General features: G+C 32.7%; 60 protein-coding genes (2 of these 60 cut by a window edge). 10 read left to right on the forward strand and 50 right to left on the reverse strand.

What is annotated here, in order from left to right; translation table 11 throughout:
* A protein-coding gene (gene trpS / locus ACN0QX_RS04650; protein ID WP_417195712.1) for a tryptophan--tRNA ligase crosses the window boundary here: on the forward strand, positions 1 to 543 show its 3' portion. Its footprint begins 426 nt before the window's first position; 543 of the gene's 969 nt are visible here — the last part of the coding sequence; the start codon falls outside the window, past its left edge; its stop codon occupies positions 541 to 543.
* A gap of 66 nt (positions 544 to 609) precedes the next feature.
* On the opposite strand, the gene dprA is transcribed toward trpS, so the two are convergent.
* Positions 610 to 1,713, reverse strand: a complete 1,104-nt coding sequence (gene dprA, locus ACN0QX_RS04655) for a DNA-processing protein DprA (protein ID WP_248400671.1) — start codon at positions 1,711 to 1,713, stop codon at positions 610 to 612.
* A 104-nt stretch (positions 1,714 to 1,817) separates the two neighbouring features.
* Here dprA and ACN0QX_RS04660 point away from each other — a divergent pair, with 104 nt between their 5' ends.
* The 3 genes from ACN0QX_RS04660 (at position 1,818) to ACN0QX_RS04670 (ending at position 4,174) form a co-directional block, all read left to right on the forward strand.
* Positions 1,818 to 2,759, forward strand: coding sequence for an SPOR domain-containing protein (locus ACN0QX_RS04660; RefSeq protein WP_376858298.1), 942 nt, complete (start codon positions 1,818 to 1,820; stop codon positions 2,757 to 2,759).
* A gap of 149 nt (positions 2,760 to 2,908) precedes the next feature.
* Complete coding sequence (locus tag ACN0QX_RS04665; RefSeq protein ID WP_248396748.1) at positions 2,909 to 3,199, forward strand: GIY-YIG nuclease family protein; 291 nt, start codon at positions 2,909 to 2,911, stop codon at positions 3,197 to 3,199.
* A 465-nt stretch (positions 3,200 to 3,664) separates the two neighbouring features.
* Complete coding sequence (locus tag ACN0QX_RS04670; protein ID WP_417195713.1) at positions 3,665 to 4,174, forward strand: acyl-CoA thioesterase; 510 nt, start codon at positions 3,665 to 3,667, stop codon at positions 4,172 to 4,174.
* Positions 4,175 to 4,285: 111 nt separating this feature from the next.
* On the opposite strand, the gene ACN0QX_RS04675 is transcribed toward ACN0QX_RS04670, so the two are convergent.
* From ACN0QX_RS04675 to ACN0QX_RS04800, 26 genes are all read right to left on the reverse strand, one after another.
* The gene (locus tag ACN0QX_RS04675; RefSeq protein ID WP_417195714.1) at positions 4,286 to 4,834 is read right to left on the reverse strand and encodes a hypothetical protein; all 549 of its coding nucleotides are present in this window, start codon (positions 4,832 to 4,834) and stop codon (positions 4,286 to 4,288) included.
* A gap of 1 nt (position 4,835) precedes the next feature.
* On the reverse strand, positions 4,836 to 5,300 hold the full coding sequence (locus ACN0QX_RS04680; protein ID WP_248396755.1) for a hypothetical protein: 465 nt from the start codon (positions 5,298 to 5,300) through the stop codon (positions 4,836 to 4,838).
* Between the two features lie 14 nt (positions 5,301 to 5,314).
* Positions 5,315 to 6,529, reverse strand: a complete 1,215-nt coding sequence (locus ACN0QX_RS04685; RefSeq protein WP_417195715.1) for a hypothetical protein — start codon at positions 6,527 to 6,529, stop codon at positions 5,315 to 5,317.
* A gap of 338 nt (positions 6,530 to 6,867) precedes the next feature.
* The gene (locus ACN0QX_RS04690; protein WP_417195716.1) at positions 6,868 to 7,197 is read right to left on the reverse strand and encodes a hypothetical protein; all 330 of its coding nucleotides are present in this window, start codon (positions 7,195 to 7,197) and stop codon (positions 6,868 to 6,870) included.
* Positions 7,198 to 7,332: 135 nt separating this feature from the next.
* Positions 7,333 to 8,559 (reverse strand): murein hydrolase activator EnvC family protein, encoded by a 1,227-nt coding sequence (locus tag ACN0QX_RS04695; RefSeq protein ID WP_417195717.1) that lies wholly within the window; start codon positions 8,557 to 8,559, stop codon positions 7,333 to 7,335.
* 2 nt (positions 8,560 to 8,561) lie between these two features.
* A complete protein-coding gene (locus tag ACN0QX_RS04700; RefSeq protein ID WP_417195718.1) occupies positions 8,562 to 9,338 on the reverse strand; it encodes a DUF4292 domain-containing protein in 777 nt (258 codons plus the stop codon).
* Positions 9,338 to 10,699, reverse strand: coding sequence for a tetratricopeptide repeat protein (locus tag ACN0QX_RS04705; RefSeq protein WP_376858302.1), 1,362 nt, complete (start codon positions 10,697 to 10,699; stop codon positions 9,338 to 9,340). Before ACN0QX_RS04705 ends, ACN0QX_RS04700 begins: the two co-directional genes overlap by 1 nt.
* Positions 10,700 to 10,740: 41 nt before the next feature.
* Positions 10,741 to 11,757, reverse strand: a complete 1,017-nt coding sequence (locus tag ACN0QX_RS04710; protein ID WP_248396771.1) for a sugar phosphate nucleotidyltransferase — start codon at positions 11,755 to 11,757, stop codon at positions 10,741 to 10,743.
* A 136-nt stretch (positions 11,758 to 11,893) separates the two neighbouring features.
* Complete coding sequence (dut, locus tag ACN0QX_RS04715; RefSeq protein WP_248396773.1) at positions 11,894 to 12,328, reverse strand: dUTP diphosphatase; 435 nt, start codon at positions 12,326 to 12,328, stop codon at positions 11,894 to 11,896.
* Position 12,329: 1 nt separating this feature from the next.
* The gene (locus ACN0QX_RS04720) at positions 12,330 to 13,757 is read right to left on the reverse strand and encodes a polysaccharide biosynthesis C-terminal domain-containing protein (RefSeq protein WP_417195719.1); all 1,428 of its coding nucleotides are present in this window, start codon (positions 13,755 to 13,757) and stop codon (positions 12,330 to 12,332) included.
* 90 nt (positions 13,758 to 13,847) lie between these two features.
* Complete coding sequence (locus tag ACN0QX_RS04725) at positions 13,848 to 14,333, reverse strand: hypothetical protein (RefSeq protein WP_417195720.1); 486 nt, start codon at positions 14,331 to 14,333, stop codon at positions 13,848 to 13,850.
* 102 nt (positions 14,334 to 14,435) lie between these two features.
* Positions 14,436 to 15,224, reverse strand: a complete 789-nt coding sequence (locus ACN0QX_RS04730) for a hypothetical protein (protein ID WP_417195721.1) — start codon at positions 15,222 to 15,224, stop codon at positions 14,436 to 14,438.
* A 451-nt stretch (positions 15,225 to 15,675) separates the two neighbouring features.
* Positions 15,676 to 16,536: an ATP synthase F1 subunit gamma gene (atpG, locus tag ACN0QX_RS04735; RefSeq protein WP_248396779.1), complete on the reverse strand. Its 861-nt coding sequence runs from the start codon at positions 16,534 to 16,536 to the stop codon at positions 15,676 to 15,678.
* Between the two features lie 101 nt (positions 16,537 to 16,637).
* The gene (gene atpA / locus ACN0QX_RS04740) at positions 16,638 to 18,218 is read right to left on the reverse strand and encodes a F0F1 ATP synthase subunit alpha (protein ID WP_248396782.1); all 1,581 of its coding nucleotides are present in this window, start codon (positions 18,216 to 18,218) and stop codon (positions 16,638 to 16,640) included.
* A 63-nt stretch (positions 18,219 to 18,281) separates the two neighbouring features.
* Positions 18,282 to 18,794 (reverse strand): hypothetical protein, encoded by a 513-nt coding sequence (locus ACN0QX_RS04745; protein WP_248396784.1) that lies wholly within the window; start codon positions 18,792 to 18,794, stop codon positions 18,282 to 18,284.
* Positions 18,795 to 18,799: 5 nt separating this feature from the next.
* Positions 18,800 to 19,336, reverse strand: a complete 537-nt coding sequence (atpH, locus tag ACN0QX_RS04750) for an ATP synthase F1 subunit delta (RefSeq protein WP_248396786.1) — start codon at positions 19,334 to 19,336, stop codon at positions 18,800 to 18,802.
* Positions 19,337 to 19,411: 75 nt separating this feature from the next.
* Positions 19,412 to 19,912, reverse strand: coding sequence for a F0F1 ATP synthase subunit B (locus ACN0QX_RS04755; protein ID WP_417195722.1), 501 nt, complete (start codon positions 19,910 to 19,912; stop codon positions 19,412 to 19,414).
* A gap of 99 nt (positions 19,913 to 20,011) precedes the next feature.
* Positions 20,012 to 20,200: an ATP synthase F0 subunit C gene (atpE, locus tag ACN0QX_RS04760; RefSeq protein ID WP_008638050.1), complete on the reverse strand. Its 189-nt coding sequence runs from the start codon at positions 20,198 to 20,200 to the stop codon at positions 20,012 to 20,014.
* Positions 20,201 to 20,241: 41 nt separating this feature from the next.
* Entirely contained in the window at positions 20,242 to 21,351 is a 1,110-nt protein-coding gene (gene atpB / locus ACN0QX_RS04765) for a F0F1 ATP synthase subunit A (protein WP_248396793.1), read from the reverse strand.
* A 136-nt stretch (positions 21,352 to 21,487) separates the two neighbouring features.
* Positions 21,488 to 21,859 (reverse strand): DUF6168 family protein, encoded by a 372-nt coding sequence (locus ACN0QX_RS04770; RefSeq protein ID WP_417195723.1) that lies wholly within the window; start codon positions 21,857 to 21,859, stop codon positions 21,488 to 21,490.
* Positions 21,852 to 22,103 carry an AtpZ/AtpI family protein gene (locus ACN0QX_RS04775; RefSeq protein WP_376858308.1) on the reverse strand — a complete coding sequence of 84 codons (252 nt, stop codon included), beginning with the start codon at positions 22,101 to 22,103 and terminating at the stop codon, positions 21,852 to 21,854. The genes ACN0QX_RS04770 and ACN0QX_RS04775 overlap by 8 nt, the downstream gene beginning before the upstream one ends.
* Positions 22,069 to 22,482, reverse strand: coding sequence for a bactofilin family protein (locus ACN0QX_RS04780; RefSeq protein WP_417195724.1), 414 nt, complete (start codon positions 22,480 to 22,482; stop codon positions 22,069 to 22,071). Before ACN0QX_RS04780 ends, ACN0QX_RS04775 begins: the two co-directional genes overlap by 35 nt.
* 20 nt (positions 22,483 to 22,502) lie before the next feature.
* Positions 22,503 to 24,959, reverse strand: coding sequence for a tetratricopeptide repeat protein (locus tag ACN0QX_RS04785; RefSeq protein ID WP_417195725.1), 2,457 nt, complete (start codon positions 24,957 to 24,959; stop codon positions 22,503 to 22,505).
* Positions 24,960 to 25,168: 209 nt separating this feature from the next.
* Positions 25,169 to 25,876 carry an ABC transporter ATP-binding protein gene (locus ACN0QX_RS04790; RefSeq protein ID WP_248396805.1) on the reverse strand — a complete coding sequence of 236 codons (708 nt, stop codon included), beginning with the start codon at positions 25,874 to 25,876 and terminating at the stop codon, positions 25,169 to 25,171.
* A 24-nt stretch (positions 25,877 to 25,900) separates the two neighbouring features.
* Positions 25,901 to 27,373, reverse strand: coding sequence for a DUF5687 family protein (locus ACN0QX_RS04795; RefSeq protein WP_417195726.1), 1,473 nt, complete (start codon positions 27,371 to 27,373; stop codon positions 25,901 to 25,903).
* A 27-nt stretch (positions 27,374 to 27,400) separates the two neighbouring features.
* Positions 27,401 to 27,805 (reverse strand): DUF2059 domain-containing protein, encoded by a 405-nt coding sequence (locus ACN0QX_RS04800; RefSeq protein WP_417195727.1) that lies wholly within the window; start codon positions 27,803 to 27,805, stop codon positions 27,401 to 27,403.
* A 256-nt stretch (positions 27,806 to 28,061) separates the two neighbouring features.
* Here ACN0QX_RS04800 and ACN0QX_RS04805 point away from each other — a divergent pair, with 256 nt between their 5' ends.
* Positions 28,062 to 29,120 (forward strand): 2Fe-2S iron-sulfur cluster-binding protein, encoded by a 1,059-nt coding sequence (locus ACN0QX_RS04805; RefSeq protein ID WP_417195728.1) that lies wholly within the window; start codon positions 28,062 to 28,064, stop codon positions 29,118 to 29,120.
* A gap of 148 nt (positions 29,121 to 29,268) precedes the next feature.
* Here the strand turns inward: ACN0QX_RS04805 and ACN0QX_RS04810 are convergent, their stop codons facing one another.
* A complete protein-coding gene (locus ACN0QX_RS04810; protein ID WP_417195729.1) occupies positions 29,269 to 30,288 on the reverse strand; it encodes a glycosyltransferase family 9 protein in 1,020 nt (339 codons plus the stop codon).
* A 56-nt stretch (positions 30,289 to 30,344) separates the two neighbouring features.
* On the reverse strand, positions 30,345 to 30,953 hold the full coding sequence (locus ACN0QX_RS04815; RefSeq protein ID WP_417195730.1) for a DUF4254 domain-containing protein: 609 nt from the start codon (positions 30,951 to 30,953) through the stop codon (positions 30,345 to 30,347).
* Between the two features lie 72 nt (positions 30,954 to 31,025).
* Between ACN0QX_RS04815 and upp the strand changes: the two genes are divergently transcribed.
* On the forward strand, positions 31,026 to 31,685 hold the full coding sequence (gene upp, locus ACN0QX_RS04820) for a uracil phosphoribosyltransferase (protein WP_417195731.1): 660 nt from the start codon (positions 31,026 to 31,028) through the stop codon (positions 31,683 to 31,685).
* Here the strand turns inward: upp and ACN0QX_RS04825 are convergent.
* Complete coding sequence (locus ACN0QX_RS04825) at positions 31,674 to 32,597, reverse strand: DUF6427 family protein (RefSeq protein ID WP_417195732.1); 924 nt, start codon at positions 32,595 to 32,597, stop codon at positions 31,674 to 31,676. The genes upp and ACN0QX_RS04825 overlap by 12 nt on opposite strands.
* A 159-nt stretch (positions 32,598 to 32,756) precedes the next feature.
* Here ACN0QX_RS04825 and ACN0QX_RS04830 point away from each other — a divergent pair, with 159 nt between their 5' ends.
* On the forward strand, positions 32,757 to 32,984 hold the full coding sequence (locus ACN0QX_RS04830; RefSeq protein WP_376858318.1) for a DUF6341 family protein: 228 nt from the start codon (positions 32,757 to 32,759) through the stop codon (positions 32,982 to 32,984).
* Here ACN0QX_RS04830 and purD read toward each other — a convergent pair.
* Positions 32,979 to 34,250, reverse strand: a complete 1,272-nt coding sequence (gene purD / locus ACN0QX_RS04835; protein WP_417195733.1) for a phosphoribosylamine--glycine ligase — start codon at positions 34,248 to 34,250, stop codon at positions 32,979 to 32,981. The genes ACN0QX_RS04830 and purD overlap by 6 nt on opposite strands.
* Before the next feature lie 82 nt (positions 34,251 to 34,332).
* Here purD and ACN0QX_RS04840 point away from each other — a divergent pair, with 82 nt between their 5' ends.
* From ACN0QX_RS04840 to ACN0QX_RS04850, 3 genes are read left to right on the forward strand one after another with little or no spacing between them, the layout of a single operon-like run.
* Positions 34,333 to 35,643, forward strand: a complete 1,311-nt coding sequence (locus ACN0QX_RS04840) for a phenylacetate--CoA ligase family protein (RefSeq protein WP_417195734.1) — start codon at positions 34,333 to 34,335, stop codon at positions 35,641 to 35,643.
* Between the two features lie 7 nt (positions 35,644 to 35,650).
* Positions 35,651 to 36,745 carry a non-hydrolyzing UDP-N-acetylglucosamine 2-epimerase gene (gene wecB / locus ACN0QX_RS04845; protein WP_248396823.1) on the forward strand — a complete coding sequence of 365 codons (1,095 nt, stop codon included), beginning with the start codon at positions 35,651 to 35,653 and terminating at the stop codon, positions 36,743 to 36,745.
* A complete protein-coding gene (locus ACN0QX_RS04850) occupies positions 36,745 to 37,908 on the forward strand; it encodes a glycosyltransferase family 4 protein (protein ID WP_417195735.1) in 1,164 nt (387 codons plus the stop codon). Before wecB ends, ACN0QX_RS04850 begins: the two co-directional genes overlap by 1 nt.
* Here ACN0QX_RS04850 and ACN0QX_RS04855 read toward each other — a convergent pair.
* From ACN0QX_RS04855 to ACN0QX_RS04945, 19 genes are all read right to left on the reverse strand, one after another.
* Positions 37,905 to 39,263 carry an undecaprenyl-phosphate glucose phosphotransferase gene (locus ACN0QX_RS04855; protein ID WP_417195736.1) on the reverse strand — a complete coding sequence of 453 codons (1,359 nt, stop codon included), beginning with the start codon at positions 39,261 to 39,263 and terminating at the stop codon, positions 37,905 to 37,907. The two genes, ACN0QX_RS04850 and ACN0QX_RS04855, sit on opposite strands and share 4 nt — an antisense overlap.
* Positions 39,263 to 40,249, reverse strand: coding sequence for a UDP-glucuronic acid decarboxylase family protein (locus tag ACN0QX_RS04860; protein WP_248396828.1), 987 nt, complete (start codon positions 40,247 to 40,249; stop codon positions 39,263 to 39,265). The genes ACN0QX_RS04855 and ACN0QX_RS04860 overlap by 1 nt, the downstream gene beginning before the upstream one ends.
* Positions 40,249 to 41,559 (reverse strand): UDP-glucose dehydrogenase family protein, encoded by a 1,311-nt coding sequence (locus tag ACN0QX_RS04865; protein ID WP_417195737.1) that lies wholly within the window; start codon positions 41,557 to 41,559, stop codon positions 40,249 to 40,251. Before ACN0QX_RS04865 ends, ACN0QX_RS04860 begins: the two co-directional genes overlap by 1 nt.
* 34 nt (positions 41,560 to 41,593) lie before the next feature.
* Positions 41,594 to 42,715, reverse strand: coding sequence for a glycosyltransferase family 4 protein (locus tag ACN0QX_RS04870; RefSeq protein ID WP_248396832.1), 1,122 nt, complete (start codon positions 42,713 to 42,715; stop codon positions 41,594 to 41,596).
* The gene (locus tag ACN0QX_RS04875) at positions 42,693 to 43,958 is read right to left on the reverse strand and encodes an O-antigen polymerase (RefSeq protein WP_417195738.1); all 1,266 of its coding nucleotides are present in this window, start codon (positions 43,956 to 43,958) and stop codon (positions 42,693 to 42,695) included. The genes ACN0QX_RS04870 and ACN0QX_RS04875 overlap by 23 nt, the downstream gene beginning before the upstream one ends.
* Positions 43,959 to 43,960: 2 nt before the next feature.
* Complete coding sequence (locus ACN0QX_RS04880) at positions 43,961 to 45,217, reverse strand: hypothetical protein (RefSeq protein WP_417195739.1); 1,257 nt, start codon at positions 45,215 to 45,217, stop codon at positions 43,961 to 43,963.
* Between the two features lie 122 nt (positions 45,218 to 45,339).
* Positions 45,340 to 46,389: a hypothetical protein gene (locus ACN0QX_RS04885; protein ID WP_417195740.1), complete on the reverse strand. Its 1,050-nt coding sequence runs from the start codon at positions 46,387 to 46,389 to the stop codon at positions 45,340 to 45,342.
* A complete protein-coding gene (locus tag ACN0QX_RS04890) occupies positions 46,382 to 47,476 on the reverse strand; it encodes an O-antigen ligase family protein (protein WP_417195741.1) in 1,095 nt (364 codons plus the stop codon). The genes ACN0QX_RS04885 and ACN0QX_RS04890 overlap by 8 nt, the downstream gene beginning before the upstream one ends.
* 128 nt (positions 47,477 to 47,604) lie before the next feature.
* The gene (locus ACN0QX_RS04895; RefSeq protein ID WP_417195742.1) at positions 47,605 to 48,618 is read right to left on the reverse strand and encodes a hypothetical protein; all 1,014 of its coding nucleotides are present in this window, start codon (positions 48,616 to 48,618) and stop codon (positions 47,605 to 47,607) included.
* Positions 48,615 to 49,946: an O-antigen polymerase gene (locus tag ACN0QX_RS04900; RefSeq protein ID WP_417195743.1), complete on the reverse strand. Its 1,332-nt coding sequence runs from the start codon at positions 49,944 to 49,946 to the stop codon at positions 48,615 to 48,617. Before ACN0QX_RS04900 ends, ACN0QX_RS04895 begins: the two co-directional genes overlap by 4 nt.
* Before the next feature lie 3 nt (positions 49,947 to 49,949).
* Positions 49,950 to 50,684: an acyltransferase gene (locus tag ACN0QX_RS04905; protein WP_417195744.1), complete on the reverse strand. Its 735-nt coding sequence runs from the start codon at positions 50,682 to 50,684 to the stop codon at positions 49,950 to 49,952.
* Positions 50,681 to 51,997, reverse strand: a complete 1,317-nt coding sequence (locus tag ACN0QX_RS04910) for a hypothetical protein (protein ID WP_417195745.1) — start codon at positions 51,995 to 51,997, stop codon at positions 50,681 to 50,683. Before ACN0QX_RS04910 ends, ACN0QX_RS04905 begins: the two co-directional genes overlap by 4 nt.
* Position 51,998: 1 nt before the next feature.
* A complete protein-coding gene (gene pseI, locus ACN0QX_RS04915) occupies positions 51,999 to 53,024 on the reverse strand; it encodes a pseudaminic acid synthase (protein ID WP_417195746.1) in 1,026 nt (341 codons plus the stop codon).
* A complete protein-coding gene (locus tag ACN0QX_RS04920; RefSeq protein WP_417195747.1) occupies positions 53,014 to 53,583 on the reverse strand; it encodes a GNAT family N-acetyltransferase in 570 nt (189 codons plus the stop codon). The genes pseI and ACN0QX_RS04920 overlap by 11 nt, the downstream gene beginning before the upstream one ends.
* Positions 53,580 to 54,575 carry a UDP-2,4-diacetamido-2,4,6-trideoxy-beta-L-altropyranose hydrolase gene (pseG, locus tag ACN0QX_RS04925; RefSeq protein ID WP_417195748.1) on the reverse strand — a complete coding sequence of 332 codons (996 nt, stop codon included), beginning with the start codon at positions 54,573 to 54,575 and terminating at the stop codon, positions 53,580 to 53,582. Before pseG ends, ACN0QX_RS04920 begins: the two co-directional genes overlap by 4 nt.
* A 44-nt stretch (positions 54,576 to 54,619) precedes the next feature.
* Positions 54,620 to 55,327: a cytidylyltransferase domain-containing protein gene (locus tag ACN0QX_RS04930; RefSeq protein WP_417195749.1), complete on the reverse strand. Its 708-nt coding sequence runs from the start codon at positions 55,325 to 55,327 to the stop codon at positions 54,620 to 54,622.
* Positions 55,321 to 56,079, reverse strand: coding sequence for an SDR family oxidoreductase (locus ACN0QX_RS04935; RefSeq protein WP_417195750.1), 759 nt, complete (start codon positions 56,077 to 56,079; stop codon positions 55,321 to 55,323). Before ACN0QX_RS04935 ends, ACN0QX_RS04930 begins: the two co-directional genes overlap by 7 nt.
* Complete coding sequence (locus tag ACN0QX_RS04940) at positions 56,076 to 56,972, reverse strand: Gfo/Idh/MocA family oxidoreductase (protein ID WP_417195751.1); 897 nt, start codon at positions 56,970 to 56,972, stop codon at positions 56,076 to 56,078. Before ACN0QX_RS04940 ends, ACN0QX_RS04935 begins: the two co-directional genes overlap by 4 nt.
* Positions 56,960 to 57,671: the 3' portion of an aldo/keto reductase gene (locus ACN0QX_RS04945; protein ID WP_417195752.1), read on the reverse strand. It continues 125 nt past the right edge of the window; the window shows 712 of its 837 coding nt (coding positions 126–837); its start codon lies off the right edge, out of view — the gene reads right to left on this strand; the stop codon is at positions 56,960 to 56,962. The genes ACN0QX_RS04940 and ACN0QX_RS04945 overlap by 13 nt, the downstream gene beginning before the upstream one ends.

Genomic DNA, 57,671 nt, shown 5'->3' on the forward strand with positions numbered 1-57,671 from the left:
ATTCCTGTAGGAAAAGATCAAATGCAACACATAGAAATCACACGTGATGTGGCATCTCGTTTTCATGCGCAAATGGGAGAAACATTTGTGTTACCAACCGGAAAAGTTGCAGACAACACCATGTTAATTCCTGGAACAGATGGTGAAAAGATGAGTAAAAGTCGCGGGAATTTTATCAATATTTTTCTAGATGATAAAAAACTCCGTAAGCAAATCATGTCCATCCAAACAGATAGTACCGCTCTAGAGGACCCTAAAGATTGGGCAACCTGTAACTGTTTTGCTTTATATAGTTTGTTGGCTTCTAATTCTGAAATAGTGACCATGAAATCCAATTACGAAGCGGGCAATTATGGTTATGGTCATGCCAAGCAAGCTTTGTTTGAGTTGATTGTTGAAAAATTTGCAGAACCTCGTGAACGCTACCATCATTATATGAATAACCTCCACGAAATTGATGACGCTTTAAAAGTTGGTGCTGAAAAAGCGAGTCAAGTAGCAAACGCCGTTATTGCACGTGTTAGAGGGAAGGTTGGGTATTAAAAATGATTTGGCACCTAGAAAGGTTTGGCCTTAACAATATGGGATTCCTGCCTTCGCAGGAATTTGTTAGATAATCTCAAATAACTTTCCAGGCAACGGTCTAATAACCCCTTTTAATTCCATGTTTAGTAATAAACTTGCCACTTTATATGTTGGCAATTCACAATCTATGGCAATACTATCTAATTCTTCTTTAGATTTCGTTTGTAGGTAATTATAAATGGTTTGTTCGTCCGGCTCCAGTTCTATAAACAACTGTTTTTGAATGGTAGGTTTCTGCTTGGTTTCCAATTCCCAATTTAACATATACGGAATATCCAACGGATTGGATAATAAGTGGGCTTTCTGAAATTTTATTAAATTATTACAACCCACACTTTGGCTATCCGTTGTGCGACCTGGAACGGCAAAAACATCGCGATTATAAGAATTGGCAATATCGGCTGTTACCAAACTACCTCCTTTTTCGGCCGATTCTATAACTATAGTTGCCTGACTCACACCAGCAATTACCCGATTTCGTTTTAAAAAATTATTTCTATCAAACGGATCCGAACTCCAAAAATCAGTAAAAAACCCGCCATTTTTCTCGACATCTACCATATACTTTTTATGTGTTTTTGGATAAATCTGATTTAAGCCATGAGCCAAACATCCTATGGTTTGCAAACCGTGTTTTATAGCTGCTTTTTGTGCCGTAATATCCGTTCCGTAGGCGAAACCGGAAACTATAACGGGATTAAAAGGTACGAGTTCTTCAATTAACTTATTGCAAAAGGCAATCCCAGAAGTCGTAATTTTTCTGGCACCAACAATACTAATAATACGTTGGTTTTCTAAACTCACATTTCCCACTTGGAATAACAAAATAGGACTATCTATACATTGATTTAATCGTTGTGGATAGCCGTCATCCATAAAATACAAGCACTGTATATTGCTTTCAGAAATAAATTGCATTTCCGCTTCGGCAGCTTTAAAATGACTTGTATTAAATAAATCCCGAATTACATGGGTGCCAATCCCATCAATTTGAAGGAGATGGTGTTTTTTCTCTTTAAAAATAGCTTCCACCGAACCACAATGATTAATGAGCTTTTTAGCGGTAATATCACCTATAAACGGGACATGTTGCAGTGCCAAAATATGTAATAAGCGATTATCGGTCATGGTAGTCATTTGATTTTCAACTTACAAGTAAAGAAATTTTCAGATGTTAATAAATTGTTAGCAAGATTTTTTGTTCATATTCAAAAATTCCTAACTTTGTTTCTATGCAATTAGAACCTTACATAAGCGATTTACTTTACCGTTACGAATGTGTGACTGTCCCTGAATTTGGCTCGTTTTTAACACGAAGAACGTCTGCAACAATTCATGAAACAACACATGCTTTTTATCCACCAAAAAAGGTGTTATCTTTTAATGAGCAAATTCAAGAAAATGATGGCTTATTAGCGCGTTATATTGCTGATGTTGAGAAAATCCCGTACGAAGAAGCTTCTAAAAAAATTAAAAAACGCGTAAAATACCTAAAATCCTATTTAGTTGAAGGTGAAACTATTGCTTTTGAAAACATTGGTAGTTTATCATTAAACAACGAAGGAAAAATGTTATTTGAACCATCTTATAGTTTTAACTATTTAACGGATGCGTTTGGTTTATCTCAATTTACTTCTCCTGAAGTTACGCGTGAAACTTATAAAGAAACGGTAGAAGCTATTGAAAAAGTAGTACCTATTGCTGTAACAACACAAAGGCGACAATCTCGTGGCTATTTAAAATATGCTGCTGTTGGTTTAATTGCTTTAACTATTGGTGGTTTTGCAGCTTCTAATTATTATGTGAATCAGATTGAAACACATAATCAATTAGCACAAGAGGAAGCCAACACCCAATTGGAAAATAAAATTCAAGAAGCGACATTTGTCATTAATAATCCATTGCCGGCTGTTACACTTAACGTGAAAAAGCAGTATGGTAATTATCATATTATTGCTGGTGCTTTTCGTGTGGAAGAAAACAGCGATAAAAAGGTGGATCAACTGAAAGACTTGGGTTATGCAGCTCGTAAAATCGGCACCAATAAATACGGTTTACACGAAGTGGTTTATGCAAGTTATGAAGACCGACTAGAAGCGCTTCAAGCCTTACGTGACGTTAAAAAAACGCATAATAAAGACGCTTGGTTGTTGGTGAAGGCTATTGAGGAGTAGTTCTCGATACGTTCATTTTTCGCTACCACTCAAATGAACACGCGAACTGACTAGCAATCATTAAACCAAATACCCATAATTAAAAAGAAACGTCACTTCGAGTGATTTCGAGGTACGGGAAATTGTATCGAGAAGCCAAGTACTTAAATGTGAAACTATCATACGTCTACATATTACATTGTGCTGACGACTCCTATTACACAGGTGTTACTTCCAATATAGAAAAACGCTTTTTAGAACATCAAACAGGCAAACATCTTGATAGCTATACTTTTAAAAGACGACCGTTGACGCTCGTTTTTTATGCAGAATTCACAGATATTCGATTAGCCATTCAAAGTGAAAAGCAAATTAAAAAATGGTCACGCGTAAAGAAAGAAGCCTTAATAAACGGTGAATTTGAAAAACTACCGAATTTAGCTAGAAAGAAATTTAATTGAGTTGTCGTTCTCGATACGTTCATTTTGAGCTGTGCTCAAATGAACACGCGAACTGACGTAGCCTTCTAACTAAAACAATCATAATTAAACTATCCGTCACTTCGAGTGATTTCGAGGAACGAGTTCTCGATACTTTCATTTTGAGCTGTGCTCAAATGAACACGCGAACTGACGTAGCCTTCTAACTAAAAAAATCATAATTAAACTATCCGTCACTTCGAGTGATCTTGATGAACGAGTTCTCGATACTTTCATTTTGAGCTGTGCTCAAATGAACACGCGAACTGACGTAGCCTTCTAACTAAAACAATCATAATTAAACTATCCGTCACTTCGAGTGATTTCGAGGAACGAGAAATTGTATCGAGAAGAACGTTACTTCAAGTGTCACGACTTTTTTGTTGTGATGTATCGAGAAGATACAAAATTGGTAGTACCTTTGCAGCGCATTTAAAAAATGACCGCATGACACCGAAAACACCAGAACAATCCAAAACCATCATGACCGACTTGGTATTGCCAAGCGAAACCAATCCACTGAATAATTTATTTGGAGGCGAACTATTAGCGCGTATGGATCGAGCAGCTAGTATTGCTGCCAGACGTCATAGTCGCCGTATTGTGGTTACCGCTTCTGTAAACCATGTGGCTTTTAACCGTTCCGTACCTTTAGGCAGTGTGGTGACTGTTGAAGCTAAAGTATCTCGCGCGTTTAAAACCTCTATGGAGGTGTTCTTGGACGTTTGGATTGAAGACCGTGAATCTGGCATACGCGATAAAGCAAATGAAGCAATTTACACCTTTGTAGCTGTTGATGAAACCGGACGACCAATTCAAGTACCAGAAATTGAACCTGAAACCAAATTAGAAACAGAACGCTACGCAGCAGCCTTAAGACGTAAACAATTGAGTTTGGTTTTAGCTGGAAAAATGAAACCGAATGATGCTACGGAATTGAAGGCGTTGTTTCAGTAGATTTATTAAGACCTAACAGGTTTTAAAAACCTGTTAGGTCTGAAAAGTATTATTTATAGAACATGATTACTTTTTAAAAACGTTCTTGTAGATGATTGGTTTTTTTGAATTTTAACCTGTCCATAGTGTGAACTGATAATATAAAATCCATTTACCACTAATTTTTACATATATATGCATTAACCCGCCACTTGATGTATTTATGTATGGTATATAAGTTGAAGTAACAATTAAGGCCCAATCTTTTTTACAATTAAAATAAGGTTTTGATATATATGTAATATTATTTCTTGGATTTTCGTTTAAAAATTTAGTATCTGACCTATGAAAGTATTTTTTAAGTTTATTAAAATCAATAATAGAGTCATTTTGAGATTTTGCTATATCAGATTTTAAATGTTCTAAATTAAAATTTTCTAAAAATAATTCTACTGGAGGTTGGTTATTCTTTATTTCATTCCACCACAACTTTACAGACTTTTCATTTATACTCTCCTTACTCAAATATTGAGTGCCTAGAGATATAAAATTGTGATATAAGTAAATAGAATCTTTAGGAATAGGATTCCCATTATCATATGGATTTATAACTTCATTTATAAACTCATAATCCTGACCATAAGCCAAGCTTGACAAAAATAGAAGTATGATTAATTTCATTTTAATTACAGTTATTATTTATTAGATAGTTATCTACAAATAATACTAATAAATAACCGACTATAGAAAAAATTATTAATTCTTCTAATAACTCAAAATTTAAGCGGGTTACAGATGGAAAATAATGCTCCTTATATGGAAATTGCCAATTATGTTTATATAATAAAAATAGAAAAATCGCTAAAAATAGAAAAACTAGTATTTTAAAATTTGCAATGTTTTTAAAAATTGGTCTTTTCAATAAATAGTAGAATACTATAACACTTAAAACGTAAATCCAGTATGTGTAGATAAATTGCCAAGCGAAAACATATTGTGCGCGTTCAATCTCTCCCCAACTGTAAGCTTTGGGATGCACAGGAATAATATTTGTCCATTCTATTATAGCTTGCGCTAAATGTTTAACAAAAAATAGTGCAAATGCTATTAAAATAATTCTCAATATAAATTTTAAGTTATTTTTCATTTTACTTATTTTAATTATTCACAACCTAAGTCACTAATTGGTCGATTCCCTAATAATACATTTTTCACTTTCTCCCATTCTGGCCGATTGACAGTTATTGGGGTTGCATTACCAACACCTCCATTATTATTTGTGAAATTTTGAACTTTTTGTTGAAAACTACTCCATAGTGCATCTGCTCCATCAAACGGGTTTCCACCAGTCATATAATTTGCTATCCCAACATCAAAATTAGATTGCATTCTATCTACACCTCTAGAATAAAAAGTATAAGTGCCATTTGAGTTAATTTCATAACCAATTTGCCTATTGCCACTTACAGGATGTGGACCATCAAGTCCTTGAGGAATACCCCAAGGCATTGATAGAGTGGTAAATACCCAATGTGAATTTGTGTTTTCTGAACAAACTACTGAGCCATCATGTGCTCCAGGTATATCAAGTGATATAATCGCTCCTAAAGGATTAGCAGATAACCATATTCCTTCTTCATCAAATCCAGTGATTGGAGAAGGAATAAATTCTGTAAAATCATTATTTATAAAAATATTAATTTCTATTCTAATATATTCTAGAAATTCTTCAGCTGAAAATCGCTCTCCCGTTGAAGGATTGTTTGGTAAAACATCTATTATTATTGGGAAATAATCTAAATTAACTACTGCTCCTTCTGCATTTTCAATTGTTTGAACACTTACTCCTCCTAATAAAAATTCGTCTATTTCGTTAAGTTTATCTAATATTACTGGTGGTGGACTAAATTGTACTAAAGCCTGCCATTGCTCTATTTGATTACAATCTATATCAACTAATTTATATGGATTATCTACAAGTTCATTTTCTAACTCAATTGAAATATATTCTAGTAAATTATCAACTTCATTATTCATTATGGCTTCCATAGCAGCAATCACAAAAGTTTGAGACTCATCACTACAATTATTATTAGCTAGATAATTAGCAACTAGACCTGATTTTCGCTTATCGGATTGCAACCAAGTTAACATGTCAGATGTTAAAGTGGTATTATCAACTGGAGCATTTGATCCTGATTGTGCTAAATCTCCATTTATGCATAAAGCAACATCTTGCCAAGGTTGTGGTTTTACATTAGATGTAAAAATTCCATTTCCTGATGGGCCACTATGTCCAGGTCCATTTGGAGGTGAAGGTGTATTTGTACCACCACCTGATGTGGAAGTACCATCATCATAATAGCCACAAGTCATCCCTGTTTGTGAATATCCTATACAATTACTAAATCTTTCGTAGCACTCTTCTTGTGGTATATGTCTTCTCCCATCACAAATTCCAGTTCCGCTCCCACCACTACATCTAATTTCATATATATCAAGACATCCGTAAACCATTTTGGAAATAAGACTTTCATCTGAATTATATTCTATAGGAATAACGTTTATAAGTCTGTCTAATTCATAGCTATCATGAATAGTATCTGATTCAGTGCTGGAATCATATTCTGCTATAAATGCAACTGTATTATTTAAACTATCAATTTGAACTACAAGATTTTCATGAAAACTAGGGTCATTAGTATCCCTACGTATTAACATGGTATAGGATCTTCTTCCATTAAATATAATTTCTTTATGGTTGTAGAGTCAATAGTAAATCCATATTGCTCTTCCATAACAGTTTTATCATTTAAACCAGCTGCTTCTTGATTTATCTTAGGATTTACAATTTTATTAAATACCTTGTTAAATTCAATATCATCTTTATAATCAGATAATTTTTTTATGTGGTATTGAATGTTTAGTTCGTTTTTAGTTTCAACATTATTTTTAATTTCAAAATCATCTTTTTGACAATTATTAAGAGTTAGCATCATAATAATTAATACTAAATAAGAAGAGATTTTCAGGATAGTTTTCATACTTTTTTCTATTAGATTACATTTGCTAAAATATAACAACTAATCAGTTTAAAAAATACGTAGTTATACGTAATTTTTGGGGTTCAAGATGATAGCTAAAACATCGTTAAAGAGATTCCTGCTTTCGCAGGAATTTTACATCCTATAAATCCATTCCGCTGGATTGACCGTTTTTGTTTCTTTAAAAACACTAAAACTCAAAATGGTTTCGCCGTTGGCTGGATTGGTAAATACTTCGCCAACGGGTTGCTTGGTGCTTACCTTATCGCCCTTTTTTACATAAATTTTGGCCATATTAGAATAGGCTGTAATATAATTACCATGCTGAATTAATAAGGTTGGGTTTCCGTTTTTGGAGGAAATAACACGCAATACTTCGCCATTAAAAACAGCCCGTACTTGGGCATTTTTTTCAGTAGCAATACGGACGCCTGTACTTTGTATCATAACACTTGGCACCAATGGAGACGGTTGTTTTCCATAACGGACTTTAACAACCCCTTTTTCAACAGGCCATAATAATTTACCTTTATTAGAAACAAAATCTTTGGCTAAAGCTGCTGCTTCTGGTGTTAAGGCAAAACCACTAGATGCGGTTGTTGTTTTCCCCGCTTTTTTGTTGGATGCGGCAATAGCTTCGCGAATAATTTTTTCTATCTCACGATCAATTTGATCAGCTTCACGTTGCTTTTTCTTTATTTGAGCGGTGTAATTCGTTAAATTTTTAGTTATAGAGGCCATTAACTCCCTATGCTGAACAAGCTCCTTTTCTAGTTCACGCTGTGCAACGCGGTTTTCTTCAATCAGCTTTTGTTTGTCCGCTTTTTGCCTTAATAAATCGGTGTTGGTTTCTTGAAGTTCTGCGGTTTTGGCTTTTATAGATTCGCCTTGCTCCTTCTGGTAATTAGCATACTGATTTAAATATTGAACACGTTTATAGGCTTGCTTGAAATTAGTGGACGATAATAAAAACATCACGCGACTTTGCTCACTTTTGCTTTTGTACGATGTTTCAATCATTTTGGCATAACTGGCTTTTAGTGTTTCCAATTCATCCCGTAATTCGGTAATTTTATTTTGATTGTCGTTTATTTCTCGCGTTAATAAATTGGCTTGCTGATTGGTAACCTGAATGAGATTTTTACGCACATTTACGCGGTAATTCACATCTTCAATCAACGATATTTGCGATTTCTGTTTGGTTTTATCCTTAAACAGTAACTCGTTAATTTGTTTAATTTCGGTACGTAAAGCTTGCCTACGCTCTTCTAATTCCAGTTGCTTTTTACTTTGCGAAAAGCCTAAAACAGACATCAAAAGAAATCCTAATACTAGAGAATATGTTTGCGTTGGTTTTATCATGATTACTTTAAGTCAATTTTATCAAATCCTGAAGGAATTTTAAACGGAAATCGTACTTCTTCATTCAAACTAACCGATTTTATTTCCAATTCAATGATGGTTTCATCGTCACCTTCCAAAGCTATTATTTTTAATTGTTCTGGTAAACTTTGTTTATCAATAATTTGATAATTCAAATAATCGACTTGCAAAAATCGGGATTCACTTGGTTGTTGCAACTGTTGGGAATTCATCTTAAAATGAGAAGCATTAACAATATAAAACAACTCGAAAAGCGCTATTTGTTCTTTGGGTTGAAACAAATACGCGTCTTCATAAACAGACATGTTATAGTTGTTTTTATCTAAATTGAAAATGGCATTTCCTAAAAGTAAATTTTGGACTTTATTGTAATCCAATTCCGTACCTAACAAATCACTTAAATAACTGAAATCACCATCAAAATACGTATTATCCAGTTTGTTATAAAACTGCACTTTTTCCGGCGTTATCATCACACGGATTAAGTTTAAAGCCGAATTTATCCAAATGGTTTTATCCGCTTCCATACGCAAATTTACGGTATGTGTTTGTGACTTGGTGCCTTCCGTATAAACCACACGAACTTTGGCTTGCATGGTTTTAAAATCAGGTGTACTTTTTTGATGTGCTTTTAAAACATCTTTTTTGGAAAGTGTTAAATTGGCTTCACCAGACGTTAGTGTGGCGGTTGACTTACAACTCATAACCACCAAAAATAAGAGCGTTACGAGCCATGAAATATGACGTGTTTTATTCATTAATTGGAGGACTCTAGTTGTTGGGCTTTATCTATAAACGTTTTTGCCTTGTTTGTATTGTTTAATTGGGTGTGTGCTATGCTTAATTGTTTGTAGAAATCGGCTTGCATTTTGGTGTCATCAATAATATAATCTAGACCCATTTCTAACGTTTCTATGGCTTCTTTTGGTTTTTTAAGTTCGTTTAAGGCCACACCATTAACCAAATAGAAAATAGGTTGCGATGGATATTTATTTAATGCCGAAGCACTCATGGTTTGCGCTTTTTCGTAGTCTTTTAAATCTATGTGAAGCAATAAAATATTTCTGGTAATCCCAAAGTTATCAGAATCTTTTTCCAATGCTTTTTGGTAATACGATAAGGCTTTGTCTTTGTCCCCTTTTTTAAGATAATATTGCGCAACTTCCAATGAGGATGTTCCTTTTTTATCTTCGGTAACAAGAGCTGTAGCTTCAATTAAATCGGCTTCATATTCTGGATTTTCAGAAACAAAATTTACAAAATCCGATAACACCATCATTTTTGCTTCCGGTTTTATTTGTGGACTTTGAATAACTATTTTCATAGACGCAATTGCTTCTTCTGCATTATTTTCTTCGACATAAAACTTGTACAGTGCCAAATGTGCTAATTGCGAATTGGGTTTAACTTCTAATAGTTTTTTAGCGGTTTCAAAGGCTTTATCTTTTTCGTTATTTTCACTATAGCGATAAATTAACGCTAGATAATTGGTTTCGTCATCTGGATTACCTTCCACACGATCTTCCAAATTCTCTATTTGTTCTTCTTTTTTACCGGTAATTTCATAAATCTGATTTCTTATGACATCTCGTGTCATGGAAATGCCAAGTTCGGCATCCATTTCATCCAAGACTTTTAACGCATTTTTATAGTTTTTGGTTTTAACGTATAGGGTTGCCAAATCTTCTTTATAATCTGGATGATATTGCACCAATTGCTTCACGACTTTTATGGCTTTGTCATAATCGTCTTGTTGGGCGTACACTTCATAAAGTTCATCCAAATACCACTCGTTATCGGGTTCCATTTTAACGGCATCTTTAAGCGCATCTTCTGCAGCGCCAAAATTTTTAAGCTTGTTATAATTTTTTCCTAACTCGTAATAGTAAACGGATTTAGAATCGTCTAATTCAATACACTTAAGTAGCGCTTTTGCCGCCCGATCATAGTTCTCAATCCCTTTTTGTTTTAAGGCCTCAAAGAAATACTCTTGCTGTAAATCTTCTACATCACCTAAATCATCTTGATTGATTTTATTATAATCTATTTGTGCATAGTTTGTCTGCGGTATGCATAACATTCCGAAGAAAAAGAAAACTATTTTTAACTTTTGTTTCATTTGTGAGATTCTTCACGATGTTCAGAATGACAATTCAAAATTTACTCCAAAACCGAATAATCACCGATACTTATTTTGCTGAATTCGCCATTAAAAGTTACATGATTTCCAATCATAGCTTCGTCTAAATTAGCATTTTTTATAGAGGTATGATTCTGAATTAAGCTATTTTTAACGGTTGATGCTTCAATAGTACAATTATTTCCAATAGATACATTTGGGCCAATTGTAGAATCCTTAAGCACAACATTTTCACCAATAAAACAAGGTTGAATGATTTTAGAGTTTTGAATTTTTAAATCAGATGCTATTAATTCCTCGCCATCTTTTTCTAAAAATCCTAGCATGCGTGCGTTTGTTTCAACGGTAACAGCTTTATTTCCGCAGTCCATCCACTCCTCCACTTGACCTGTTTTAAAGACTTTTCCATCTGCCATCATACGTTTAATACCATCGTTAATTTGATATTCGCCACCATTAACAATATTATTATCTAATACGAATTGCAAGGCTTCTTTTAAAACGCTGACTTCTTTAAAGTAGTATATGCCAATAACGGCTAAATCGCTCACAAAGAACTTTGGTTTTTCAACCAGCTCAACGATTTCTTTATTATCATTCAGTTTTACAACGCCAAAGGCTTCAGGTTTATCTACTTTTTTAACCCAAATAACCGAATCTGCTTCTTGATCTAGTTTAAAATCGGCACGAATTAAGGTATCAGCATACGCAATAACGGTTGGTCCCGATAAGGAGTCTTTAGCACACATAATGGCATGACCTGTCCCTAACGGTTCATCTTGACGGTAAATAGATGCTTTGGCGCCTAAAGAGGCTGCTAAAGCTTTTAAACTGCTAATAACATCATCACCAAACCATGCAGCATCGCCTAATACAAAGGCAATTTCTTCAACGGGTTGGTTTAAAACTTTTACAATATCTTTTACCAATCTGTGAACAATAGGTTCTCCAGCAACGGGTATTAATGGTTTTGGTACTGTTAAACTATGTGGCCGCAAACGAGAACCTCGTCCTGCCATGGGTACTATTATTTTCATAATTAAGCCTAAACCACTCTAATGAAGTGGGGATTTTTATTAAAAATTTGTTATTATAACTGCCTTTCGCCCTAAAAGCGATAAGTTATTATGTCTTTCTGTTTTTTAACTCCCTCTAGGGAGCATTATGGTGGGCTTATTTAGTCCCTGTACTTCCAAAACCACCTGCTCCTCTATCGGTTTCAGATAATTCATTAACGGTCATCCATTCGGCACGTTCGTGTTTGGCTATGACTAATTGTGCTATACGTTCGCCATTTTCTATAGTAAAATCTTCGTTGGAAAGATTGACAAGAATTACGCCAATTTCGCCACGATAATCGGCATCAATAGTTCCTGGTGCATTTAAAACCGTAATTCCTTTTTTAGCCGCTAATCCGCTGCGTGGTCGTACCTGCGCTTCAACACCCACTGGCAACTCTATAAAAAGACCAGTGCCAACAATGCTTCGTTCTAGAGGTTTTAAAACTCTAGACTCTGATAAATTGGCTCGTAAATCCATTCCAGCGGAAGCTATGGTTTCATAGTGTGGTAATGCGTGATTAGATTTGTTGATTATTTTAATTGTCATGTTATGATTTTAATAATTGCTTAATATCTTTTCGTTCTGATATATAAACGATTCCCAAAAATACTAAAACTAAAATAGTACTCACGTAGTAATTCTCATTAAATCTATAATATGAAACAGCTGAAATTACGGTTGATAGCACTAAATAACTCCCAATTCTCATAATATCATAGGGAACAGGATAGTGTTTTTTTCCTATTTGGTAAGAGACTAACATCATACTTCCATAGGCTGCTAAAGTTGCCCAAGCTGATGCCATAAACCCAATACGCGGAATCATTAAATAGTTAAAAGCAATTGTTATAATAGCGCCTATTAATGAAAAATACATTCCATATCGTGTTTTATCCGTAAGCTTATACCAAATGGCTAAATTGAAATAAATACCTAAAAACAAGTTTGCTAAAAGTACAATAGGAACAATATCTATAGCAATCCAATAGGATGGATCACTAACAATGAGTTCTTTAAAAATATTGAGAAAGGCGACCGTAAATACAAACATTAAACTACCACAAATAACAAAGTACTTCATGATTTTGGCATAGGTTTCCTTGGCATTTAGCTCTTTAGCATGGTTAAAGAAAAAAGGTTCAGCGCCCAATCGGAACGCTTGAATAAAAATAGTCATGAATACAGCAATTTTATAACAACCGCTGTAAGCGCCATTTATAGATTTACCAAGGAGCTCTGGCAATAACCATTTATCAAAATTCTCATTGATGACGTAGGCTAATCCTGCTACCATAATAGGCCAACCATAATTAAGCATTTGCTTGAAAATAGTTTTACTGAATTGTAGCTTTGTTTTAAAGAAGTAAGGTGCTAGTAATAAAAGTGTTGTTATACTAGCACACAAATTAGCTATGAAAATATACTGCACCAAATCATTAGCGTTGTAACCAGGAAACGATATATTAAATTTAGGTATTACCCAAAGGAAAAAATAATTTAATACCACGTAAACGGCAATATTGGATAGTTTAATGGCTGTAAATTTAATAGGTCTTCCTGTGGCTCTTAAATAGGCAAATGGCGCAACAACAAGCGCATCTAAAGCTAGCACACCAATTAACAAATTAAAATACGTTTGGTTTAAATTAACCAAGTCTGCCAATTGCTCATTAAAAATAACCACAGCTATTAGAAACAAAATAGTGGTTACTGTCAAACTAATAAGCGTTGTTGAAAACACTTTATCTTTTTCTTTGCTTAAATTAAAAAACCTAAAAAAAGCAGTTTCCATCCCGTATGTCAATAATACATTGAAAAAAGCGGCATAAACATAAAAGGTTGTATTGTCAGAATAGCTAGAAGTAACTAGTTTACTGGTATGAAGTGGTACTAAAATAAAATTCATGAGTCTGGGCAGGACTGTTGCCAAACCATAAATAATTGTATCCTTAAAGAAGGTTTTTATAGTACCCAAGTTTCCATATTTGAAGTGCTAAATATAGGGTTTTAATATAGGACTTGCAACGCATTCAGGAATCATCACTTCACGTGTTTTTTAATCGTATTATAGTTCTTTTTTTATCATGTTAGGATATTCAAAATACTTAACCTCTCCATTTTCAATATACGTAATGACACATGTGTTCTCACCAAAATTAAACTGGTTATTGGGTAGCTGTATTGGGATATTGCCATATTCATCATTTTGGTTTTCACTCATAATCAAATCTGCTTCATCGGTTGATGATGTTTGAATACTAGCAAAATACCCCGTTTTACCGACTTGAATTTTAGCAATAAAACCCTTAAAGTAAATACGGCTTAAAGTTACTTGGTTCTTGTTTTCCGAAATTGTTATATAGATATGATAGCCTGAATCATTGCCATTAATATCTGAAATCCAAGGCTGAAACTGAACCGTTTCAACTACAAATGAAGCTTTATTTTGAAACATCAATTCCGTATTTGGAACTTTAGATTTTGAATTAGCACAGGCAGCAATCAAAACAATAAATAAAACAACTGTTAAATTAATAAATTGCGTTTTCATGGTTTTATTTGGATGTTCATTACATATAAAGGTACGAAATCAAATTATGTGCTATAAAAAAAGCCTCGCTAAATGCGAGGCTTTAAATCAAATTTATATTAATTAAATATATCTTTTAACAACTATTGATCTTCCGTTTTTTAATGACGCTTTTACAATATAAATACCTCGAGATAAATTTTCGTTTTCTAAAATTTGCCCTAATAAATTATATACTTCTATTTTAACACCGTCGGTATTCGATATAAACTTATGGTTTTTTGAAATGACCGCTACATCCGTTAAAACATTTACGGCTGTGCTTAAAACAGCACCTGCTATTTCTATATTATTAATTGATGGGAATGTGGTGCCAGTAGTTGTTAAAATTCTAACTTCATCTACACTATCAAAGTCAGAGTTTAAAGTCACCGCAACTTTATCATAATCATTATTTCCAACAAAATTAGCAGTAGCAACTTGTGAACCATTTTTATATCCGGTAACTGTCATTGTTTGGTTGTTCCAATTTCCCCAGTCATACCAATTAAAAGCATTAATTTGAAATTCTAAACCTGAAGTTTCTTTAATAATATGACCTTTCCAACCTAAATAATCTCCACCACCATAAGGAGGCGCCCAAGTTGTCAAGCCACTAAAATCATCAATCTCACCAGTTAAATCATCAGCAGATCGCCATTCCATTTCCCCTATATTGATTAGAGCATCATTTACATTATAAATCTGAAGTGATAAACCTGAAATATCTATAGAACCACCTTCACCATCGGTTGCTATACCAGTATCCCATGTGGATCCTGCATCTGAATTAAAATTTAGTGTTTGCGCTTTAACATGAAACGAAAAAGCAAATAATATCAGAGTGAAAAGTAAAAAGTAATTTTTTGTCATAATAAAATAGGTTAAGTTAAAAATCTTTAAGCAAAGATATAAAACGTACTATTAAAGAAAGGTAATTACTTACTTTAACAGTTTTTAATCTTACTAAAAACCACCTTGTCACTATTTCTTTTAGATGCAATAGTCTCCAGTGTATGTACGTAACAAGAATACTGCTTAATTAAAAGTATCTAACGGGTTAAATCTTCTAGGATAACCAGTCTGCTTTTTTGGTGTATTGTATATACTAAAGGATATAATATATGGATGATTGTAGCAATAAAAAAGACCTTTCCAGCTTTGAGTTGGAAAGGTCTAATATAAAATTTAAAAAAATTAAGCGCTAAAAAGAATCTTAATTATTCAAGGCCTCTGCTTTTCTTGAAATTTGACTCTGCTATCGCTTCGTCTAATTATTCAAGGCCTCTGCTTTTCTTGAAATTTGACTCTGCTATCGCTTCGTCTAATTATTCAAGGCCTCTGCTCCACCAACAATTTCTAAAATTTCATTAGTAATAGCAGCTTGACGGGCTTTGTTATATGTTAATTTTAATTGATCACGTAATTCGGTAGCGTTATCTGTTGCTTTATGCATAGCGGTCATACGCGCACCATGTTCTGAAGCAAAAGAATCTCTAATACCCTTATACAATTGTGTTTTTAAAGATTTTGGAATCAACTCTTCAACGATTTCAACTTTTGAAGGTTCAAAAATATACTCTAAGGTTACGTTGTCATCTTTTTCAATAGGTACAATTGGTAAAAATTGTTCCACCATGATTTCTTGAGTTGCTGCGTTTTTAAACTTGTTATAAACGATTTCAATTTTATCAAACTCTCCTTCAGTAAACATATCCATCAAACGTGTGGCCACATCGGCAACGTTATCAAACGTTAAATCGTCATATAATTCACTGTAATTACCAATAACAATCTGTTTTTTAGAAAACGCATCATTTGCCTTTTTCCCAATTGCTAAAACTGAAACGTTTTTACCAGCGTATACATTGGAAATCAAGTGTTGTGTTTGCTTTATAATATTAGAATTAAAAGCACCACACAAACCTCTGTTTGACGTAACTGATACAATAAGAACATTATTTACTTCACGTTGCTCTGAAAATTTACTTCCAGAATCCGCATCTAAAGTTGCACTTAAATCTTGTAAAAGTTCCGTTAACTTATCTGCATAAGGACGCATTGCCGTAATAGCATCTTGTGCCTTCTTTAATTTTGCAGCCGATACCATTTTCATGGCACTGGTAATCTGCATCGTGGAAGATACTGATGATATTCTGTTACGTATTTCTTTTAAGTTTGCCATTTTTTCCGCTCCTAACCTCTCAAATGGAGAGGGATTGATTAGTTAAACTATATGATAATTTTCTAATCCTTCTCTTTAGTAAAGAGAAGGATTAAAATTTTTTACTTTCTATATTTCGCTGATAAATCTTTAGCTACTAATGTTAAGGTATCTGTAACTTCATCAGTTAATTTTCCAGCTTTTAAGGTTGCTAACACATCACTATGTTTTGCTCCCAAAAACTCTAAATAATCACGTTCAAATTCTTTTACTTTTTCAACAGGAACGTCTTTTAATAAGTTTTTAGATCCCGCATAAATAATAGCTACTTGATCTTCTACTTTAAACGGATCGTTTTGTGCTTGCTTTAAAATTTCAACGTTACGCTTACCTTTATTAATTACATTTAAAGTAACAGCATCTAAATCAGATCCAAATTTAGCAAACGCTTCTAATTCACGATATTGTGCTTGATCTAATTTTAAGGTACCAGATACTTTTTTCATGGATTTAATCTGTGCGTTACCACCAACACGTGATACAGAAATACCTACGTTAATTGCTGGACGAACACCAGAGTTAAATAAATCTCCATCTAAGAAAATTTGACCATCTGTAATAGAAATTACGTTTGTTGGAATATATGCTGAAACGTCTCCTGCTTGTGTTTCAATAATTGGCAATGCTGTTAAAGAACCACCACCTTTTACCATAGGTTTTAACGTGTCTGGCAAATCGTTCATTTCTTTAGCAATATCATCATTATTAATGATTTTTGCCGAACGCTCTAATAATCTTGAGTGTAAGTAGAAAACGTCACCTGGATACGCCTCACGTCCTGGAGGACGACGTAATAATAACGATACCTCACGGTATGCTACAGCTTGTTTTGATAAATCGTCAAACACAATTAAAGCGGGTCTACCAGTATCTCTAAAATACTCTCCAATAGAGGCTCCCGTAAATGGTGCATATACTTGCATGGCTGCAGGATCTGATGCATTTGCAGCAACTATAGTGGTATAAGCTAAAGCACCTTTTTCTTCTAAGGTTTTAGCAATAAGTGCTACTGTTGAAGCTTTTTGACCTACAGCAACATATATACAATATACAGGTTCACCTGCATCGTAAAATTCTTTTTGATTTAAGATAGCATCAATACAAACGGCTGTCTTACCTGTTTGTCTGTCACCAATAACCAACTCACGTTGACCTCTACCAACTGGAATCATAGCATCAATTGCTTTAATTCCTGTTTGTAATGGTTCTGTTACTGGCTCTCTATAGATAACACCTGGTGCTTTACGCTCTAAAGGCATTTCATAAGTTTCACCTGTAATAGGTCCTTTTCCGTCAATAGGGTTTCCTAAAGTATCTACAACACGACCAACAATACCTTCACCTACCTTAATAGATGCGATACGTTCTGTACGTTTAACTGTAGAACCTTCTCTAACTCCTACTGAAGTTCCTAATAATACGATACCTACGTTATCTTCTTCAAGATTTAGTACAATACCTTCTAATCCACCTTCGAATTCTACTAATTCTCCGTATTGTGCATTTGAAAGTCCGTAAGCACGTACAATACCATCACCTACCGTTAATACAGTTCCTACTTCGTCTAATGATGCACCTGCATCAAAATTAGAAAGTTGTTGTTTTAAGATTGCTGATATTTCAGCTGGTTTTACTTCTGCCATCTTTATTTAGATATTAGACGTTAGATTGTTAAGGTGTTGCCACCTATTCCAACGCTGCTTAATTTAATTTCCTATTTTAATATTTATTCCCGAGCCACTATTACTTGACTCTTCCTTAATTATCACTGTATTTGTTGATGCATTTAATCTATCCGAATATGGTGTTCCATATTTTTCTACTAAACGCTTTACTCTTTCTGAATTTAAAGAACCATCCTCATTCACCACATTTCCTTTGTAAATATCTGAAATGATATTTTTTTGTGTTCTTTTCCCGATTTCGTATTTCTTATCCTCTCCTAAAAATATAACTTCAACATAAACTAATTTTCCATTTGGATTAGAAGCAGTAACTGGTTCTGCTCCGTTTATATAAATCGTTTTTAAAAAGATTATCTCTTCTTCATTTTTATTATACAAAGAACAAACCGCATCAAAAGTTCCACAATCAACATAGGTTAACCAAGCAACTTTATCAATTAAAACTTCTCCGTTTTTTAACTTGACCTTTTGAGCATTCGCACTGAAGCCCATAAAGATACATGATAAAAATAGAATTGTTTTAATAGCTTTCATCAGTTTTAGTTAATGGTAAATTCTCTTTTTAATTTATTCAATTTGCTTGCCACACTTGCATTGTATTGCACATCGCCAACACGTAAAATAAAACCACCTAAAATGCTTTCATCTACTATATTTTTAACCGTTACAGCTTTGTTAGATAATTCTTTAATTTTAGCTAAGACTTTTAATTCAATATCCTCAGTAATTGGCACTGCCGTTGTTACAGTTGCAGACTCTTTATTGTTTTGAATATCGAATAAATCTGTATACTTATTAGCTACAGCTTCAATTAAATCTAAACGCTTGTTAGCATCTAATACTTTAAAAAGCTCCTGCGTAATTGTATTTACTTGTGGAAATACCTGAGATAAGATTGCTTTTTTATCATCAGATTTAACAACGGCATTTCTAATAACCTCATCCAGATTTTGATTATCCTTAATAGTTTTAGAAATTAAAACCATATCCGCATTAATAGCATCAGCCACCTGTTTTTCAGTTGCTAAACTTAATACTGCTTTTGCGTAACGTATTGCTGCTCTTGTTCCTGCCATTTTAATGCCCACAACGTGGGTTACTTTTAATTATACTTATCTAACCAAACACACAAATTTTGCGTGGTGTACCAATTAGTTTAATGTTGCTTCACCTAACATAGACTCAACCAATTTCATTTGCTTGTCTTTGTTAGATAATTCTTCACGAACCACTTTTTCCGCGATTTCAATGGATAAAGTTGCCACTTGCATTTTTAATTCTGCAATGGCTGCTTTCTTTTCATTTTCAATAGCTTCTTGTGCACTTACAACTAGCTTATTTGCTTCTGTTTGAGCTTCAGTTTTCGCGTCTTCAATCATTTTTGATTTCATTTCACGCGCTTCTTTAAGCATCATTTCACGCTCTAAACGTGCTTCTTGCAATAATTTTTCATTATTAGCTTGAAGATTTTGCATTTCAAGTTTTGCATTTTCCGCAGATTCTAAAGCTGTTTGGATGCCGTCCTCTCTCGTTTGAAGAGCGTCTAGAATTGGCTTCCAAGCAAATTTTCTCATTAATAAAATTAGTATTAATAAGATTAGGGCTTGCATAAAAAATAAGCCTACTGAAAAATCGTTTAATAAAGTTTCCATACTATATAGATTACTTAAATTCTCTTTGTTTGTTTAATTTAAAAACAGTTTCTGCAACCAACCGTTGCAGAAACGTGTTTCTTTGTTTTTAGGAAAATCTTATTTACCTAAGATTAATGCACCGAATGCTAAACCTTCCAATAAGGCACCGATGATGATCATCGCAGTCTGAATTTTTCCAGCTGCTTCTGGTTGACGAGCAATACTTTCCATTGCTTTTGATCCAATCATTCCTAAACCGATACCTCCACCGATTACGATCATTCCTGCTCCAATTAAATTGTACATACTAATTTGGTTTTTATAATTATTAATTAAACAAATTCTTTTTAATGAGCGTCGTGTTCCTCCACAGCCATACCAATAAATAAGGCTGACAGCATGGTGAAAATAAACGCCTGTAAAAACGCTACTAAAACTTCAATTACCATAATAAATAAGGTTAACGCTAAAGACATTCCTGTAGAAACCGCAGGTCCGAATGACGCTTTTAAAGTTATCATTAACGCAACTAAGCTCATTACAATAAAGTGGCCTGCAGTAATATTTGCAAACAAACGTACTAATAATGAAAACGGCTTAATTATAAGAAAACCAACAAGCTCTATTACGGCTAAAATTGGTCTTAAAATATAAGGTACTCCTGGCATCCATAAAGTATGTGCCCAAAAATCTTTACTACCACTGAACAAATAAATAATCATGGTGAAAATAGCTAAAGAAGCGGTAACAGCTATTTGTCCTGTTACATTAAAACCTAAAGGCGTTAAACCTAACATATTTAATATCCAAATAAAGAAAAATACGGTTAATAAAAAGCCCATAAACTTGCGGTACTTTTTCTCACCAATATTTGGACGTGCTATTTCATCACGAACATAAATTACTAAAGGCTCTAAAGCCCGGGATACACCTTTTGGAATACCATTGCCTTTTTTATAACCTCTAGCTAAACCACCAAACAGTAACAACATGATTATTCCTGTTATAATCATTCCAAAAACACTTTTAGTAATTGAAAAATCGATTACTTTACTAGCGTTTGTTGGATGGTGCTTGTCATCAAAATTCAGTGCTGTTGCACCATTTTCTAATTCGTAAATTTTGGAGTGGTATTTTACAAGTTGCGTATCACCTTTATTAACAATAACGGTTCCGTTATCATCATGATGAAAGGCAGAAGACATAAAGGTTTTCAATCCATTGCTAGTCCAAACAATAACAGGTAACGGGAAACCGTAGTGAACTCCCGTTTCATTATTGGTAAATAAATGAAAATCATGAGAATCCTTAAGGTGATGGGCAATATAATCACTGATTTCGTCCGGTGAATCAATTAAATTGTTTGCTGTGTCGTCATTTTGGGCGGATACCGAAAACGACGTTAATGCTAAAACGAATACTACTAATAACTTGATAGATTTTTTTGCTACCATCATATTTTTTCTAACTAATGAAATTTATTCTTCGTAAATTTTGTGCAAATGTACGGAATAATTTAAAAAACCAAACCCTTTTTTAGTTTAGTTTTTTAAGGTTACATTAAAACAGAAAAAGTAGTTTTATTCTTAATAACTATTTGCTATTTAACAACTTTGCAATTGCCGCTGCTTCTATCATTAAAAAAAGAAATAAGGGAATTACCAAAGCTATGCGATCGTTTTGAGTTAAAGCATCATTTTTAAAAACAGAAGATTGAAATATGAGTACAAATGCACCTATCTTAAAAAACATGAGCATGAGATAGGAATAGCCGGCTTGGTTGGGTAAATTTTCAGCAACTATTTCTACCATTATATAAATAATAACAACGGAAATTACATGAAATATATACACATTGAATAAGGAGAAACTTAAGTCCGAATGTAATAAACTGCTGTGAATACCATAGCTTAATCCAAATACAGCAAGGACCAAAATAATTACAAATACAATACGCTTAATCATCAGAATCTTTATTGGTTATTTTTAGGACTTGATAAATAACCGAAAACATAGCAATAGCAACGGATATCAAGGTTATAATTTTATAATATAATTTATTATGATTGTCAAATTTAACGTCTAACCATCCACCTAGTAAACTTCCTAAGTAAATAATTAAACCCATTTGTATAGCAATGGTCGTAAACCGAATATACTTATTCAGCGGTTTATTAGGCTTTTTGTTTGGTGGTTTTTTCGCGCTCACTATTTTGAATGTCTTTTGTTGCTCCTTTCATGGCGCAGTTAACGTTAAATGTAGCTCCTGGCTCAACGGCTAACTTACCTAAAGTTACATCACCTTCAATATGCGCAGTGCCTTTTAGGGTTAGTGTACCTGAAAGTGATAATGTACCCGAAAATTTTCCTTCAAAATAAGCATCCGTACCGGTTATATTACCCTTTACAAAACCTGTTTTTCCAACAACAATTTTTCCAGGCGTTTTAATACTGCCTTCCACGGCTCCATCAATCCGGAAATCGCCTTCACTTTCTAAATCACCAACCATAGTAGTGCCTTGGGCTATTAAATTTTGGCTGGAAGTGATTTCGAGATTTGTTTTACTTTTTTTGTTCTCTGAAAACATGACTATTTATTTTTTGGGGTTTAATTGACTGCTAAATATGCATCCATATTTTTATGGATTTGTAGGGTTGCATAGTTCGTTGACGAAATAGCAAAATGTTGGTGTCGTATTTTGTCTTTTTTCTTTTCTTCTAATGATGCTGCATACCCTAAAGCGCCTTCCTTGCTTGTTAAACCATGAATGATAACAAAGGTGGTTTCAGGGTTATAGACATCAACCGAAACGGATAAATCAAAAACATTAACTTGATCTGTTTCTTTTTTAAGTTTGGTTACAAATTCAGAAATTGCCTTTTCGTTTGCCGCATTGAAATAATACACAACTTTGTAATTGGTGTCATCTGGATTTTCAACAAAATCAGTACTGCTTATTTTTGGTAACAAATTATCAACAATGTCTTGTGCTTGAGCACCTTCTTCCGTATTGGCATAATTGTAAGCTACAAAAGTCATAGCTTTACTATAGGCTTCATATCCATATAAACGACCTGTAGCCCGTGCCTTTAAGAGCTCGAATTTAGGTACTAAAGCTTCCCCTTCAAATATAGAAATATAGCGATCTGCTTCATTAATAACCTCTTGATATTGGTGGTTTTCTAAAGCTTTATACAGATTTTCATAAACACTTTCTGGGCTGCTATCATCTTTTGCCAAAGCCGAATCTGGATTTTTTAAAATGGTAGCATATCGCGACTCTGGATAATTAGCAATAATATCGTTTTTAGCAATTTCAGCTTCACCATTCTGACCTTCCAACATATAAATTTTATACAAATTATATTTAGCAGGAACTACTAATTTTTCATCTGGATTAAAGCTTAAAAGCGTTTGGAATTTATCTTTAGACAAACCGTTTTCCTTAAATTTCTCTTTATAAATTAGTCCTAATTGGTAGTATGCACGGTTGCGCTCTTTGGTAATACTATCAATTGCTTTTTTATCCGTTGGTATTTGCGTTAAATAAAATTCTGGATTGAATAATTCATTTTCAACTTCATTTTCAATTAAATCATTAAAAACTTCATTGGTTTTGGATTTGTTGATACTAGACCAACGCCAATTATCTTTTAATTCACGATCTCCCCAATTTTTTCTAAATTCATTTTTACCATAGGAGACGGTTGTTGGGTTATAGAAATAAAATTCAACTGGACCGCCTGCTGCTGGTCCACCCGCTTTTTTTACCATTGAACTTCCTGCGGCAAAGCTATTATTAGTATTTACCTGGATTAAGCCTTGATTACGTTCCCGCTCTTCCTCAAGTGCTTTTTCGGCTTCCGCCTTCAATTTTAATTCTTGGGTGTAGGTTTCAAAATAAGCCGTTCTTTCGTCTGCGGACATGGCAACTAAACCAAGGATGCTATCGTTGGCAATAGCAACATCTTCATAATAAATAACGTCTTCTAAATTATCGCGTTTACGTTTGATGATTCGGTATGGCTTGCTATTCATTTTCATGTTTAGCATGGTGCTATCATAATAAGCACCGGCAATTTTATATTCGGTATAATCGAAAAAGATATCACCTAGATTTTCATAGTCTTTAGAAACCAATATTTTATCTGTTGGATTGGTGCGTAATGACTTGTTATAAAACTCAACTGCCAAGGAATCAGAACCATTTTTTAAATGATATTCACCAATCTGATAATAAATTTTACTTAAAAAAGGCCGGTTTTCACGATCATCCTCTAGCTCATATAGTAGTTCAATTAAAGCTTGTTTATCACCTTCTGTAAAATCGAAATTACGTGCTTTCCCAACATAAGCCGCAATGCGGTAAGGTCTTGGCGTTTTTCTATTCAGTTCTATAACCCGATCAAAAGCAATATTTGCGCTATCGGTTTTATTAAGTCTATTGTATAATTGGGCTTGAATGAATCTGTAGCGGCCGCGTTCATCATTGTTTTTGGTATGTTGTGCAGCAATATCTATTTGCCAAACAGCACTATCTAAAGATTTTGTATTAATGTAGGCTTGGGCCAACATGGCAGTGGCGTCTGCTAAATCCTGACCTTCCAATTCCACTTGGTACATTAAACGCTTTAAATTGGTAATAGCCAATTCTTCATTTTCTAAACGAATGTTTGTTTTTTCACGCCATATTCTGGCTTGATTAATTTTATCACTCGCCGGATATTTATAAAGAATGTAGTTAAAAGCTTCTAATGCTGGTATAAAACGTTGATCAAAATAACGCGCTTTCCCCAACAGTAAATAGGCTTCATCAATTTGCGGATTTTTTTCTTTTCCGCCAATATTCATTCCATGTTTCTGAACGGCTTTAATTGCTTTTTCTTCAGCACGTTCAAAATCTTGATTTTTACTTTGACCAGGGAGCATAATTTCTTCCGAAATCTGCATGCGTTCTATAGGTAGAATTTCCCAAAAATTATCATCATAGGAATCGTTTACCCCTTTTTGGCCACTTTCTAATGCTAAATATCCGTTGTAAAGGATGTTGTATTTTGTAGACATGGCATGCATGTTCCTACTCACAAAAGAATCTTTCTTGCGTGAACAACTAGTAAGTACTAACGTAATACTAAATAGAAATAGGATGATTCTGAAAGTGGTCTTCAACGTTGATTGTGTTTAATTATACATAACTAAAAACAGCTATATATATTATGTATTGCCGTAAAAATAAGCATCTTTTTGAATAATTATAAAAAAAGAGCAGACTTTTAAATAGTTTCTGTTCCTGCAAAGTGCGCTTCTAATTCTTTTAAAGTAGCTGCACTGGTTTTTAAATCCTTTACAACTTCGCCTTTTTCTAGTACCACTATGCGTTCGCATACATCAGTAACGTGCAATAAATCGTGACTAGAAATTAATACGGTAACGCCTTTGGTTTCGGCTAAATCTTTAATAATTCCCTTTAAACGAATTTGCGTTGTTGGATCTAAATTAGCAAACGGTTCATCTAAAATAATAACTTCTGGATTTCCAATTAAAGCAGCAACAATGCCGGCTTTTTTCTGATTTCCTTTACTCAAATCGCGTAAATATTTTTTCTGATTTAATATTTCGCCGTGGAAAAAATCTTCAAATTGCGATACTAATGCATCCACATCCGATTTATTCTGACCGCGTAACTCGCCAATAAAATAGAAATATTCTTCCGCTGTTAAATAACCTATTAAAAATGTTTCATCAATAAAGGCGGATGTAAAGGGTTTCCAATCTTCGCTTTCATTAACTAATACATTATTGTTTTTAATATAGCCTGTTGTGGGTTGAATTAAATCCAGTAGCAAACTAAAATAGGTGGTTTTTCCAGCACCATTATTCCCTACTAAACCAAAACTTTGACCTTTTGGAATTTCCAAGGAATCTATGTGTAGAACCTGAATATCATTATATTTTTTTGAAAGATTTGATGTAATTATCATGGGTAATTATAATTAAATGTTTGATTATTTTTTTTCACTAAACGCAGCAATAGTTTTATATTTTCCATCTTGGTAAACGTTTTCAATTTTTCGTAAAAAGAAGTTTTTGAAAACAATTCCTACCACGCCACTCAAGGCTAAAACTAATATGCCAGTTTCAAAATTTACTAATTTATAAGGGATATAAAATAAGCCCATTGGCAGTAAAAATTTAGGTAAAGCAATCAACATTTGCGTTGGATTAAATCCGTTGGTATTACTAAACGCTTTTGCTTTTGTGTTGAGCTCTACAGGCATTCTATTTAGAGCGCCGCCAAAAAGCGTTAGAAAAGAATTTAATCCAATATTAAACAAAGCACCAGCGGCTATCATCCCGAAAATATCCCAGCCAAAATAAATATATGGTGTACTTAAAACAAAGGAAATAGCTACGGCTACCACCATTAAATACCATTTGGATTCTAGGTATTGACGATACGGAATATTCTGACTCATCAGCATTTTGTAATACTCGCTATCCCATGACGGTACGAGTTGACCGAAAGTCATTAGAAAACCACCTGTAACAAACATCGAGGCAAATGCTAAAATAGCCGGCATTTCTCTATACATGTCTTGTGTGTAAAAAATAAGACCATAAAACAAAAACATGAAAGACATCATCATAGTTTGTTTTGGTCGGGCATTTCGCCAAATTAATTTAATATCATTCTTTAAAAATGGAGCAATGCTACCAAATCTATCAAACCACGATAAATCTGTTGCTTCCACCACTTTAACTTTTTTAGAAACAGCATCGTCTAAATAAAATCCTTTTTTAACATATTTAAAGTTCAATTTATATAAAACGACTAATAATGCTAAAGGAATAATAGCTAAATACGGTTGATTATACAGAGTATTAAATGCAATACCTATTGGTTCTGATGCCGCATAAATACCATAAAACTCCAAAGCAACTAATCCTAATAATAAAGGTGCAGCAATGTAAAATACGGTATTACTTTTATTGACTAAAAAGTTTAAAAAATTTATGGATAATGTTAAGAATATAATAGATAAAAACCAGCACAACACATTTATTACCGGATAGCCTTTTACTAATAAAACAATGCTAAACGGTAAAAACAAAAACAGCGATAAGAAGTTAAAAAATGAGAGCGTGGTTTTACCTAATAAATAGTGAATTACTGTATCTCTTTTAATAGGAATAGTCATTAAGGGCTTTACATTCAAAACGGGCAATTGCTGCAAAAAATAGCGTATGAGTAGTTCAAATAAAAACCAATAAATTAAAAAATTATTAATTGTTACAATCGGATCTATTTCTGGAATGGCTTTTTTAGCAATAAAAAACATGCCAACTCCCATAAATAAGGCTATACCGCCAAAATATAATGCTCCTAAAATGAGGAATATTTTTATAATAAGTCCTTTTTGAAAATAGGATGCCCTTTTAAACTGTTTCCATTCGAGGCTTAAAAATTGTTTAATCATTTTTATTAGTTTGTTGAAACGTGATTTTTAATTGGTGTGCTTTTGTGCAATCTGTCCGACTTCCATTCCCCAACTCTGACCTAACATCATCCCTTTTTGAGTAAGTACACTTTGTTTAAATGCTAGTTTTTTACCTAAATCGGTTTTATAGAAAGCTACTAATTCTTCAATTTCATCTTTGGTAAATTCTTCCATGTATATGTCGGCTAATTGGCTATACAACTTATCAAGTGTGCCATTTGCTTCCTTTGTAAAGGCTGCTTTGTTTGCTTCTGGAACCATAGCTCCTATTTGAGCAATGGCATCATGAAAAGCACCAGTGGCTCCTGTTAGTCCAATAAATTCTATGGTTTGTTGTTTAAATTCGGATGGCTCTTGAGCCGAAATAGAAAGGGTTAAAAATAAGGCAAGTACTGAAAATAGTGTTTTCATAAAAATTGGTATTGATTAATTATAAGTAGCAAAAAAATACAATTTGTTACATGGCATATTCTGGATAGGTTTCTTGAAGATGAAAAGTAGCATTTTTTGGTAAAATAATAGCGGTTATGTAGGTTAAATTATAATTCCTGCCGAAGAAATTGAATATAATACGGGTTAAAAACTGAAAGCATCAAATTTTTAAATAAATTTCAGCAATTATAAGTTAAAAATCAAAGGCTTCACTATTTTTGTAAAAAATCAAAATATGTCACACTTTCATACACTTTCCGTTAAAGAACTTCATAGAGAAACAGACAAATCGGTTACCATTAGTTTTCAGGTTCCTGACCACTTGAAGTCGGTTTACCAATTTCAAGCTGGTCAATATATTACATTGAAAACAAGCTTGAATGGTCAGGAAGTCCGTCGTGATTATTCCTTGTGCTCCTCACCAAAAAGTGGCGAATTAAAAGTAGCTGTCAAAGAAGTTCAGGACGGAACCTTTTCAGCTTATGCCAATAATGATTTAAAAGCTGGAGACACGCTAGAAGTGGCTCCACCAAAAGGTCGTTTTGTTTTTACACCTAATGATAAGCAAACAAAGAACATAGCCTTGTTTGCGGCAGGTAGTGGAATTACACCTGTTTTAAGTATTGTGAAATGTGCTTTAGAAGAAGAAATTCACAGCAAAGTCATCCTGGTTTACGGAAACAAGACCACTCAAGACACGATGTTTTTACAGGAGCTTTTGGATTTACAACATACCTACAAAGAACGTTTCACCATACAATTTGTATTCAGCCAAGCCGATGAAACCGACGCTATTTTTGGTCGCATTGAAAAAAGTACTGTCAATTATGTCATGAAAAACAAGCACAAAAATATTGAGGTAGATGCCTTTTATTTATGTGGACCTGAAGCCATGATTCATGCCGTAAAAGATGTTTTAACGGAACATGAAATTCCAAAAGAACGTGTTCACTTTGAATTATTTAAAGCAGCAAAACCTACGGAAGATAGTGCTTTAGGTGTTATACCAGAAGGAAAAACGCAAATTACGGTTGTTGTTGATGATGAAGAAACAACGTTTGAAATGAGCCAGAAGCAAACCGTTTTAGAAGCCGCTTTAGATGAAGATTTAGATGCACCATATTCCTGCCAAGGTGGTATTTGCAGTAGTTGTTTAGCCCGAATTACTGAAGGTGAAGCAACCATGCGTCAAAATAATATTTTAACCGATAGTGAAGTTGCCGAAGGCTTAATTTTAACCTGTCAAGCACATCCAACTACACCGACTTTGAAGGTGGATTATGATGATATTTAGATAAAGCTTACGCTCTCCTTCGGACTTTTCTCCCAAAGAGAGAGTTTAGAGGTTTATAAATTGAATAAAAATTTCTATTCAGAACTTCGAGTGTCAATGTGTAACTCTGTAAAATAAAGTAGCTTTCATTTGAAACAATTATAATAAACTACCTTAAAACAGTCCTCACCTTTTCAACAACCCTTTCAACCGGAACACTTCCAGCAGCATGCTTATAATCGTCAGGATATTTGTTGCCATAAATTGATGTTGGAATTTTTGGGTATAGTTTTCTATCCGCTACCAAGGCATAATCAGCTGGTTGATTAAAAGGTGCAAACCCAGCAAACGGATGCGTAACTCCCCAAATGGTCACCACGTTTACGCCAAGCATAGCTGCTAAATGCGCATTTCCAGAATCCATAGAAAGCATGACGTCTAAATTGGAAATAACATCCAACTCTTCATTAAATGATAATTTTCCCGCCATGTTAATAATACCATCTGCTTCAGACTCCAAATAATTCAACACTTGAACTTCTTTTTTTCCGCCTCCAAATAATAAAACCTGATAGTCTTTAGACAATTCTTTAACAACCTGCTCCATAAGTTCCAATGGATATTTTTTACCTTCATGAGCCGCAAAAGGTGCAATACCAATGCGTTTCTTATTGGTACTACCTATTATTCTTGAAACATTAGGGTTTAAAGCTTCTGGAATTGGGTAATTTGGTTTACTTAAATCTAGAGGGAAACCTAATGTTTCAAACACATCTGCATAACGTTGATGTGTGGTTTTTAATGGTTCAAAAATTTTGCCTTGGGTAAGTTCCTTTTTGGCTTTTCGGCCTTTATCAACAGTGGCTACTTTCGGCACACCAAGCAATGGTTTTAACACTTTAGTTCGTAGCACCTTGTGTAAATCGGCAATGGCATCGCAGTTTTCTTTTTTTAATTCACGAGACAATTTATACAAACCCACGAGGCCTTTATGTTTGTTTTTTACATCTGCAGGAAACACGGTTACGTTTTTTAAATCGCGGAACAATGGCGCAAAAAATGCACGTGTTAAAACGGTAATTTTAACACTGGGATATTGTTGGGTAAACGCACGTAGCACAGGAACCGTCATAGCAACATCGCCCATGGCGGAAAGTCGGATAACGAGTATGTGTTTGGGTTTGGACATTTATAAAACCATTAACCTTTCGACTGCGCTCAAGGTGAAAAACTAAATTTAGATGTTTATTTTTGAGAACGCAACACCGGATTCAGTTCATCATCATTATACATCTTCATTTGCTTGTATACTTTCATGTATTTATCGCCTTTTTCAATATCTGCTAACAAGGTGTCAATTGCTGTAGACAGGTCTACACGTTGTTCCAATAATACATTTAGTTTGGTTTGGCAAGCAGCCAAATGCGCATCAGTAGCATCCGTACGTGTTGCTTCTTCGTGCATATGGTACACTTTAAGCGCTAAAATGGACAATCTATCAACACCCCAAGCTGGACTTTCTGTGTTAATTGTTGCATCATCTTTTGGTGTTACATTTTTATACTTTTCAAGGAAATAGCTGTCAATATACTCTACCATATCCGTTCTATCCTGATTAGAAGCATCAATTTGACGTTTCAATTTCAAAGCAGCAACGGGATCAATTTGTGGATCGCGAATAATATCTTCATAATGCCATTGCACAGTATCTATCCAGCTTTTTCTATATAATAAATGTTCTAAAGTCTGCGAATCTTTATCATACGGATTACTAAAAGGTTGATCTACCGTATTAACAACATGATAGGTTTTTATAACGTCTTGGAATATTTTATTGGCTTTTTCTGAAAACATAATATAAAAATTTTGAAACACAAATATAAACCTATTTATTAACTTTACAGTTCAAAACAAATCCAAAACACGATGCATATCCATAATATTTCGCTTGAAAATTCTATTTTAAATTCCTTTATTTCAGAAATGCGTGATATTGACATTCAAAAAGATCCCATGCGGTTTAGACGTAATATTGAACGTACTGGTGAAATTTTAGGCTATGAATTAAGTAAATCTTTAAATTATAAATCTGTCAACATTCAAACACCTTTAGGTACTGCCGCCGAATTTATATCTACTGATAACATTGTATTATGTTCCATTTTACGAGCAGGTGTTCCGCTGCATAACGGTTTATTAAATTACTTTGATAAAGCTGAAAATGCTTTTATTTCGGCTTACAGACATCATAAAAGTAAACCTGAAAGTTTTGAAATTATTGTCGAGTATTTGGCATGCCCTAGTTTAGAAGGTAAAATACTTATTTTGGCAGACCCCATGTTAGCAACGGGTCAATCCATGGTAGCAACCTTTGAAGCTTTAAAGCCCTTTGGGAAACCTAAAGCCGTGCATTTGGTGAGTGTTATTGGTGCTCAAGAGGGTTTAGATTATGTGTCCAAACATTTTGACGCAGACGCACATTTATGGATTGCCACCGTAGATGAAAAACTAACGGATAAAGGCTATATTATGCCAGGATTAGGTGATGCTGGCGATTTAGCTTTTGGCGAAAAACTACAGCACTAAACTGGCAAGGAGCCCCACTATTAAAAGCCATATTAAGACCTCGCGAAACCATTTTTCAGGAACTATTTCAATATAATTAGTAACAATAAGTGCCAAAGGAGCTATTAAGAAAATAAACTCTGCTCCCGATTTTTCTGGTGAAATAATAATAATTACTAGCGCTATAAAAGCCGTAAAAAGTATGAGCAAATATGACGGTCTATAGCTTTTAGATTGGTTTTTAATTGTCCTTAAATAATAAAATAAAGACCAAATAAAATAAGAGAAGTATATGGTTGCCGCAATAATAATTTGACGATTATTCAACATACTGAAATCGAAATTTTTCCCTCTTTCAAACCGATCTACATACGCCCAAAAATCGATATTAAATACTATTAACATGGCATAGGTAAGTACAGCTACTAAAAGCACACCAATAAATGGAATGATCCAATTCTTAACATCTGTAATCCCATATAGAAAAAGCGCCGCAAACAGCACGATAAAAAATAACGAGCTCCAAAAAAAGAGCAGGGTTGCTAATGAGATCCAGATGGTAGCATCCAGAATTTTTTTCTTATTATCTTTTTTAGAGCGCAAACTCACAATGCGCCGCAGTGCTAACATTATAAACAGATTGGCAATTACTAACTTGGTATTTAAAAATGTCTGGAACATTAATACCATAAACAGTCCATAAAATAAGAGATTGTAACTATTCTTTTTGGATAGTCTATTCTTACTAGTAAAAAAATCGAATATAAAAAGCGATAGTACACAAACACCAAATAGAGCGAGTTGCTTCAGGACAAACACCGTATTAAATTCAGGGTGCATCCTTAATTTGGCCAGTAAAAAACCGATAAACAATACCATACTCATAATAACAAAATGAATAGGTTTCGCTTTTCTAAAGAATTTTGAAATCATACAGCTAGGAGAAAATCACTTCTACGGATTTATTGATTGTGGTAAATTACTAATATTCTCTTCAAATTATTGAAATTTAATTTGAAAAAGGTGTAATTTTGTATCATTACATAATGATTACTATATTACACGTGCTTTAAAAGCCTTAAAATTTATATTATGACCGATTTTTTTTACGCCATTGAAGACTTATTTGTAAATGTTTTATTTGCACCATTTGATGCCTTAAGAGCATTAGAACTTGAAAGCTGGTTTGCTGCAAATGCCATAAACTGGATTTTAATGATTGTTGGTATGGTAGCTTTTGTTTACTGGATGCTACAACTTAAAAAATTCAACGATAACGGTGAGGAAAACAAAAGCATTACATCTCACAGTTATTTATAAATCGAATCCAATATCTTTTCTATAATACATCTTATCAAAATGTAGTTTGTCTATATTTTGATAAGATTTTTTTAGTGCCTCACTGTAGGTATTTCCATAGCTTGTTATTGCTATAACACGACCTCCAGAGGTGACTACTTTATCATCCTTTAAGCTTGCACCGGCATGAAAAGGTAATACATCTACCAATTTATCTAATCCCAAAATTTCCTTGCCTTTTTCATAAGCTTCTGGATATCCACCAGAGACTAACATGACTGTGGTAGCAGCACGTTCATCAATTTCAATGTTAATAGTATCTAGTGTTTGGTTTGCAATGGCTTGAAAAATTTCAGCCAAATCATTCTTTAAACGTGGTAAAACGACTTCCGTTTCAGGATCTCCCATACGAACGTTATATTCAATAACTTTCGGCTCATTTCCTACCTTTATTAATCCAATGAAAACAAACCCTTTATACGGCAAATTGTCTTTTTGAAGTCCACTAATGGTCGGTTTAACGACTTGCTCTTCTATTTTATTTAAAAATTCGGGTGTTGCAAATGGTACTGGTGAAACGGCTCCCATTCCACCTGTATTTAAACCTGTATCCCCTTCACCAATACGTTTGTAATCTTTAGCCGTTGGTAGAATTTTATAGTTTTTTCCGTCGGTTAAAACAAAGCAACTTAACTCGATTCCATCTAAAAATTCTTCAATTACCACTTTAGTGCTGGCTTCACCAAATTTGGCATCAACCAACATACTTTTCAATTCAGCTTTAGCTTCGTTTAAATCATTTAAAATCAACACGCCTTTTCCAGCTGCCAAACCATCTGCTTTTAAAACGTAAGGTGGATTTAAAGTTTCTAAAAACTGATAACCCGCTTCCACAGTACGTGCATTAAAACTCTGATAAGCTGCCGTTGGAATGTTATGGCGCATCATAAACTCTTTAGCAAACTCCTTACTGCCTTCTAATTCAGCCGCGGCTTTTTCGGGACCAATTACAGAAACACGCTTTAAATCAGCATCATTTAAAAAGAAATCATGAATACCTTGAACTAACGGATCTTCAGGACCAACAACCACCATGTTAATCTTTTTCTCTAGAACCAATGTTTTTATAGCTTGAAAATCGGTAACACCAATCGCTTCGTTTTCAGCTATAGCAGCCGTTCCCGAATTTCCAGGTGCTACATAAAGTGCTTTACATAATGGACTTTGCTTTAATTTCCATGCAAATGTATGTTCTCGACCACCTGATCCTAATATTAAAATATTCATGTTGTTGTTGTTTGCTGCAAAAATAATTGCTTTTACGCTTAAAAAACAATTATTTTACAAAAACATCTTAAGCCAATTTCTTTTGAATTTATTCGACCTTTCATTACAATTTAACGGTTTTCCCATTAAGAAAGCGGAACGGATTTTGAAAGGGATTCAAGCGCAACCAGACCAGGCCTTTGAAGCGTATGTTGAAAATAAAAAAAATGAAATTGTTACATACCATATTCAAAACAATTCATTTTATAGCAACTTGGTAAACGATGTCAAAGTAATAGATTGGAATTCCATTCCGGTTATGACAAAACGCGATTTGCAGATACCACTGCAAGACCGACTTTCCGCTGGTTATAACCTTAAAAATGTGTATATCAATAAAACATCCGGTTCTTCTGGCGATCCGTTTATTTTTGCTAAAGATTATGAGTGCCATGCCTTAACTTGGGCAGTTATTAAAAATAGATTTGGTTGGTATGGATTAGATTTTAATAGCTCCAAACAAGCCCGGTTTTATGGTATTCCTTTAAACAAAAAAGGCTATTATAAAGAACGTTTTAAGGATTTTTTGAGCAGTCGGTTTCGCTTTTCCGTTTTCGATTTAAGCGATACAGCGTTTGAAGGTTATATTAGAAAGTTTAAGTCCACACCGTTTGCTTATTTAAATGGTTATACCAGTTCTATCGGTCAATTTGCCAAATATTTAGAGCGAAAAAATCTTGTTTTAAAAGCAATATGTCCCACATTAAAAGCCTGTGTAGTAACATCAGAAATGCTTTTTGATTCGGATAAATTACGTATGGAAAAACAATTTGGCGTTCCAGTAATTAACGAATATGGTGCATCTGAATTGGATTTAATTGCATTTCAAAACCTAGAAAACGACTGGCAAATTAATAGTGAGACGCTATATGTTGAAATTTTAGATGAAGCTAATAACGTACTTCCATTAGGTGATGAAGGCCGCGTTGTAATTACGTCCTTATACAACCAAGCACATCCGTTTATACGTTATGATATTGGCGATATTGGTATACTTTCAGAGAAAAGTTCGGTAAAAAAACCTATTCTTAAAAAGCTGATTGGAAGAACGAATGATATAGCTGTTTTGCCAAGTGGCAAAAAAGCGGCTGGTTTAACTTTCTATTACATCACAAAAAGTATTATAGAAGATGACGGTTTGGTAAAGGAATTCATCATTCAGCAAACACATCTAAATACGTTTAAAATTATATATGTTGGTGTCAAGGTCTTATCTGAAGAAAAAATGCAACAAATCCGTGATGAAATGACCCGTTATTTAGAACCTAACCTAACCGTTATTTTTGAGCGTCAAGAGGTGCTAGAACGCTCAAAAAGTGGTAAATTGAAACAGTTTTCATCACTAATAGAATAAGAGTCCAATGAATATTACCATAGTAGCAGGTGCCAGACCAAATTTCATGAAGATAGCACCAATAATAAATGTGCTGAAGCGAAAAAAACGGGAAGGTTACGACCTTAATTTTCGTTTAGTCCATACGGGGCAGCACTATGATAACAGTTTAAGTGGCGCTTTTTTTGAGGAATTAGGCATACCGTATCCTGATGTAAATTTAGAAGTAAAAAGCGGTACCCAAGCGGAACAGACAGGTGCTATTATGATAGGGTTTGAAAAAGAACTTCAGAAAAACCCTTCGGATTTAGTTTTAGTGGTAGGTGATGTAACCTCAACTATGGCTTGTACGTTAGTTGCAAAAAAATCGGGGATTAAAGTGGCACATGTAGAAGCTGGTATCCGTTCTGGGGATATGAAAATGCCAGAAGAAATAAATCGAATTGTCACAGATAGTTTAACCGATTATTTTTTTACAACATCTAAATTAGCAAGCAACAACCTTATAAAACTTGGTGTAGATAGCAATCAGGTTTTCTTTGTTGGAAATGTTATGATAGATACGCTTAAAACACATGAATCTCGTTTTAAACAACCAGAAATTTGGAAATCATTGGGTTTAAAACAGAAGCACTACTTTGTAATGACGCTTCATAGACCAAGCAATGTGGATGAAGCCCAAAATATAGAGGCAATTTTAAAACAAATTTCTTCGTTAAGTAAGGATTATCCAATTGTTTTTCCTGTTCATCCCAGAACTAAAAAATTATTACAGAGTTTAAATTTGAGTTATAAAAATTTGTATTATACCGAACCTCTAGGGTATTTGGAGTTTAATTTTTTAGTAAAACATGCCTTTGGTGTTATAACAGATTCCGGTGGTATTAGTGAGGAAACGACTATTATGAATGTGCCATGCGTAACACTTCGTGAAAATACAGAAAGGCCTGAAACATGTGAAATTGGGACAAATATACTAGTAGGAAAAGATCCAATTAAAATTGAGAATGCTTTTAAAACTTTATTTTCAGGTACATGGAAGCAAGCCCAAGTTCCAGCACTTTGGGACGGGCATGCTGCTGATAGGATTATTTCTCAATTAATAAAAACTTATCATTTATAGTGAAAAAAATTCTCATTATAACTAGTTATTTTCCACCTGAAACTGGCGCAGCTTCTAACCGGATTTTTCATTTAGCAACAGGATTAGAAAATCAAAATTTTAAGGTATCTGTAATTACACCGCTGCCTAATTATCCGAAAGGTAGGGTTTTTGATGATTATCGTGGGAAATTCAAACAAACATCCACAGAAAAAAATGTTACCATACACAGATTGTGGTTGTATGCGAGTAATTCTAAAAACAAATTATTACGCTTGTTCACCATGATATCGTACAGTATAAGTCTGATTTGGTTTTTTATTTGGAACAAAATTCCGGAAACTGTTATCGTACAATCACCTCCATTGTTGGTTGCTTTTACCTGTATGCTATGTTTGCAGCGAAAAAAAAGAAAGCTCGTTTTAAATGTCAGTGATTTGTGGCCAATTGCAGGTTTAGAGTTGGGTGCTTTTAAAAAGAATTTCAGTTATAAAATGCTGGAAAAAATTGAACGTTTTAACTACAAAAAAGCAGATTTAGTTTTGGGCCAAAGCCAGGAGATTTTAGTCCATGTAAAATCTCTATTTCCAGAAAAAGCAACCTTTCTATACAGAAATTACCCTGATTTTGAACTTCCAGAATTAAAAGAACCATCTATTTCAGGTGACAAAATCACAATAGTTTATGCCGGATTATTGGGTATAGCTCAAGGAATCTATAAGCTATGTGAATCGTTGGATTATAGCAATATTGAATTTCATATTTATGGCGGAGGTGCAGAAAAAGAAAAAATAGTTCAGTTTATATCTGAAAATCCAGATTTACCAATAGTTTATCATGGCGAAGTTACGCGAAGCGAATTACATAATGCCTTATTATGTTATGATATAACCATTATTCCATTACTTAATAGAATTTATGGTTCTGTTCCTTCCAAAATATTTGAATACGCCAAATTAGGGCTTCCTATGCTTTATTTTGGAGGTGGCGAAGGTGAAGATATTATTCAACAACATCAATTGGGATGGATAGCTGAAGCTGGAAATTATAGCCATTTAAACAAAACCATTCAAAGTTTAGGAAAAAATGAATTAAGCTTAAAAAATCGGACAAAGATTCAACAAGCAGCCCTAGAAAATTTTGATTTTAACAAGCAGTTATTAAAATTAAAAGCGGTGCTTTAATAGGCTTTTTCTTCGCCTCGAACAGCGTTTATAAACGTTTTAATAATAATTTTTAGGTCCAAAAGTAAGGACCAGTTTTCAATATAAAAAATATCATATTTTACGCGACCAATTATATCTTTATCAGTTTCAACTTCACCGCGGAAACCACTAATTTGTGCTAAGCCGGTTATACCTGGTTTCACAAAATGACGTACCATAAACTTATCAATACGTTTTGCATACATATTGGTATGACTTACCATGTGGGGTCTAGGGCCAACAACAGACATATCGCCAAAGAGTACATTGAAAAACTGTGGTAACTCGTCAATACTTGTTTTTCTAATAAATTTACCTGTTTTGGTTACACGTTGGTCATCTCTAGTTGCTTGATAAAGATTGGCATCCTTATTGGGTGTCATGGATCGGAATTTATAACAATCAAATTCCTTGTAATTAAAGCCATTTCTGGATTGCTTAAAGAACACTGGACCTTTAGATTCTAGTTTAATTAAAATGGCGATAATAGGCGTTAACCATGATAAAACAAATACAATAACACAGGCAGAAAACACAATATCAAAAAGCCGTTTAATAAACTGATTAGCCGACTCTTCTAAAGGAATATTTCTTAAGGATAGAATGGGAATATAATCATAGTATTCATATTTCAATTTCTTGGAATAAATATCTTTATTATCAGGTAAAAACTTCAGAATTATTAGATTATTATCTGCAAAATCAATCACTTTCATCATTTGTGAATTAGAAAGTTCAGATATTGAACAATACACCTCTTCAATTGCTTCCTTTTTAATAAAGTGAAGACAGGCATCCAAATCAAATGTGTCCTTATTTTTTAAATTAAACGTTCTTTTATGCTTATAACCATATTCGGGGTTAGAATTAAAAAAGTTCTCTAAAGCCGTGGTTTGTTTATTTTTTCCTAAAATGGCCGTTCTTCTATAATTTCCGCCAAAGGAAGATCGGTATTTTTGAAGCAAATAATAAAAAGCAAACTTAAATACGGTTATTAAAATAAAGGCAAAACCTACGTATTTAAAAATAGTTTTAGGACGAATATTTAGGTCGTGGTAGAATCCAGAATAGGCTAATACAAATAATCCAAAAAGCACCATTTGTCTGAAAATTAAGGACAAAATGGTGATTTCTCGTGTATAACGATACACCTCATAAAACTTTGAATTAATGGAAATAAACAGCCATGCTATGGTTGTTACACTTGTAAAAATTAAAGGGTGTTGGAAATTGAAAAAATATAAAATAGCCAACCCATTAATAATGCCTAAATCTATCAAATAAGAAATAGGCCTAATATAAATAGAGTATCTACCGTGTTGTATTTGGCTCATTAATTTTTAATATGCTTAGAGAAATCCTTGTGTTCGCTTTTGTTTAACTCCTCGGCAGACAGTTGCTTAAAATAGCTAAACGTTTTTTCCATGCCTTCTGCTCTTTCTACTTTAGGCGTCCAGTTTAATAAATTTTTAGCTAGTGTAATATCTGGTTGTCTTTGCAACGGATCATCCGTAGGAAGTTCTTTGTAAATAATTTTCTGATTGGTTCCTGTTAATTTGATAATTTCTTCGGCAAAGTCCTTTATGGTAATTTCGTGAGGGTTACCAATATTTACAGGATATGAATAATCGCTAAAAAGCAAATTGTAAATACCTTCAACTTGATCATCAACATAACAAAAAGAACGCGTTTGAGAACCATCACCAAAAACCGTTAAATCCTCTCCACGTAAAGCCTGACCCATAAATGCCGGAATAACACGACCATCATTTAGGCGCATTCGTGGTCCATAGGTATTAAAGATACGCACAATACGTGTTTCAATACCGTGAAATCTGTGATATGCCATGGTTATAGATTCTTGAAAACGTTTGGCTTCATCATAAACACCACGTGGACCTATGGTATTTACATTACCATAATAGTCTTCGGTTTGTGGATGCACCAATGGATCTCCATAAACTTCAGACGTAGACGCAATTAGTATTCTAGCCTTTTTAGCTTTAGCAAGACCTAGTAAATTATGTGTGCCTAAAGAGCCTACTTTTAATGTTTGAATGGGTATTTTTAAATAATCAATAGGACTTGCAGGTGATGCAAAATGTAAAATGTAATCGAGTTCACCTTCAATTTTAATAAATTCCGTCACATCATGTTCAATAAATTCAAAATTCGGATTATCCATCAAGTGTTTGATGTTTTTAGAATCGCCTGTGATATAGTTATCCATACCAATGACGTGGAATCCTTCTTTTATAAACCGATCACTTAAATGAGAACCTAGAAAACCAGCTGCTCCTGTTATTAATACCTTTTTCATTAATCTATTGTCTTTCTTCCTATTGAGCTGTAATAAAAGCCTTCGTTTTTAATATCCTGAACATCATATAAGTTTCTACCATCAAAAATAACTGGCGTATTCATTTCTGCTTTCAGTTTGTTAAAATCTGGTGTTCTAAAGATACTCCATTCTGTACAGATAATCAAGGCATCGGCATCTTGAATTGCTGAATACATATCTGGAGCATAGGTGATTTGATTACCAAATTTACGCTCCACATTTTCCATAGCTTCTGGGTCGAATGCCGTTATTGAAGCGCCACTTTCAAGCAGGCCCTCAATTATATACAAAGCTGGTGCTTCCCGAATATCATCAGTTTCAGGTTTGAAAGCCAAGCCCCAAATGGCAATTTTTTTATCTTTTAAATCACCTTTAAAAAAGGCATCAATACGTGGTAATAGGATTCGTTTTTGTAAGTCGTTTACCTTTATAACAGCATTTAAAATATCGAAAGTGTAATTATGGTCTTTCCCTGATTTATGAAGTGCTTTCACGTCCTTTGGAAAGCAAGAGCCTCCATAGCCTATTCCTGGGAATAAGAAGCGTTTACCAATTCTAGAATCGGTTCCCATACCAATGCGCACTTTATCAACATCTGCACCCACTTTTTCACAGAAGTTAGCAATTTCATTCATAAAGGTTATTTTGGTGGCCAAAAATGAATTTGCGGCATATTTGGTAAGTTCCGCCGATTTTTCATCCATAATAATTATCGGGTTTCCAGAGCGTACAAAAGGCTTATAGAGTTTTTCCATAAGTTTGGTAGCTTTATCTGAACTAGAACCTATAACAATACGTTCTGGCTTTAAAAAGTCTTCTACGGCAAAACCTTCACGTAAAAATTCAGGATTAGAAACCACATCAAAATCTACCGTGGTTTCATTTGCAATAGCTTTAGTAACACGCTCCGCTGTTCCAACAGGAACGGTGCTTTTATCGACAATAACTTTGTAGCTTTTTAATAATTTTCCAATGTTTGTGGCGGCACCTAACACATACGACAAATCGGCCGAACCATCTTCATCTTCAGGCGTTGGTAGTGCTAGGAAAATAATATCACCATGGTTTAGACCTTCCTCCAATGAAGTTGAGAATTTTAAACGGTCTGCTTTTATGTTTCTTTCGAAAAGGGTATCGAGTAGTGGTTCGTATATTGGCACGACACCAGCTTGCATTTTTTTAACTTTACTTTCATCAATGTCAATACATAAGACATTATTACCTGTTTCGGCCAGACATGTTCCGGTAACTAAACCTACGTAGCCTGTTCCTATTACTGATATGTTCATTTAAAATTTATTAAGTATTTTCAAATTTACAAAACTAGATTGTATTGTTTTTATAAAACTCTAAATATGCATTATTTACAAAAGTTTCCATTTCCTTTTCAAAGCGTTCTTTAGAAAATTTTAGTGCGTGTGTTCTAATTTCTTTAGGATCAAATTGGAGTTCTTCAAATTTTGACACGGCATCGATAATGGCTATTTCATTTTGTTTATTAAAGAAAACACCCGTTTTATTTTTAATTATGGTTTCAGTTGCCCCACCTCTTCCATAAGCTATTACTGGTGTACCACACGCTTGCGCCTCAACTGGTATTATACCAAAATCCTCTTCGGCAGCAAAAACAAAAGCTTTCGCTTTTCTCATATAATCTGTTAACTTCTCTTTATTTACAAATCCAACAAGTTCTATATTTGATTTGGCAATTTTTTTTATGGCACTATATTCTGGACCATCACCAGAAACAATTAATTTTTTATTTGGCATGTTATTAAAGGCACGTACAATAAGTTCAATTTTTTTATAAGGTACCATTCGGGAAGCCGTAAAATAATAATCATCCTTATCTGTTTCTAATGGAAAAGCATGTACATTTACTGGAGGATAGATAACAACCGAATCTCTATTATAAATCTTTTTTATACGTCTGGCAATATATTTTGAATTGGCAACAAACAAATCTACCCTATTTACGGTTGCCAAATCCCATAAACGCATTTTATGTAATACATATTTAGCATACATGGATTTTAACCCTTTATTAAGTTTTGCTTCACGCAGGTACTGATGATATAAATCCCACGCATAACGCATTGGCGAATGACAATAGCAAATATGCAATTGATTTTGATGTGTTAGAACTCCTTTAGCTACGGAAGCTGAAGAACTTAATACCAAATCGTATTCGCTTAAATCAAATTGCTCTATGGCGTTTGGAAAGAATTGTAAAAATTTCCTGTGATTGGATTTTGCTGTTGGCAATTTTTGGATAAAACTTGTAGAAACAGATTTACCATTTAGAATGAAGGCTCTATCGGCATCGTTTAAATAATCCACTAATGCAAAATGGTCAAAATCTTCCCATATCGTATTAAGCGAATGAACCACTTTTTCGGCTCCTCCACTTACATAATACCAATCATGAACTAATGCTTTCCTCATGTAGTTTTTTTTCGAAGATTTTCAGTAAAAAAAGTAAAAACAAGAAACCGAATAAAACATATATTCCAGCACCTCGTGTATAACTAAGAATCATCAAAAATACATTAATAATTAAAAAGTACATTAAAATAGGTGAGTAAATGACGGATTGAAAAGATTTTTGATATATATATTTCTGAAATACGCCAAATAAAAACATTAGTACTAAGGAAAACCAACGGAAATCAATATAGTAGGAACCAAATTGCGTTAAATACACATACTTTCGAGGCGACAAATTAGCAATTGGGATTGACGACAAACTAATTTTATTAAAAAATTTAGGAATGATAGAGTAATTATACATCCCATAACCTATGGACAAACTATCTATATCAATAATATGGTTAAACTCAAAAGCGCCATGTGTAATATATTGTCCTGTGTGCAAACCAGACATAACATAAAGCTTTGTTAGTTGGGAATGATTTGTGGTTTCAAAATAATTAATGGCTGCATCGGTTGGTTTTAAAATTTCATTATAACGGCTTTCAAGCAAGGATTTGTAAAAAGTATCATCAAAATTTTCAGAATAATTTTCACGTTTTAGTAAAATTAACATGGAAATACTCATTAAAATCACAACAGCAATTACGGTAATACTAATTCTTTTAAAATTAATTTTAGGTTTTTGATAAGCGATAAAAGTAAAAACGATAATAAGAAAAATCTCAAAAAATGGTTTCCTAGTTCCTTTTAAAATAGCTTCAAGAAGAGGGAAAAACAGTACTATATATGATGCTATAATATAAAATTTAGGACGTTTAAGGTTTGCTCTTATACAAATAACGAAAGGGAAGAAATAAAGGCTTTTAAGAACCGACGCTACAATCAATAACACCTGATTTTGTTTAAAATTGTCATCGTTTAAAAACCGATTAAATTTTAAATCGTTTGCAAAAGATAAATTTCTATTTACGAATAAATCATACCATCTTAATGCAAAGCTTACGACAATAATAATTAACAATAATTTTACAACCTTTTGGGTATTATAGGTTATTCTTTGGTTGGTTATTGTTTTAAAATTGAACATCACAAACCCCGCTATAATGGCAATATAACAAGATACAATAAACAAAATAGTTTTTGTTTTAATAGGCTGTACAGCCTCCAGTGGTAATAACATATAAGCTAAAACCCAAATTAATAAGCCTACCGTTAAGCTCCCAAAAAATAACCAATATGTTTTTATTAAATTCATCTTTAAATAGTATAAAAATAATAAACGCTAGTTATGAAATATATTATAATTAAGGTTATCGCAGACTTTTTAAAATATATTCCTTTACTATACAAACTGCTGTACTGTAATAAACAGGCAACAAAAATAATGGACATGTGTAAAAAGGTTAATAAAGCGAGTGTTAAATAGTTTTGAACAGCGTAGAAAAGTAAAATTGAGATAAAAACCAATATTAAAAATTTAATGTTGTTTTTAGATGCTAGATTCTCGCGATCTATGATATTAGAATTTAAGGCACTAGCAATCCACATGACCATTTGCGCAGACAGTAAGAAATAAACGGTTTTATACGCCTGGTAAGTATCGTTAAAATAGTCTGAAAAGTGCGTAATTATAAAAGGAGCAATAAATTGAATGACGACGGATAAACAGAAAATAAATATAAAAAATAAGTAAAAATATTTATCCAATACTTCAGGATTAAACGTGTATATTTTTTTAAAAAAAGCAATATTAATTACTTGATGAATCATGACTACTACTGCAGATAACCTAAAATAAAAGGCATAGATACCAACGGTTTCAAAATCAAAAAATAACTCAACTAAAATGCGGCCGGATGTGGTTATTAAAAAAATTAAAAATGTTGAAATTAATAGGTGAATACTAAACTTTAAAATGGTTTTGTAGCCAAGTAAAGTAGCTTTTTCTTTTACCTTATAATAATTAATAATGCCATATACAACATACACCAAACTATAAGTAAGCACAAAAACATTTATTAGCTGGAGATTAACATCTAATAAATTTAGTTTATCCAGTACATAGGCAACTAGCAAAACTAGGTAGATTCCGGAGTCGATTATTACCGAGGGCGTGGACTTTTCATGAGATTTTAATTGGGTAGAATAAAAAACTTGATTCGCAATTATATAAGACATGTTAAAAGCCAAGTAAAAAACAACATCCAAATTGAAGAAAAAATAGAGTACTTGATTGAGTGCAAAAGGAATAAAAAGAATAACAGCATGCAGTTTGAAGGCTGGCTTAAGTTCCACCTTTTCTTCTCTCAAAATAAAATACGGGTAAGCACCCGGAACCCCTAAATTTATTATGGTGTTTACAATCATCCCTAATCCTGCTAAAGCATATTCTAACACTCCAAAGTCTGATTTCGTTAGAATATCCGCCAACAGTAATGGAATAAAATAAACAGTTGCTTTTGCAACCATAAAAACCACGCCAAAAATGGCATACTGTTTTAAAAATTTAAACATATAGTTGTTTACGTTTCGCCTTTATTAAATTTTAAAGTTAACAGTTAGGTTTCAATTAAAAACAAAAAGAGTTTAAAATATATTTTAAACCCTTTCATAATAATTATATTATTTGACAATCATCATTCTTTAATTTCTATAATAACGCCATTCGGATCCTCCTCTAAAATAGTAATATCAGGGTTATTATTTATGACTTTAAATTTACCTATTGTAACGGGTTTTTCTTTATTTCCGCTATCAAAATGAGCCGTGTATTTTCCTTTAGATTCTAATTCGTTAATGGTTATATTTTCTATAAAACTATCATAACATTTATTAATCCATAAGGCTTTAAAATCTTTCTCTTCTCCTCTTTCTGCATCCTGCATTCCATCCATACCTTCTGAACTTCCAACACCAAATTTATCTATAATAACCTCATCTATTAAATGATCTCTACCCGTCATATAAATACCATGTCTGTCTGATGATTTAATATGTATTTTTTTTATTTGAACGTTCACGGGATTGTTTTGCCATCCATCCATAGCAAGTGCAGCATGTGTGTATTTATATTTATCACTACCCGAGCCTAAATCTTGCACTTCTAAATAATTAATTTTAATATTTTTAGAACCATGATAAATGTGGCAACCTGTATTCCTTAATCCCCACAGGTTTTTAGAAATATCCGATTTTAATATAACTGAATCAATTGAAATATCTAAAGCTTCTGTAATGCCTAATCGCGCATAAGCAATTAAGGTGCCTTTTAAATTAATATTTTTAGGTTTAGGCATTGAGTCGCTAATTTGAGTAATATGTATAAGGTTAAATTCAGAATTGTTAAACCTTAAATTCATGTTTTTGCGTGAATCCAAAGTCAAATCCATACCATAATAACCAGCAGGAAAAACAATTTCCATACCCGTATTTTCTGCAAGGTCTAAAACTGTAGTCATAAAGTTTTTACCCGAAGTTGGATGAGAGCTTTTTGCTGTTTTAGCTGTTACACCATATCTTCGCGCATCGCCAACAGGAAAAGAATCATTGAGAACATAATTACTTTCTATATTTTCTGTTTTATCCTCACTTTGTGCTTGAATTTCTGATTTTTTGGGGTTCTCTTTACACGAATTTAGAATCATTGTAAAAAGTATAGCTAGTAAAATAAATTTTGTATTAGTCATGATTGTCGTTGTATAATAAAAATGGAATTAGAAATGCAAATATAACAATTCCATGCTGCCTATCAAGATATGATTCTACGAGGCAAGCTAAACTAAAGAATGTTATAAAGTAGGCATAATATTTTTGATGGCGATTTATTTTTTTTAGCAGCAGTATTATTAAAATTACAAATATAGTACCACCTAAAATGCCTGTTTTTAAAAATTCAGAGATGTATTGGTTATGTGCATTATAGTTAGCATCTAACGCTGCCTTGAAATTAATACGCTGATATTGCGCATTTAAAGCTGCCTGAAAATCTCCTGTTCCCACGCCAAATGGTAATGAATCTAAAATTTCGTGTAAAGCTAAATAATCAATCAATAAGCGATGCTCAAATGTGTTTTTTGTAATGGTAAATGAATTTTTAGTAATTACCGTTTCTAAATTAAAATCTACCGTTTTCCTAAATACATCTAGTCGTTGATTTACAATGGGTAATTGTAAAGCGAGTACAAAAATTAAAACTCCAGTTACAATAGGAATTAGCGCTTTTGTTTTTTTTCTTTTATAAGTCTGCACAATTAACATTATCCAAAATAAAACCACAAATATTGCACTGGTTTTATTACCTAATAAAAAAATAATTCCAAGTGAAATGCTCAATAAAACTAAATGGAAAAAGGTTTTTTGTTTATCTATTAGGGCACTAATAGAGGCTATTACTGGTATGAATAATATAAAAATGAGATAAAATTGACTTATACCTAACTTGTTACTAATAGTAAAGTGAACAAATGTACTTATGTTTCTTTTATCCCAAATTAAATGCAAAAGGATAAAGTATATAAAAGGCAGGATTATAGTTATTTTGCATATTGAAATGATGAATTTAAACTCTTTTTTAGTGAATTTTTCAACACTTAAGATAGCTGGCAAAAACAAAAGCGGCAACATGACGGTTGCGCGTGTGATGGCAAAATCAGTATTTTCTGAATAAAAAATTCCTATTATCTGTGCTACAAACAAAAGCATGAAAAGCATATTTGTTTTTTCTGTCCAAATTGCTCTAAATTTTGTTTTAATGTTGGTTTTAGTATCTATCAAAAAATACAATAGAAACAAAAACACAGCTATATTAGAAATAGCATAAGAAATGCTAAACGACGTTAGTAGTAATATAACAAGCCATACACCTATAATTCTTCTTTTTGATATAAGCCTTTGAACCATATTTAATACACTTTTTTAACTAATATATTAGTAAGCGGATCATCTTTCAAAGGCATTTTTATAGCATGTTCTAAAAATTGAACATTATTAATAAAACTTGGTTTGGAGTATTGTCCAATTCCAAAATGAATACTGTAATCACCTTTGTGCATAGAGTTTTTAATGGATAAAGAATCTATGACACAATTATTACACTTATTTATCCACGCACCTGAAAATTCAGTTTCATCGCCAGGATTGCTGTCTTCTAAACCAAACATATTTTTGGGGCTCCCTAAACCAAAATTACGAATAGTAACTTTTTTTAAAAGGTGGTTGTTCCCTGTTAAATATAGCGCGGTTCTCCCCGCATTTTCAATCTCCAACTCATCTATAGATATGTATTCTGGATTATTATTCCAACCATGAACTTGCAAAGCTGCGGCTATGTGTGTGTAAAATTTCAGGGAATCACCACCCGTGTCTTGTATTAATAATTTTTCAAATTTTAAGTATCTCGCTCCAGAATAAATACTAACACCTCTATTTTTATTTTTATATAAGTTCTTTACGGTATCAGATGCGACAGTTACATTTTGAAAGTAAATATTATTGGAATTTCTAATAAAAATTTTATCTAGAACTTTTAAATTACCTTTAATAGCAATTGTGGAACTAGACTCATTAGCTTTATCAATAATTGATAACCCACCTCCCAAAATAGCATGATCAAAATAAATTGAAATATTAGATAAACCAACTAGACTTAAGTTAATTGGATAATATCCTTCCGGGAAGTATAATTCTGATCCACCACTTGAAAATTCTAAAATAGCTTTTAAATAAGAGCCTGCTATGATAGTATTTGGATAAACGCCATAGCGCCGGACGTCACCGATAGGAAACGAGTCATTAATTACTAATTTGCTATCATCTACATTACCAATAATCATTGGACTTAATAGAGTTTGTTTTTCATTTTTTCCACATGAGCTTAATAAGCTTACACATATTAAATAGAATAGCAGTTTTTTCATTGCGTTTTTTTTAAAACCAAATTATTTGGCCAAAATTTAAATAGAAACAAGGCTATAAAAAAAGCGAATAAATAATAACTTGAGGAGCCTAAAATAAAATTTATAAAAGCAGATGTTATAATTATCGTTGACAAATAACCATAAAATACAACATACTGTGTGTTTCTATTTTGAGCGTGTATATAGACTCGTTTTATGAATCGCCCCCAAAAAAAAAGAATAATAATACCAAATATTCCAAAATCTAGATAAAATGGGCCAAAAAAAGTAGAATAAACGGCTTTACGGTCTAATTTGGTTTGCATGTCTTTAGTCGACTTTAACGGCACGCCAAATGCTCTAAAAAATTTAAAAAACACACTAAATTCATACTGCCCATAAAAATATCCTGTAGTACTGTCTAAATGGTTCACCAAACGTACATACTCCACCATTCCATGAGCAAAGTAATGTTTAAGGCTATAATACCCTATCATTCTTGCTTTGTCTTCTTCAGATGATGTATAATATGTAGCCTTGAAGTCATCATTAAACTTAACCCATTGATAATCCTCCCGTTCCCATACTTTTAAAGTTGCATCACCATATCCAAACCGTTGAAGTCTACTATTTACAACATTAAACGAATAAGTTGTAAATAAAATAGTTAATAGAATAAAAGGGATAAAAAAACGCTTTTTAAAGAAAAATTCTGGAAGTTTAAATAACTGTTTTCCAAACCACAAAACTTTTCTAGATGCAATCATGGAATTTTTATTATAGCTTGCTATTAAAACGAATATTAGAGTCGTACCTAATAGCGCAATTATAGTTCTTCCTCCCATAAAAACGGTTTCTATAAAAGGGTATGAGCCAAATATGATTGATAGAAATATAAATGTTTTACTAAAAATCCGGAAATTATATAAAACCATTAACAAGCTTACAAAAGCAAACGGAAATAATATAGACCCTATTATACCCATAAAACCGCCCGTTAATTCTTTATTCATGTTCTCTAATCTTTGCTCAAAAACATTGTCTGCTGAAAATATTTCCGAATTAAAATAGCCTACATAAATTTTTAACAATACCCCCGCAAAACCTAATAAAAACATAAAATAGATAATCTGTTTTAATTTTTTAACAGGAGGAACACCTATTACTTTTACTGAACTTCTTTTTAAAGAAATGACACCAAAAATAAAAGCTAATAAAAAGGATACAAGAGTTAAAATGGGAAAAAACAAGCTACCTGTATAGATATATTCAGCTGGAATCTGAATATATATTAAGAACCATATTAATAATGATACTAATAAAAGTTTTATTGGGTTAATAACGCTCATGTACTATTTGGTGTAAACTTGTTCTACAAGATTAAAACCTTCAACTTTTTTAAGTTTAGATTGTATTGTGCCTAAATCGTTTTCAATGTAACGCAAACCTTGTCCCACATACATACCTGAAAGTTCCAGATTTTTTGAAATCACTGAACCAGCTCCAATATGTATGGCATTGGCTACATTAACACCCGGATTGAAAATACAACCAGAGCCAATATAAACATTATTCCCAATATGAATTTCACCATCTATTCTTAACCGGTCTTTTCCTTGGTCCGCATGATAATAGCCGTGCGTCCACATTTGCGAGCGAATACCAGCTAAAATACTAAAATCACCAAAAATTATGGATTGGGTTAAATCTAGATGATGACCTGTCGTAATTTTTGTTAATTCCCCTAAATTTAATTGACTTTCGCCATAAGTTATTCCAATTTTAGCCCGAGTCAAGTAATTCTTATTTCCCAATGCGGCCTGTTTTTTTAATAATAATGAAAACGGCCCCTTCAATATATTCAAATATCCAATTTTGGCATATTCACATAAAAGAAGTTTATCATTCAATAAAAGATTCAAATGACCAATTTTAGCGTGATTTCCAATTTCAATTTTATTACAATAAATAAAACTAAATCCGATTTTTACGCTACGACCAATTTTATGACCCAATAGTCTTAATAACAGAACTGCTAGAAAGCTAGGAAATACAAAGGCTATTATAGATGTAATTATTTTTTTCAAATTTCAGGATTAATAATAGATTCGATAGCACGCGTTAAATTTGCTATATTTTTTTCAGACATACAGTTTTCATCGCTAAAGGGATCGGAAATGATACCTTGATAACTAGTAGAATTGAGTATGTTTATAAAATCAATTTTTTCTTGATTTGAAATTTTGTTAAACGACTTATTCTTCACCAAATTTATCAAAGGCTCTAATTCGGTATCCACATTATTTATAAATATACAGTTATTGGCCGTATTATTTACCGTTTTAGTTAAGGTTACAATAGGTTTGTTACTCAATACACATTCTATAGCTACAGTTCCAGTAACTGTAATAACAAGGTCTATAAAAGGTAAAACATCATCCATTTTAACGTGATGTTGTAAGCCTATAATATTAGCAGAATCCTTAACATAATTTACAAGCGCTCTAGATAATTCATATTTAGATTTTGGATTAGGCTTCACCACTAAAACGGTATCATCAGACAAGGATTTACTGATGGCTTTTATAAGTTGTAATTGATCTCTATGTTTACGTCCCCAAACATCTATATTAGCTTCTGGTTGCATTTGTAATGGGTAGAGGATAACCGTTTTACTAGAGACATCTATTCCATTTTTAGCAAAAGCATCCCATAGTTTTATATTTCTATCTTTCTCTTTCTCCAATTTGAATTTCATAATGGGACTTGGTGTATTATATTTTTCACCCTTAACATACGATCGAATTTTTTTAATTTTATCGTTAATAATTTCACCTGTAGTTGTGCGCCGAGCTTTCATATAATCTGGAGCGGTTTTTCGATTAATTATTTGGTCAATAACATCTTCTGCTTCTTCATTTGAAAGGAATTCATTACTTCCCAAATAAGGCTCCAACGTATTATATTTATAAAATGAAAAACGCCCAACTGGATATCTGCAAGTGCATGGATTTAAATAAAGAATATTCCACTTTTTACAATTGTTTATGGTTAATAGTTCATGAAAAGCTGTGGCTTCTCCAAAAACCAAATCGGGTTTAAGTGCTTTTAAATACTGTTCAATTTTGTCATTATAATAATAGAAATAAGCCGTATTCTTTTTATTAAAATGATTAAATTGCCTATCACTTTTTATAACATTTTCAACCGCTTCATCTTTCTCCCAAATTTTTTTATTGCTCCTAGGATAGTCTATAATATGCGTTTTAAAATTCCCTGTAGGTAAAAATTCTTTGTTTTGAACAAGCCAGTGAATGTCGTGTCCATTTTTGCTTAATTGATTAGCAACAGCCGCCATTAAAAACGTTTTGTACCTATTTTCTATAAATAATAATTTCATTTTATAAACTTTCAATCATTTTAAGAGTCAATGGTTCTCCTCTTTTAGTAGCACTAATAAACTTCTTACCCAAAATTTCATTATAATATTTAGGGTGCAATCCGTAACCTGGACGAATTGAACGTATGTTTTCTTCTGAAATTCTGTCCCCTATTTTTACATCTTGTGTAATAAATAACGATCTAGAAAATTCTCTGCTTTTTTGCTTTTCAGGAGTCATTTCATAATTAATTGTTCCCATTAACTTTTCGGTTAATCGCACGGCATCTACCATTTGTTTAAATTCCGTTTCATCCAGAGAAAAATGGGCATCAGGTCCACCTATTTTTTTATTTAATATAAAATGTTTTTCAATTACGCTTGCTCCTAGAGCCACAGCTACCATAGGTGCTTCAATACCCATTGTATGATCTGACAATCCAGCTTTTACACCAAATTGTTTAGCGATGTCTGGAATGGTTAGCAAGTTGGCATCTTTTGGGTTTGCAGGATAAGCAGAGGTACATTTTAAAATAGTTATATCTGTATTCCCTTCAGCTTTGCAGGTGGATATGGCTAATTCTATATCTTCAATAGTTGCAATTCCTGTAGAAATTATAACTGGTTTTTGTTTGGAAGCAATGTATTTTATTAATGGAATATCTGTAATTTCAAATGAAGCGACTTTATAAATTGGATTATTTAAAGTTTCTAAAAAATCAACAGCTGTTCTATCAAAAGGTGATGAAAAACAGACTAGATTTTCTTGAGCTGCAACTTCAAATAGTTCTGCATGCCATTCCCAAGGTAATGAAGCCTCTTTATATAAATCGTATAAAAATTGACCATCCCAGTGAGTTCCTTGAGAGATTTTAAAATGATCTTGAGCACTATCCATGGTAATCGTATCTGCTGTATATGTTTGTAGCTTTATTGCGTCTGCACCTGTTCGCTTTGCTGCACGGATAGTTTCTTTTGCTATTTCAATATCTCCACCATGGTTTGCGGATAATTCTGCTATAATAAATGTTTTATTATTAATAAACATATCTTGATTCTTGATTTTTAATTGTATTAATTTCTAGATCTGTAAAATATTTAGGGTTTAAACAACAAACCGTAATTCTGTCTTCATTTTTATTATTCAGATAATAGAACCCTTTATGTAAACCATCAATCATCCAGTTTGCTCTTGTATACGCTTTTATTGATGCTATATTTGATACGTACATACCTCCTTGCAGTCTACGTACATCAAATTTTGTAAATGCTATTTCATTTGCTAATTTAATTGCATCAACAGATAGCCCTTTGCCTAAATAGTTTCTATCTCCTATTAATGCAACCAAATCAGCTGTTTTATGAACCTGGTGTATAGGGCCTATTTTAATTGTTCCTATTAATACATCGTTGTCTTTAAAAAATATTCCAAAAGTATAAACATTATTTATTTCACTGTCTTTAATTGACCTTAAAAGGTCTGCTTTGCCTATTTTCTTTTTTGAGCTTGTATAATATTTCATTAAGTCTTTGTCTTCAAACCAAGACATTACTCTATCATCAATATCAGATGTTATAATTTCTTTAAGGTATAATCTATTTTTCATAATGAATATATAAGTTGTTTAAAGTTTTCTATTTGATTTTTATTAAATAATTGACTTTGTGTTTTTAAAAGGGTTTCTATTTCTAATAAGTTAATTTTATTTTTTAAGTTGGTTTTTGTTAATTTAACTTTCTTAAAATCACCTATACCTGAAATAGCTCCTAATTCGTAAAGTGCTTTATATGCTTTTTTTTGATTCTCTTCTAGATATCCAGAAATTATAGGAATATTTATACAGCATAGCTCTAATAAAATTGTACTAGTTGGTGCAATAGCCAAATTACACTTATACATAACTTCTATTAAATCATTTTCATTAAGGTTATTATATAGAATAGCTCTATCGTCTTTAAAGTCTTTTATTGAGTGTTTGTATGCGGCTCCGATAATAATATGAATTTCTTTAATAAAATTCATCTTTCTTAACAAATTATACATCTTTAATGTGAAATTATCTTTATCCGCACCTCCAAAACATAAAAAAACACTATCAATGTTTTTAATTTCTCGTTTTAATTTTGTTTGGGCTAAAAAAACGGGACGTAATAAAGCATAATCTAACCCTAGTGCGAATTTAGTGTATTTTTCACTTTGATAATCAGATACCGATATTTTTGGAGAATGATTTATAACCACATCTGCATACATGTGCTCTTTTACCAAATCATCTATATAAATTAATTTGAAGCCTTCTCTCTTTATACCTCTTTGATAGGAACTTACAAACTGATAACCATCTGCTATTATTATATTTTCTAGAATTGTAAAATTATTGGATAACCATCTTGGTTCGTCTTGAGTCGAAACGTCTTCAGGAATATAAGATATTTTATATGCTTTAGGAATAATTGAAGTTGAAGAATCTTTTTTAGTAACAAAAATAATGTCATATTCATTTTTAAAAAATTCAGCTATGGCTAACATTCTATACATATGTCCAAGACCAATACTGGAATTTCCGTCAGCTCTACAAAGTATTTTTCTTTTAGACATTATTTATAGATTTTAGTATCTGCTATTGTTTTCTTGCTATGATTTTATAATAATTTTTTATTTATAAAAAAACTTGCCATTTCTAAATCTTCATAATCATCTATATCAATTGCACTTATCCAATTCATAGAGAAAAATTGGTAATTTTCACCGTAAAAGGTTTTACTTTCTAAAAGGCTTTTTGTTTTTGCTATCCAAATTGCTCCAGTTGGACAATACAAATCTTCTAAATCTTGAGATCTTTTTAGTCTCAAATCGTCATCGAATAGTGGTTTTGCAATATTATCTTTGCTGATAGTATGTGCCCACCACGGATTCATCCAACCAAATTTAAAAGCACTTATTTGAAATTCACTTTTTGATGAGTTGATAAAGTGATTTAAAGCTTCATCTATTTCTTTTGTTCCTCTTATAGGACAGTTGGCCATTAATTGAACAACTATATCAGGACTGTCCATACCCAAAGATGACATTTGGTTAAGTGTTGCTACAGTTGCCAAACTAATTGGCGCATAATCATCAGCGTTACTGTCTCGTAAAAAAGGGACTTCTGCGCCAAAATCTTTTGATATTAATGCTATGTTCTCATCATCCGTGCTTACAATAACCTTATTAATATATTTGGACTTTAATGCTGCCTCAATAGTCCAAGCAATCATTGGTTTTCCTCCTATTGAGATAATGTTTTTTTGAGGAATTCTTTTTGAACCTCCTCTTGCAGGAATAATTGCTGTGATATTTTGTTTTACCATATTGTCCAACCTCCATCTATAATTAAATTTTGTCCTGTCATATTAGATGAGCTTTCAGAAATTAAAAAATCAACAGGTGCAACTACATCAATCTCGTTTAGCATTTTATGTAGTGGAGTTAAGTTACTATATTTTTCAACAAATTCTTCATTAGTCCTACCTTTTATTCCTCCAAAACTTATGCAGTTTACTCTAATATCTGGACCTAACCTTACCGCTAATTCTTTAGTTAAATGAATTTGAGCTGCTTTAGAAACACCATAATTTATAGGGGAGGATTTATGAAAATCATCGTACAAACTAGGTGTTGGAGCAACAATACCATAAATAGATGAGACAAAAATAATATTTTTTAATTCATTGTTTTGCTGTTTAATAATGCTTAAATTTAGGTGATATGGAAAAATAACATCCAAATAAAATTCTCCAATAAAATTTTCCTTACTAACTGAATTATCTTCTTTTATTTTTAAAAAATCTAGACATCTTGCATTATGAATAATACTTTTTAAAACTAATTTATTATTAACAAGAAAATTAGAAATTATTTCAATAGCTTCTTTTTGGGTAAAATCTACCTCTATAACGCTTAAGTTTAATAAACTATCTTTATTTAATTTAGCTAAATTATTTTCTTGAAATCTTTGTTTGTTTCTCGTGGTTGTAACTACTTGAAAATTCTTTTTAAGAAAGTGTTTTACTAGTTGAAATCCAACTTTTCCACTTCCGCCTGTTATTAAAATTGATTTCATTTTTTAGCACGTTCTATTATTTCTATTATTTCTATTACTTCAACTTCATCAATAAACGTTTTATCTTGTTTATTAATAATATTCACAAATTTATCTAATGCGTTTTTAAAACAAGAGAAAGAATCTACAAATGTTTTTGTAACTGTTTGGGTTTTTCCATAATACTCAAAAGTTATTGATTTTTTGTGCTCTCCAGTTGTTTTTATATAAGCTGATGTATTTTCCCATTCTATTAAGCAATGATTAAACCCATGTTTTTTTATAGATTTTACATCTAACAATTTTCCTCTTAATGGAATTTGAGAAATAATTGATTCTATAATATGAATAGAATACGTATCCCATTTATTAGAAATTGATGCTTCCACATGCACTATTTCTCCTATTTCTTCTCTTTCTGAATCAGAAATTAGTAACTCTTTTGCAAACCGCAATGCAGAACAAGTAAATATTTGATGTGGTTGTTTTTGAAGTTTAAAAATTTGTTTTGCGTCATGTTTAGATAGGGCTAATGGTTTATCAATATAAACTGGTAAACCCGCTTCAATAAAAATTTTAGCCATTTCATAATGATTTTCTGCATCATCTCTAGCTAACAATATAGCATCAACTTGACCTATAAGATCTTCTGGTTTCTCAACAATATTTTTAATATTTGAAGCCTCTGCTATTTGTACTGACAATTTATAATCTTGTGTATAAATATGTGTTACTTCCCCTTTATCTGTTAAAAAATCTAATGGAAACTCTCTTTCATTTAAATATCCTGGTATTACAGGAAATGGGCATAACGCCATTGCTTCAGTATTAAAACCATTAAAAATGGCACTCCAAGAATAAGGGTGTCCATTTCCTTCGCTAATTCCTATTACACCAAACTTTATTTTCTCCATAAAAAAGGGCTTAATATTTCATTATTAACATTGATTTTTAATTCTTCTAATTCTTCTGCTTTTTCTATATCGCTAATGTTTTGTTTGAGCTGATTAGTATTTTCAACTCCAACTATAACTTTATCAATAAAGTCCTTGTTTAAGACATAATTAAGTAAGGCTCCTGCAAGAAATTTATTTTCATTTTGCAATTTATTTAATAGAGGTTTAATATCATTAAAAAAATCTCCTAAATGCGTAGGATTCATAAAAAATAATCCCTGTAAAAAAGTTGATCTTGTATGAATTTCACAACCTTTTTGTTTTAGCAAAATCATCGATTTTTCAAACCTTGTATCAAAATAATTATATGGCACCTGAATTATATCTGGTATAAAATCCTTTTTTATTAACAATTCTAATTCTTCAACAGTATTTAGGGAAAACCCAATTTTTTCTACTTTATTTTCATCTTTCAGCTTAATTAATTCCTTCCAATCTTTAGGGTTATTAATTAAGTACATTGGTCGATGTGCTAAATAACCGTACAATTTATAAATTTGGAGTTTTTTTAAACTTTCAATTAATTGAAAATAAACACTTCCATATTCTTCTGAAGGCATAAACTTTGAAACAACTTTGAATCTATTTAGTTCATAATTACCTATAACTTCTTCAGCATTACCATAAGCCATTGCAGTGTCTATTGTATTAATAGAC

It is taken from the genome of Bizionia sp., from assembly GCF_048259285.1.
GTDB lineage: Bacteria > Bacteroidota > Bacteroidia > Flavobacteriales > Flavobacteriaceae > Algorimicrobium > Algorimicrobium hallyeonense.

What these genes read in the sequence shown, in the direction of transcription:
- dprA (WP_248400671.1), bottom strand. Translation starts at nt 1,713, where the DNA reads ATGACCGATAATCGCTTATTACATATTTTGGCACTGCAACATGTCCCG.
- ACN0QX_RS04660 (WP_376858298.1), top strand. Translation starts at nt 1,818, where the DNA reads ATGCAATTAGAACCTTACATAAGCGATTTACTTTACCGTTACGAATGT.
- ACN0QX_RS04670 (WP_417195713.1), top strand. Translation starts at nt 3,665, where the DNA reads ATGACACCGAAAACACCAGAACAATCCAAAACCATCATGACCGACTTG.
- ACN0QX_RS04675 (WP_417195714.1), bottom strand. Translation starts at nt 4,834, where the DNA reads ATGAAATTAATCATACTTCTATTTTTGTCAAGCTTGGCTTATGGTCAG.
- ACN0QX_RS04680 (WP_248396755.1), bottom strand. Translation starts at nt 5,300, where the DNA reads ATGAAAAATAACTTAAAATTTATATTGAGAATTATTTTAATAGCATTT.
- ACN0QX_RS04685 (WP_417195715.1), bottom strand. Translation starts at nt 6,529, where the DNA reads ATGACTTGTGGCTATTATGATGATGGTACTTCCACATCAGGTGGTGGT.
- ACN0QX_RS04690 (WP_417195716.1), bottom strand. Translation starts at nt 7,197, where the DNA reads ATGAAAACTATCCTGAAAATCTCTTCTTATTTAGTATTAATTATTATG.
- ACN0QX_RS04695 (WP_417195717.1), bottom strand. Translation starts at nt 8,559, where the DNA reads ATGATAAAACCAACGCAAACATATTCTCTAGTATTAGGATTTCTTTTG.
- ACN0QX_RS04700 (WP_417195718.1), bottom strand. Translation starts at nt 9,338, where the DNA reads ATGAATAAAACACGTCATATTTCATGGCTCGTAACGCTCTTATTTTTG.
- ACN0QX_RS04705 (WP_376858302.1), bottom strand. Translation starts at nt 10,699, where the DNA reads ATGAAACAAAAGTTAAAAATAGTTTTCTTTTTCTTCGGAATGTTATGC.
- ACN0QX_RS04710 (WP_248396771.1), bottom strand. Translation starts at nt 11,757, where the DNA reads ATGAAAATAATAGTACCCATGGCAGGACGAGGTTCTCGTTTGCGGCCA.
- dut (WP_248396773.1), bottom strand. Translation starts at nt 12,328, where the DNA reads ATGACAATTAAAATAATCAACAAATCTAATCACGCATTACCACACTAT.
- ACN0QX_RS04725 (WP_417195720.1), bottom strand. Translation starts at nt 14,333, where the DNA reads ATGAAAACGCAATTTATTAATTTAACAGTTGTTTTATTTATTGTTTTG.
- ACN0QX_RS04730 (WP_417195721.1), bottom strand. Translation starts at nt 15,224, where the DNA reads ATGACAAAAAATTACTTTTTACTTTTCACTCTGATATTATTTGCTTTT.
- atpG (WP_248396779.1), bottom strand. Translation starts at nt 16,536, where the DNA reads ATGGCAAACTTAAAAGAAATACGTAACAGAATATCATCAGTATCTTCC.
- atpA (WP_248396782.1), bottom strand. Translation starts at nt 18,218, where the DNA reads ATGGCAGAAGTAAAACCAGCTGAAATATCAGCAATCTTAAAACAACAA.
- ACN0QX_RS04745 (WP_248396784.1), bottom strand. Translation starts at nt 18,794, where the DNA reads ATGAAAGCTATTAAAACAATTCTATTTTTATCATGTATCTTTATGGGC.
- atpH (WP_248396786.1), bottom strand. Translation starts at nt 19,336, where the DNA reads ATGGCAGGAACAAGAGCAGCAATACGTTACGCAAAAGCAGTATTAAGT.
- ACN0QX_RS04755 (WP_417195722.1), bottom strand. Translation starts at nt 19,912, where the DNA reads ATGGAAACTTTATTAAACGATTTTTCAGTAGGCTTATTTTTTATGCAA.
- atpE (WP_008638050.1), bottom strand. Translation starts at nt 20,200, where the DNA reads ATGTACAATTTAATTGGAGCAGGAATGATCGTAATCGGTGGAGGTATC.
- atpB (WP_248396793.1), bottom strand. Translation starts at nt 21,351, where the DNA reads ATGATGGTAGCAAAAAAATCTATCAAGTTATTAGTAGTATTCGTTTTA.
- ACN0QX_RS04770 (WP_417195723.1), bottom strand. Translation starts at nt 21,859, where the DNA reads ATGATTAAGCGTATTGTATTTGTAATTATTTTGGTCCTTGCTGTATTT.
- ACN0QX_RS04780 (WP_417195724.1), bottom strand. Translation starts at nt 22,482, where the DNA reads ATGTTTTCAGAGAACAAAAAAAGTAAAACAAATCTCGAAATCACTTCC.
- ACN0QX_RS04785 (WP_417195725.1), bottom strand. Translation starts at nt 24,959, where the DNA reads ATGTCTACAAAATACAACATCCTTTACAACGGATATTTAGCATTAGAA.
- ACN0QX_RS04790 (WP_248396805.1), bottom strand. Translation starts at nt 25,876, where the DNA reads ATGATAATTACATCAAATCTTTCAAAAAAATATAATGATATTCAGGTT.
- ACN0QX_RS04795 (WP_417195726.1), bottom strand. Translation starts at nt 27,373, where the DNA reads ATGATTAAACAATTTTTAAGCCTCGAATGGAAACAGTTTAAAAGGGCA.
- ACN0QX_RS04800 (WP_417195727.1), bottom strand. Translation starts at nt 27,805, where the DNA reads ATGAAAACACTATTTTCAGTACTTGCCTTATTTTTAACCCTTTCTATT.
- ACN0QX_RS04805 (WP_417195728.1), top strand. Translation starts at nt 28,062, where the DNA reads ATGTCACACTTTCATACACTTTCCGTTAAAGAACTTCATAGAGAAACA.
- ACN0QX_RS04810 (WP_417195729.1), bottom strand. Translation starts at nt 30,288, where the DNA reads ATGTCCAAACCCAAACACATACTCGTTATCCGACTTTCCGCCATGGGC.
- ACN0QX_RS04815 (WP_417195730.1), bottom strand. Translation starts at nt 30,953, where the DNA reads ATGTTTTCAGAAAAAGCCAATAAAATATTCCAAGACGTTATAAAAACC.
- upp (WP_417195731.1), top strand. Translation starts at nt 31,026, where the DNA reads ATGCATATCCATAATATTTCGCTTGAAAATTCTATTTTAAATTCCTTT.
- ACN0QX_RS04825 (WP_417195732.1), bottom strand. Translation starts at nt 32,597, where the DNA reads ATGATTTCAAAATTCTTTAGAAAAGCGAAACCTATTCATTTTGTTATT.
- ACN0QX_RS04830 (WP_376858318.1), top strand. Translation starts at nt 32,757, where the DNA reads ATGACCGATTTTTTTTACGCCATTGAAGACTTATTTGTAAATGTTTTA.
- purD (WP_417195733.1), bottom strand. Translation starts at nt 34,250, where the DNA reads ATGAATATTTTAATATTAGGATCAGGTGGTCGAGAACATACATTTGCA.
- wecB (WP_248396823.1), top strand. Translation starts at nt 35,651, where the DNA reads ATGAATATTACCATAGTAGCAGGTGCCAGACCAAATTTCATGAAGATA.
- ACN0QX_RS04855 (WP_417195736.1), bottom strand. Translation starts at nt 39,263, where the DNA reads ATGAGCCAAATACAACACGGTAGATACTCTATTTATATTAGGCCTATT.
- ACN0QX_RS04860 (WP_248396828.1), bottom strand. Translation starts at nt 40,249, where the DNA reads ATGAAAAAGGTATTAATAACAGGAGCAGCTGGTTTTCTAGGTTCTCAT.
- ACN0QX_RS04865 (WP_417195737.1), bottom strand. Translation starts at nt 41,559, where the DNA reads ATGAACATATCAGTAATAGGAACAGGCTACGTAGGTTTAGTTACCGGA.
- ACN0QX_RS04870 (WP_248396832.1), bottom strand. Translation starts at nt 42,715, where the DNA reads ATGAGGAAAGCATTAGTTCATGATTGGTATTATGTAAGTGGAGGAGCC.
- ACN0QX_RS04875 (WP_417195738.1), bottom strand. Translation starts at nt 43,958, where the DNA reads ATGAATTTAATAAAAACATATTGGTTATTTTTTGGGAGCTTAACGGTA.
- ACN0QX_RS04880 (WP_417195739.1), bottom strand. Translation starts at nt 45,217, where the DNA reads ATGTTTAAATTTTTAAAACAGTATGCCATTTTTGGCGTGGTTTTTATG.
- ACN0QX_RS04885 (WP_417195740.1), bottom strand. Translation starts at nt 46,389, where the DNA reads ATGACTAATACAAAATTTATTTTACTAGCTATACTTTTTACAATGATT.
- ACN0QX_RS04895 (WP_417195742.1), bottom strand. Translation starts at nt 48,618, where the DNA reads ATGAAAAAACTGCTATTCTATTTAATATGTGTAAGCTTATTAAGCTCA.
- ACN0QX_RS04900 (WP_417195743.1), bottom strand. Translation starts at nt 49,946, where the DNA reads ATGAGCGTTATTAACCCAATAAAACTTTTATTAGTATCATTATTAATA.
- ACN0QX_RS04910 (WP_417195745.1), bottom strand. Translation starts at nt 51,997, where the DNA reads ATGAAATTATTATTTATAGAAAATAGGTACAAAACGTTTTTAATGGCG.
- pseI (WP_417195746.1), bottom strand. Translation starts at nt 53,024, where the DNA reads ATGTTTATTAATAATAAAACATTTATTATAGCAGAATTATCCGCAAAC.
- ACN0QX_RS04920 (WP_417195747.1), bottom strand. Translation starts at nt 53,583, where the DNA reads ATGAAAAATAGATTATACCTTAAAGAAATTATAACATCTGATATTGAT.
- pseG (WP_417195748.1), bottom strand. Translation starts at nt 54,575, where the DNA reads ATGTCTAAAAGAAAAATACTTTGTAGAGCTGACGGAAATTCCAGTATT.
- ACN0QX_RS04930 (WP_417195749.1), bottom strand. Translation starts at nt 55,327, where the DNA reads ATGGTAAAACAAAATATCACAGCAATTATTCCTGCAAGAGGAGGTTCA.
- ACN0QX_RS04935 (WP_417195750.1), bottom strand. Translation starts at nt 56,079, where the DNA reads ATGAAATCAATTTTAATAACAGGCGGAAGTGGAAAAGTTGGATTTCAA.
- ACN0QX_RS04940 (WP_417195751.1), bottom strand. Translation starts at nt 56,972, where the DNA reads ATGGAGAAAATAAAGTTTGGTGTAATAGGAATTAGCGAAGGAAATGGA.